Origin of the sequence: Pantoea sp. BAV 3049, from assembly GCF_009765445.1 — a bacterium.
Classification (GTDB): domain Bacteria; phylum Pseudomonadota; class Gammaproteobacteria; order Enterobacterales; family Enterobacteriaceae; genus Erwinia.
The window spans coordinates 2,496,636-2,553,821 of the sequence record NZ_WHOY01000031.1 but is presented as its reverse complement, the minus strand read 5'-3'; the positions used below and the strand labels follow the sequence as shown (position 1 = coordinate 2,553,821).

55 protein-coding genes, 2 pseudogenes and 1 other annotated feature (2 of these 58 running past the window's edge) are annotated in these 57,186 nt (G+C 55.6%); of the genes and pseudogenes, 24 read left to right on the top strand and 33 right to left on the bottom strand.

Annotated features, from left to right (window positions below; translation table 11 throughout):
• The 10 genes and pseudogenes from btuC to GSQ70_RS12850 form a co-directional block, all read right to left on the bottom strand.
• Positions 1–607, bottom strand: the 5' portion of a protein-coding gene (gene btuC, locus GSQ70_RS12895; protein ID WP_158782913.1) for a vitamin B12 ABC transporter permease BtuC. 377 nt of this gene lie to the left of the window's left edge; only the first 607 of its 984 coding nucleotides appear in the window; its start codon is at positions 605–607; its stop codon lies off the left edge, out of view.
• Between the two features lie 119 nt (positions 608–726).
• Complete coding sequence (gene ihfA, locus GSQ70_RS12890; protein WP_004157378.1) at positions 727–1,026, bottom strand: integration host factor subunit alpha; 300 nt, start codon at positions 1,024–1,026, stop codon at positions 727–729.
• Positions 1,027–1,030: 4 nt separating this feature from the next.
• Complete coding sequence (gene pheT / locus GSQ70_RS12885; protein WP_158782912.1) at positions 1,031–3,418, bottom strand: phenylalanine--tRNA ligase subunit beta; 2,388 nt, start codon at positions 3,416–3,418, stop codon at positions 1,031–1,033.
• A gap of 15 nt (positions 3,419–3,433) precedes the next feature.
• Complete coding sequence (gene pheS, locus GSQ70_RS12880) at positions 3,434–4,417, bottom strand: phenylalanine--tRNA ligase subunit alpha (protein WP_158782911.1); 984 nt, start codon at positions 4,415–4,417, stop codon at positions 3,434–3,436.
• A 78-nt stretch (positions 4,418–4,495) separates the two neighbouring features.
• Positions 4,496–4,620 (bottom strand) — a sequence feature (Phe leader region).
• A pseudogene (pheM, locus tag GSQ70_RS12875) lies at positions 4,570–4,611 on the bottom strand (pheST operon leader peptide PheM). It overlaps the preceding feature by 42 nt.
• A gap of 124 nt (positions 4,621–4,744) precedes the next feature.
• Positions 4,745–5,101 (bottom strand): 50S ribosomal protein L20, encoded by a 357-nt coding sequence (gene rplT, locus GSQ70_RS12870; protein WP_016169860.1) that lies wholly within the window; start codon positions 5,099–5,101, stop codon positions 4,745–4,747.
• 39 nt (positions 5,102–5,140) lie between these two features.
• A complete protein-coding gene (gene rpmI, locus GSQ70_RS12865) occupies positions 5,141–5,338 on the bottom strand; it encodes a 50S ribosomal protein L35 (protein ID WP_004157374.1) in 198 nt (65 codons plus the stop codon).
• Between the two features lie 96 nt (positions 5,339–5,434).
• Complete coding sequence (gene infC / locus GSQ70_RS12860; protein WP_158785302.1) at positions 5,435–5,986, bottom strand: translation initiation factor IF-3; 552 nt, start codon at positions 5,984–5,986, stop codon at positions 5,435–5,437.
• 3 nt (positions 5,987–5,989) lie between these two features.
• On the bottom strand, positions 5,990–7,918 hold the full coding sequence (thrS, locus tag GSQ70_RS12855; protein WP_158782910.1) for a threonine--tRNA ligase: 1,929 nt from the start codon (positions 7,916–7,918) through the stop codon (positions 5,990–5,992).
• A 274-nt stretch (positions 7,919–8,192) separates the two neighbouring features.
• Complete coding sequence (locus GSQ70_RS12850) at positions 8,193–8,948, bottom strand: YdiY family protein (RefSeq protein ID WP_158782909.1); 756 nt, start codon at positions 8,946–8,948, stop codon at positions 8,193–8,195.
• A 366-nt stretch (positions 8,949–9,314) separates the two neighbouring features.
• Between GSQ70_RS12850 and ghoS the strand changes: the two genes are divergently transcribed.
• Together ghoS and GSQ70_RS12840 are read left to right on the top strand one after the other, a co-directional pair.
• Entirely contained in the window at positions 9,315–9,608 is a 294-nt protein-coding gene (gene ghoS / locus GSQ70_RS12845) for a type V toxin-antitoxin system endoribonuclease antitoxin GhoS (protein ID WP_158782908.1), read from the top strand.
• A gap of 107 nt (positions 9,609–9,715) precedes the next feature.
• The gene (locus tag GSQ70_RS12840; protein WP_158782907.1) at positions 9,716–10,609 is read left to right on the top strand and encodes a fructosamine kinase family protein; all 894 of its coding nucleotides are present in this window, start codon (positions 9,716–9,718) and stop codon (positions 10,607–10,609) included.
• A gap of 20 nt (positions 10,610–10,629) precedes the next feature.
• Here GSQ70_RS12840 and GSQ70_RS12835 read toward each other — a convergent pair whose 3' ends face one another.
• Positions 10,630–11,169: a YniB family protein gene (locus tag GSQ70_RS12835; protein WP_158782906.1), complete on the bottom strand. Its 540-nt coding sequence runs from the start codon at positions 11,167–11,169 to the stop codon at positions 10,630–10,632.
• 170 nt (positions 11,170–11,339) lie between these two features.
• Between GSQ70_RS12835 and hxpB the strand changes: the two genes are divergently transcribed.
• The 5 genes from hxpB to GSQ70_RS12810 all read left to right on the top strand — a co-directional run bounded on the left by hxpB (position 11,340) and on the right by GSQ70_RS12810 (position 17,306).
• Complete coding sequence (gene hxpB / locus GSQ70_RS12830) at positions 11,340–12,011, top strand: hexitol phosphatase HxpB (protein ID WP_158782905.1); 672 nt, start codon at positions 11,340–11,342, stop codon at positions 12,009–12,011.
• A gap of 149 nt (positions 12,012–12,160) precedes the next feature.
• Entirely contained in the window at positions 12,161–12,751 is a 591-nt protein-coding gene (locus GSQ70_RS12825) for a metal-dependent hydrolase (protein WP_158782904.1), read from the top strand.
• A gap of 163 nt (positions 12,752–12,914) precedes the next feature.
• Complete coding sequence (locus tag GSQ70_RS12820) at positions 12,915–14,312, top strand: L-cystine transporter (protein ID WP_158782903.1); 1,398 nt, start codon at positions 12,915–12,917, stop codon at positions 14,310–14,312.
• A 188-nt stretch (positions 14,313–14,500) separates the two neighbouring features.
• A complete protein-coding gene (gene katE / locus GSQ70_RS12815; protein ID WP_158782902.1) occupies positions 14,501–16,765 on the top strand; it encodes a catalase HPII in 2,265 nt (754 codons plus the stop codon).
• A 157-nt stretch (positions 16,766–16,922) separates the two neighbouring features.
• Positions 16,923–17,306, top strand: coding sequence for a DUF6515 family protein (locus GSQ70_RS12810; protein ID WP_158782901.1), 384 nt, complete (start codon positions 16,923–16,925; stop codon positions 17,304–17,306).
• A 60-nt stretch (positions 17,307–17,366) separates the two neighbouring features.
• Here the strand turns inward: GSQ70_RS12810 and osmE are convergent, their stop codons facing one another.
• Positions 17,367–17,702, bottom strand: coding sequence for an osmotically-inducible lipoprotein OsmE (gene osmE, locus GSQ70_RS12805; protein ID WP_158782900.1), 336 nt, complete (start codon positions 17,700–17,702; stop codon positions 17,367–17,369).
• Positions 17,703–17,904: 202 nt separating this feature from the next.
• Here osmE and GSQ70_RS12800 point away from each other — a divergent pair, with 202 nt between their 5' ends.
• From GSQ70_RS12800 to cho, 5 genes are all read left to right on the top strand, one after another.
• Positions 17,905–18,486 (top strand): TetR/AcrR family transcriptional regulator, encoded by a 582-nt coding sequence (locus GSQ70_RS12800; protein WP_158782899.1) that lies wholly within the window; start codon positions 17,905–17,907, stop codon positions 18,484–18,486.
• A complete protein-coding gene (locus GSQ70_RS12795; RefSeq protein ID WP_158782898.1) occupies positions 18,483–19,676 on the top strand; it encodes a multidrug effflux MFS transporter in 1,194 nt (397 codons plus the stop codon). The genes GSQ70_RS12800 and GSQ70_RS12795 overlap by 4 nt, the downstream gene beginning before the upstream one ends.
• 122 nt (positions 19,677–19,798) lie before the next feature.
• On the top strand, positions 19,799–20,626 hold the full coding sequence (nadE, locus tag GSQ70_RS12790) for an ammonia-dependent NAD(+) synthetase (RefSeq protein WP_158782897.1): 828 nt from the start codon (positions 19,799–19,801) through the stop codon (positions 20,624–20,626).
• 59 nt (positions 20,627–20,685) lie between these two features.
• Complete coding sequence (gene yddG / locus GSQ70_RS12785; protein ID WP_158782896.1) at positions 20,686–21,570, top strand: aromatic amino acid DMT transporter YddG; 885 nt, start codon at positions 20,686–20,688, stop codon at positions 21,568–21,570.
• Between the two features lie 65 nt (positions 21,571–21,635).
• Entirely contained in the window at positions 21,636–22,499 is an 864-nt protein-coding gene (cho, locus tag GSQ70_RS12780; protein WP_158782895.1) for an excinuclease Cho, read from the top strand.
• A 90-nt stretch (positions 22,500–22,589) separates the two neighbouring features.
• On the opposite strand, the gene spy is transcribed toward cho, so the two are convergent.
• The 6 genes from spy to GSQ70_RS12750 form a co-directional block, all read right to left on the bottom strand.
• Positions 22,590–23,081 (bottom strand): ATP-independent periplasmic protein-refolding chaperone Spy, encoded by a 492-nt coding sequence (spy, locus tag GSQ70_RS12775; RefSeq protein WP_158782894.1) that lies wholly within the window; start codon positions 23,079–23,081, stop codon positions 22,590–22,592.
• Positions 23,082–23,451: 370 nt separating this feature from the next.
• Positions 23,452–24,450, bottom strand: a complete 999-nt coding sequence (astE, locus tag GSQ70_RS12770) for a succinylglutamate desuccinylase (RefSeq protein ID WP_158782893.1) — start codon at positions 24,448–24,450, stop codon at positions 23,452–23,454.
• 84 nt (positions 24,451–24,534) lie between these two features.
• Positions 24,535–25,863, bottom strand: a complete 1,329-nt coding sequence (gene astB, locus GSQ70_RS12765; protein ID WP_158782892.1) for an N-succinylarginine dihydrolase — start codon at positions 25,861–25,863, stop codon at positions 24,535–24,537.
• Positions 25,860–27,329 (bottom strand): succinylglutamate-semialdehyde dehydrogenase, encoded by a 1,470-nt coding sequence (astD, locus tag GSQ70_RS12760; protein ID WP_158782891.1) that lies wholly within the window; start codon positions 27,327–27,329, stop codon positions 25,860–25,862. The genes astB and astD overlap by 4 nt, the downstream gene beginning before the upstream one ends.
• Positions 27,326–28,360: an arginine N-succinyltransferase gene (gene astA / locus GSQ70_RS12755; protein ID WP_158782890.1), complete on the bottom strand. Its 1,035-nt coding sequence runs from the start codon at positions 28,358–28,360 to the stop codon at positions 27,326–27,328. The genes astD and astA overlap by 4 nt, the downstream gene beginning before the upstream one ends.
• The gene (locus GSQ70_RS12750) at positions 28,357–29,577 is read right to left on the bottom strand and encodes a bifunctional succinylornithine transaminase/acetylornithine transaminase (protein WP_158782889.1); all 1,221 of its coding nucleotides are present in this window, start codon (positions 29,575–29,577) and stop codon (positions 28,357–28,359) included. Before GSQ70_RS12750 ends, astA begins: the two co-directional genes overlap by 4 nt.
• Positions 29,578–30,031: 454 nt before the next feature.
• Here GSQ70_RS12750 and GSQ70_RS26405 point away from each other — a divergent pair.
• A pseudogene (locus GSQ70_RS26405) lies at positions 30,032–30,190 on the top strand (porin); the annotation flags it as partial.
• Positions 30,191–30,277: 87 nt separating this feature from the next.
• Here GSQ70_RS26405 and GSQ70_RS12740 read toward each other — a convergent pair.
• Both GSQ70_RS12740 and GSQ70_RS12735 read right to left on the bottom strand, forming a co-directional pair.
• Positions 30,278–31,228, bottom strand: a complete 951-nt coding sequence (locus GSQ70_RS12740; RefSeq protein WP_158782888.1) for a UV damage endonuclease UvsE — start codon at positions 31,226–31,228, stop codon at positions 30,278–30,280.
• Positions 31,229–31,335: 107 nt separating this feature from the next.
• Positions 31,336–32,769, bottom strand: coding sequence for a YchO/YchP family invasin (locus GSQ70_RS12735; protein WP_233268302.1), 1,434 nt, complete (start codon positions 32,767–32,769; stop codon positions 31,336–31,338).
• Between the two features lie 211 nt (positions 32,770–32,980).
• Between GSQ70_RS12735 and GSQ70_RS12730 the strand changes: the two genes are divergently transcribed.
• Entirely contained in the window at positions 32,981–33,538 is a 558-nt protein-coding gene (locus GSQ70_RS12730) for a YbhB/YbcL family Raf kinase inhibitor-like protein (protein ID WP_158782886.1), read from the top strand.
• Positions 33,539–33,598: 60 nt separating this feature from the next.
• Here the strand turns inward: GSQ70_RS12730 and GSQ70_RS12725 are convergent, their stop codons facing one another.
• The 9 genes from GSQ70_RS12725 to GSQ70_RS12685 all read right to left on the bottom strand — a co-directional run bounded on the left by GSQ70_RS12725 (position 33,599) and on the right by GSQ70_RS12685 (position 42,809).
• A complete protein-coding gene (locus GSQ70_RS12725) occupies positions 33,599–34,396 on the bottom strand; it encodes an SDR family oxidoreductase (protein WP_158782885.1) in 798 nt (265 codons plus the stop codon).
• Entirely contained in the window at positions 34,386–35,921 is a 1,536-nt protein-coding gene (locus tag GSQ70_RS12720) for an FGGY family carbohydrate kinase (RefSeq protein ID WP_158782884.1), read from the bottom strand. Before GSQ70_RS12720 ends, GSQ70_RS12725 begins: the two co-directional genes overlap by 11 nt.
• Complete coding sequence (locus tag GSQ70_RS12715) at positions 35,914–36,981, bottom strand: ABC transporter permease (RefSeq protein WP_158782883.1); 1,068 nt, start codon at positions 36,979–36,981, stop codon at positions 35,914–35,916. Before GSQ70_RS12715 ends, GSQ70_RS12720 begins: the two co-directional genes overlap by 8 nt.
• 36 nt (positions 36,982–37,017) lie before the next feature.
• Entirely contained in the window at positions 37,018–38,568 is a 1,551-nt protein-coding gene (locus tag GSQ70_RS12710) for a sugar ABC transporter ATP-binding protein (RefSeq protein WP_158782882.1), read from the bottom strand.
• Between the two features lie 10 nt (positions 38,569–38,578).
• Positions 38,579–39,190, bottom strand: a complete 612-nt coding sequence (locus tag GSQ70_RS12705) for a DUF2291 family protein (protein ID WP_158782881.1) — start codon at positions 39,188–39,190, stop codon at positions 38,579–38,581.
• A gap of 54 nt (positions 39,191–39,244) precedes the next feature.
• Positions 39,245–40,180, bottom strand: a complete 936-nt coding sequence (locus tag GSQ70_RS12700) for a D-ribose ABC transporter substrate-binding protein (protein WP_158782880.1) — start codon at positions 40,178–40,180, stop codon at positions 39,245–39,247.
• Between the two features lie 95 nt (positions 40,181–40,275).
• The gene (locus GSQ70_RS12695; RefSeq protein WP_158782879.1) at positions 40,276–41,073 is read right to left on the bottom strand and encodes a GolD/DthD family dehydrogenase; all 798 of its coding nucleotides are present in this window, start codon (positions 41,071–41,073) and stop codon (positions 40,276–40,278) included.
• Positions 41,074–41,085: 12 nt separating this feature from the next.
• Positions 41,086–42,003: a transketolase family protein gene (locus GSQ70_RS12690; protein WP_158782878.1), complete on the bottom strand. Its 918-nt coding sequence runs from the start codon at positions 42,001–42,003 to the stop codon at positions 41,086–41,088.
• Entirely contained in the window at positions 42,003–42,809 is an 807-nt protein-coding gene (locus GSQ70_RS12685) for a transketolase (RefSeq protein WP_158785300.1), read from the bottom strand. Before GSQ70_RS12685 ends, GSQ70_RS12690 begins: the two co-directional genes overlap by 1 nt.
• A gap of 357 nt (positions 42,810–43,166) precedes the next feature.
• On the opposite strand from GSQ70_RS12685, the gene GSQ70_RS12680 reads away from it, so the two are divergent.
• From GSQ70_RS12680 to GSQ70_RS12640, 9 genes are all read left to right on the top strand, one after another.
• Positions 43,167–43,958, top strand: coding sequence for a DeoR/GlpR family DNA-binding transcription regulator (locus tag GSQ70_RS12680; protein ID WP_158782877.1), 792 nt, complete (start codon positions 43,167–43,169; stop codon positions 43,956–43,958).
• Positions 43,959–44,382: 424 nt separating this feature from the next.
• A complete protein-coding gene (locus GSQ70_RS12675) occupies positions 44,383–44,901 on the top strand; it encodes an SH3 domain-containing protein (RefSeq protein ID WP_199257257.1) in 519 nt (172 codons plus the stop codon).
• A gap of 38 nt (positions 44,902–44,939) precedes the next feature.
• On the top strand, positions 44,940–46,160 hold the full coding sequence (gene icmH / locus GSQ70_RS12670; RefSeq protein WP_158782875.1) for a type IVB secretion system protein IcmH/DotU: 1,221 nt from the start codon (positions 44,940–44,942) through the stop codon (positions 46,158–46,160).
• Positions 46,160–48,277: a type VI secretion system membrane subunit TssM gene (gene tssM, locus GSQ70_RS12665; RefSeq protein ID WP_158782874.1), complete on the top strand. Its 2,118-nt coding sequence runs from the start codon at positions 46,160–46,162 to the stop codon at positions 48,275–48,277. The genes icmH and tssM overlap by 1 nt, the downstream gene beginning before the upstream one ends.
• Positions 48,278–48,292: 15 nt before the next feature.
• Entirely contained in the window at positions 48,293–48,991 is a 699-nt protein-coding gene (gene tagF, locus GSQ70_RS12660) for a type VI secretion system-associated protein TagF (protein WP_158782873.1), read from the top strand.
• 37 nt (positions 48,992–49,028) lie between these two features.
• The gene (gene tagH, locus GSQ70_RS12655) at positions 49,029–50,195 is read left to right on the top strand and encodes a type VI secretion system-associated FHA domain protein TagH (protein WP_158782872.1); all 1,167 of its coding nucleotides are present in this window, start codon (positions 49,029–49,031) and stop codon (positions 50,193–50,195) included.
• Positions 50,192–50,968, top strand: a complete 777-nt coding sequence (locus tag GSQ70_RS12650; RefSeq protein ID WP_158782871.1) for a PP2C family serine/threonine-protein phosphatase — start codon at positions 50,192–50,194, stop codon at positions 50,966–50,968. Before tagH ends, GSQ70_RS12650 begins: the two co-directional genes overlap by 4 nt.
• A 14-nt stretch (positions 50,969–50,982) precedes the next feature.
• Positions 50,983–51,933, top strand: coding sequence for a hypothetical protein (locus GSQ70_RS12645; protein ID WP_158782870.1), 951 nt, complete (start codon positions 50,983–50,985; stop codon positions 51,931–51,933).
• A gap of 52 nt (positions 51,934–51,985) precedes the next feature.
• On the top strand, positions 51,986–53,419 hold the full coding sequence (locus GSQ70_RS12640) for a serine/threonine-protein kinase (RefSeq protein WP_158782869.1): 1,434 nt from the start codon (positions 51,986–51,988) through the stop codon (positions 53,417–53,419).
• 40 nt (positions 53,420–53,459) lie between these two features.
• Here GSQ70_RS12640 and GSQ70_RS12635 read toward each other — a convergent pair whose 3' ends face one another.
• Both GSQ70_RS12635 and chaB read right to left on the bottom strand, forming a co-directional pair.
• Entirely contained in the window at positions 53,460–54,137 is a 678-nt protein-coding gene (locus GSQ70_RS12635) for a gamma-glutamylcyclotransferase (protein WP_158782868.1), read from the bottom strand.
• A 352-nt stretch (positions 54,138–54,489) separates the two neighbouring features.
• The gene (chaB, locus tag GSQ70_RS12630; RefSeq protein ID WP_158785299.1) at positions 54,490–54,720 is read right to left on the bottom strand and encodes a putative cation transport regulator ChaB; all 231 of its coding nucleotides are present in this window, start codon (positions 54,718–54,720) and stop codon (positions 54,490–54,492) included.
• Positions 54,721–55,121: 401 nt separating this feature from the next.
• On the opposite strand from chaB, the gene chaA reads away from it, so the two are divergent.
• Positions 55,122–56,219, top strand: a complete 1,098-nt coding sequence (chaA, locus tag GSQ70_RS12625; protein ID WP_158782867.1) for a sodium-potassium/proton antiporter ChaA — start codon at positions 55,122–55,124, stop codon at positions 56,217–56,219.
• Positions 56,220–56,319: 100 nt separating this feature from the next.
• Here chaA and GSQ70_RS12620 read toward each other — a convergent pair whose 3' ends face one another.
• Positions 56,320–56,733: an META domain-containing protein gene (locus tag GSQ70_RS12620; RefSeq protein ID WP_158782866.1), complete on the bottom strand. Its 414-nt coding sequence runs from the start codon at positions 56,731–56,733 to the stop codon at positions 56,320–56,322.
• A gap of 52 nt (positions 56,734–56,785) precedes the next feature.
• Positions 56,786–57,186, bottom strand: the 3' end of a protein-coding gene (kdsA, locus tag GSQ70_RS12615) for a 3-deoxy-8-phosphooctulonate synthase (protein WP_158782865.1). Its footprint extends 454 nt past the window's final position; 401 of the gene's 855 nt are visible here — the last part of the coding sequence; the start codon falls outside the window, past its right edge; its stop codon occupies positions 56,786–56,788.

Below are 57,186 nucleotides of genomic sequence, written 5' to 3'. Positions count from 1 at the left end.
ACAGCACCGGTAAAAGCGCCAGCATCAACCAGCCATGCCGCCAGTCGATACCGCTGAATCCTCCCATCATCCAGTACATCAGCTGACGTAAATCGAGACTGGAGCTGAAATAGACAGCCCAGGTCATGATCGCACTGCAGATGATGCCCAGCGCCACCCCGGCCAGCAGTAACCGGCTGTTGGAGAGGTATTTCTGTGAAAAACGCAGCAGGAGCACGGTGATCAGCAACGCACCAGCAATGGCACACAAGCTTAGCTGCCACAACGTTTCTGCTCCGGCAAAAATACTCAGCACCAGCCCCACCCCCGCGCCGTTCGACACGCCAAGCAGGCCTGGCTCTGCCAGTGGATTCTCAAAAAGTGCCTGCATCACCGCTCCGGCAACGGCCAGAGACGCGCCCACCAGCAGCACGGCCAGCGTGCGCGGCAGGCGCAGCTGCCAGACAAACAGCTCCCCGTCAGGCGTGAACCAGACAGCAGGCGACAACCAGTAATCGCCCGCACAAAGGCTGATAATCCCTATCAGCAGGCTGAAGATGATCAGGCCGGTCAGCCAGCATCGCTGGTGGTGGCGAGCCAGTTCCTTCTGTCGGGAGAGCAGAGTCATGCGTGAGTTTTCTTGGTAATCGATAAATAATGGCCGGATCTGCCCTGAACCAGGGCAGATCCGGGTCGACAGCCACCAATGAAAAAGGCCGCAAAAGCGGCCTTTTTAGATAGCAGAAATCAGTCTTCTTTCGGCGTGGCATTCTCAACCCGGCTTTTGAGCTTCTGCCCAGGCCGGAAAGTCACCACTCGGCGCGCCGTAATCGGAATGTCTTCACCGGTTTTGGGATTACGCCCCGGACGTTGATTTTTGTCGCGAAGGTCGAAGTTGCCAAATCCTGACAGTTTGACCTGTTCACCATTTTCCAAAGCGCGGCGTACCTCTTCGAAAAACAGCTCTACCAGCTCTTTGGCATCCCGTTTGCTAAGCCCCAGCTTCTCAAACAGATATTCAGACATTTCAGCTTTTGTAAGCGCCATAGGTTCAATCCCTCAAGGTTGCCTGGAATCGCTCTTCTAATGCCGCAACACATTTGGCGACGGTTGCAGCAATCTCCTCTTCTTCGAGTGTCCGGCCGGTATCTTGCAAAATCAGGCTGATAGCGAGGCTCTTAAAACCTTCATTTACACCCTTACCGCGGTACACATCAAACAAGTTTACGCCAACTACCTGATTTACGCCAACTTTCTTACACTCTGCGATGATATCTGCTGCCGGGACGTTTTCAGCCACCACAACAGCGATATCACGGCGGTTTGCCGGGAATCGGGAAATCTCGCTCGCGTCAGGCAGGACGCGGTCTGACACCTTGTCCCACTCCAGTTCGAACACCACAGTACGGCCGTTAAGATCCAGTTTCCGCTCAAGTTCCGGATGTACAACACCGATGAAACCAATGCGATTATCCTGTAAATAAATTGCGGCACTCTGTCCCGGGTGGAGAGCCGGATTGGCCTCTGCGCGGAACTGAATGTCAGACAATTTGCCGGTCAAATCGAGGACGGACTCCAAATCACCTTTTAAATCATAGAAGTCAACTGCCTGACGCGCCAGATCCCAATGCTCTTCGTAGCGGGTTCCGCTAATTACGCCAGCCAGCATAACATCCTGACGGATGCCCAGGTTTGCCTGAGTATCAGGCACAAAGCGCAATCCGCTCTCAAACAGACGAACACGGCTCTGCTGGCGATTCTGGTTATATACCACCGCAGAAAGCAGCCCGGTCCACAGCGAAAGGCGCATTGCAGACATTTCTACCGAAATCGGGCTTGGCAACACGAGGTTCTCTTCGCCCGGGTGCAGCAGCGACTGAATTTTCGGATCGACGAAGCTGTAAGTGATCGCTTCCTGGTAACCTTTGTCCACCAGCATCGCTTTTACACGCTTCAGGGAAAGGTTGGCTTCACGGTGGGCAGTCATCACCAGACCAGCCTGTACGGGCACGTCAGGGATGTTGTTGTAGCCATAGACGCGGGCCACCTCTTCCACCAGATCTTCTTCAATTGAAATATCGAAACGCCAGCCTGGCGCGGTCGCCTGCCAGAATCCATCGCCTTCGGTCACTTCACAGCCCAGACGGCGCAGAATGTCGCTGACATCACGGTCGGCAATCACATGCCCAATCAGGCGATCCAGTTTCTCACGGCGCAGCTTGATGGTGGCACGCTTTGGCAGGGTCGCTTCGTTGGTCACATCAATGATCGGGCCAGCTTCACCGCCACAGATATCCAGAAGCAGGCGCGTGGCACGCTCAATCGCTTTAAACTGCAGTTGTGGGTCAACACCCCGCTCGTAACGGTGAGAAGCGTCGGTATGCAGGCCATGGCGACGTGCGCGACCTGTAATCGACAGCGGGCTGAAGAAGGCACACTCAAACAGCACGTTGGCCGTTTCTTCGTTAACACCGGAGTGCTCACCACCGAAGATACCGCCCATCGCCAGCGCTTTATGGTGATCGGCAATCACTAAGGTATCGGCATTCAGCTTAGCTTCAGAACCATCCAGCAGCGTCAGGGTTTCACCCTCTTCTGCCATACGCACCACAATGCCGCCATCGATGCGATCGAGATCGAAGGCGTGCATCGGCTGACCCAGCTCAAGCAGCACGAAGTTGGTGATATCAACAACCGGGTCGATTGAGCGAATGCCACAGCGGCGAAGCTTCTCTTTCATCCACAGTGGAGTAGCCGCCTTAACGTTGATCCCCTTCACCACACGGCCGAGGTAACGCGGACAGGCGTCCACCGCATCCACACGGATAGGGAAAGTATCCTGAATAGTTGCTGCAACTGGAGTGATTTCCGGTTCGACCAGCGCCATTTTATTCAGCACGGCCACATCTCGGGCCACGCCAATGATCCCCAGGCAGTCAGCACGGTTTGGCGTGACGCTGATTTCGATGGTGCTGTCATCCAGCTGTAGAAAATCGCGGATGTCGGTACCCACCGGCGCATCCAGCGGCAGCTCGATGATGCCGTTATGATCGTCGGAAATACCCAGCTCGGAGAAGGAGCACAGCATACCTTCTGAAGGCTCGCCGCGCAGTTTAGCCGCTTTGATTTTGAAATCACCCGGCAGCACTGCGCCCACGGTAGCCACGGCCACTTTCAGGCCCTGACGGCAGTTTGGTGCGCCGCAGACGATGTCCAGCAGGCGGTCGCCACCAACGTTAATTTTGGTGACGCGCAATTTGTCGGCATTCGGATGTGGGCCGCACTCCACCACTTCACCCACTACCACACCGTGAAAAGCACCGGCAACGGCATCAACGCCGTCAACTTCCAGGCCTGCCATAGTGATTTGTTCGGACAGGGCTGCGCTATCGATGGCCGGGTTAACCCACTCACGTAGCCAGAGTTCGCTGAATTTCATTGCTGTTACCCGCCCTTATTTAAACTGTTTGAGGAAACGTAAATCATTTTCGAAGAAGGCGCGCAGATCGGTCACGCCATAGCGCAACATGGTCAGACGTTCCATGCCCATGCCGAAGGCAAAGCCGGAGTACACTTCCGGATCGATGCCAACATTGCGCAGCACGTTCGGGTGCACCATGCCGCAGCCCAGCACTTCCAGCCACTTGCCGTTTTTACCCATCACATCCACTTCGGCGGACGGTTCGGTGAACGGGAAGTAGGAGGGACGAAAACGAACCTGCAGATCCTCTTCAAAGAAGTTATTCAGGAAATCGTGCAGCGTGCCCTTCAGGTTGGTAAAGCTGATGTTCTTATCAACGATAAGCCCTTCCATCTGGTGGAACATTGGGGTGTGGGTCTGATCGTAGTCATTACGGTAGACGCGGCCAGGCGCGATAATCCGGATTGGCGGCTGCTGGTTTTTCATCGTGCGGATCTGCACACCGGAGGTCTGAGTACGCAGCAGACGGGTGGCATCGAACCAGAAGGTATCGTGCTCGGCACGTGCCGGGTGGTGACCCGGAATATTCAGCGCATCAAAGTTGTGGTAGTCATCTTCAATCTCCGGGCCGGTCGCCACGGCAAAGCCCAGCTCACCAAAGAAAGTTTCGATACGATCGATAGTACGGGTGACCGGATGCAGGCCACCGTTCTCGATACGACGGCCGGGCAGCGAGACATCAATAGTCTCTTCCGCCAGACGAGCGTTCAGGGCGGCGGATTCCAGGTCGTTCTTGCGCTCGTTCAGCGCTTCCTGCACCTGCTGCTTCGCTTCATTGATCACCGCACCAGCCGCCGGACGATCTTCCGCAGGCAGTTCACGCAGCGTGGTCATCTGCAAAGTCAGATGGCCTTTCTTTCCGAGATATTCAACGCGCACCGTGTCTAACGCGGCAACATCGTGTGCATCAATAATGGCCGCTTTCGCGTTCGCCACCAGTTCTGCGAGATGTGACATGCTTTCCTCTTCTTCCAGCCGACGTGGCCGGTCTGTTTTATTATGGGGACGATTTCGCCCTGGATCTGACACGCATAAAACAAAAAAGCCTCCACCAGGGAGGCTTTCAGCGCGATTTTTCGTTTCTTTTCTTAGCGCAAGCCTCCCGGTGTTCAGGTGCTAAAGTAAAAAAAGAAACGAAAAATAGCGTTCATGCAGGCATTACCTTAAGGCTGACGTGAAATTCATTATCTGTCGCGCCTGTTTTAACGGTCGGGAACAGAAATGTCAATGTTTTGCAATAGTTACAAAAATAAAAGAGGGAGCAAGCTCCCTCTTTTACCTGACTTACGCCAGTGCCGATTTCGCTTTTTCGACCAGGGCAGTGAATGCCACTTTGTCGAATACAGCGATGTCAGCCAGGATCTTACGGTCGATTTCAATCGAAGCCTTTTTCAGGCCATTGATGAAACGGCTGTAAGAAATACCGTTAGTGCGTGCCGCTGCGTTGATACGCGCGATCCACAGCTGACGGAACTGACGCTTACGCTGACGACGGTCACGGTAAGCATACTGACCAGCTTTGATAACAGCCTGGAAGGCAACGCGGTAAACACGTGAACGTGCACCGTAATAGCCTTTAGCTTGTTTTAAGATTTTTTTGTGACGTGCGCGAGCAACTACACCACGTTTTACACGAGCCATTTAGCTCTCCTGTTTAATATTCTGTTTAAAAAAAATGACTTATGCGTACGGCAGGCAGGCAATAACCAGACCCAGATCGCCTTTGGACACCATGCCTTTCGGGCGCAGGTGACGCTTACGCTTAGTAGATTTTTTGGTCAGAATATGACGCAGGTTCGCGTGTTTACGCTTGAAGCCGCCAGAGGCAGTCTTCTTGAAGCGCTTGGCCGCGCCACGTACAGTTTTAATCTTTGGCATTTAAAACATCCACTTCGCATTGTTAATAAAATGAATCAGACAGGCGAATAAAAAACACTGCGACCGGAGCCGCAGCGGTTCTTATTACTTTATGGCCTACTGTTTCTTCTTCGGAGCGAGCACCATGATCATCTGACGACCTTCAATCTTCGAAGGGAAGGATTCGACAACCGCCAGATCCATGTCTTCACACAGATCTTTACGGACGCGGTTAAGCACTTCCATACCGATCTGCTGGTGCGCCATTTCACGACCGCGGAACCGCAGCGTGATTTTAGCTTTATCACCCTCTTCCAGAAAGCGAACCAGGTTGCGTAGTTTTACCTGGTAGTCGCCATCATCGGTACCAGGACGGAATTTAATTTCCTTAACCTGGATAACTTTTTGCTTTTTCTTCTGTTCTTTAGAAGATTTGCTTTTCTCATAGAGGAACTTGCCGTAATCCATGATACGGCAAACGGGCGGCTCGGCGTTAGGGCTGATTTCAACTAAATCAACGCCTGCTTCCTCAGCTTTTTCCAAAGCCTCATTCAGACTGACAATACCAATCTGCTCGCCATCGACGCCAGTCAGTCGTACTTCTGTGGCGCGGATTTCTCTGTTAATGCGATTAGGACGCGCCGGTTGAACTCGTTTTCCGCCTTTAATACCTTATTCCTCCAATTGATGAAGATTGCGACTGCGTATTTCATCCTGCAGTTTCGCGATCACTTCGTTTACGTCCATGCTGCCCAGGTCTTTACCACGGCGGGTGCGAACGGCAACTTTGCCTGCTTCCACCTCTTTATCACCACAGACCAACATATAAGGGACACGACGTAAAGTGTGCTCGCGGATTTTAAAGCCAATCTTCTCGTTTCTCAAGTCCGCTTTTACACGAATGCCCGCATTCTGAAGTTTTCGGGTCAATTCTGCAACATATTCGGACTGGCCATCGGTGATATTCATCACCACAACTTGTACCGGAGCGAGCCAGGTTGGGAAGAAACCGGCGTACTCTTCGGTAAGGATACCGATAAAGCGCTCTACTGAACCCAGGATCGCGCGGTGAATCATTACCGGCACCTGACGCTCATTATTTTCACCAATATACGAAGCACTCAGGCGGCCCGGCAGAGAAAAGTCGAGTTGCACGGTGCCACACTGCCATGCGCGATCCAGGCAGTCATGCAGGGTAAATTCAATTTTCGGCCCGTAGAAAGCGCCCTCGCCCGGCTGATAGTCAAACGGGATATCGTTCTCTTTCAGCGCGGCAGCCAGATCGGCCTCGGCACGGTTCCACATTTCATCGGTACCGATACGCTTCGCCGGACGGGTAGACAGTTTCACCACGATTTTTTCAAAACCGAAGGTGCTGTACATGTCATAAACCATACGGATACAGCTGTTCACTTCAGCGCGCACCTGCTCTTCTGTACAGAAGATGTGGGCGTCATCCTGGGTGAAACCACGCACGCGCATCAGGCCATGCAGCGCACCTGACGGTTCGTTACGGTGGCAGCTACCAAACTCGGCCATGCGCAGTGGCAGGTCGCGGTATGATTTTAGCCCCTGATTGAAAATCTGCACGTGTCCGGGGCAGTTCATTGGCTTGATGCAATATTCACGGTTCTCCGAAGAGGTGGTGAACATGGCTTCTTTATAGTTTTCCCAGTGGCCGGTTTTTTCCCACAGCACGCGGTCCATCATTAATGGCCCCTTCACTTCCTGATAGTCATACTCAGTCAGTTTGCTGCGGACAAACACTTCCAGCTCGCGGAAAATTGTCCAGCCGTCGTTGTGCCAGAATACCATACCCGGCGCTTCTTCCTGCATATGATACAGGTCAAGCTGCTTACCGATTTTACGGTGATCGCGCCTGGCTGCTTCTTCCAGACGCAGCAGGTAAGCCGCCAGCTGTTTTTTATCAGCCCAGGCTGTACCGTAAATACGCTGCAACATTTTATTGTTGCTGTCGCCACGCCAGTAAGCACCAGAAATTTTCTGCAGCTTGAAATGGTGGCAGAAGCGCATGTTCGGCACGTGCGGTCCACGGCACATATCGATATATTCTTCGTGATGATACAGGCCAGGACGGTCGTCATGGCTGATGTTTTCATCAAGAATGGTCATCTTGTAAGTTTCGCCACGGGCGGCAAACGCATCACGCGCTTCCTGCCAGCTGACTTTCTTCTTGATAACGTCATAATTCGTTTCGGCCAGCTGGTGCATCCGTTTTTCCAGCTGCTCGATGTCTTCCTGCGTCAGGGTACGGTCGATGTCCACGTCATAGTAGAAGCCGTTATCAATAACCGGACCGATCGCCATTTTTGTATCTGGCCACAGCTGTTTGATCGCATGACCCAACAGGTGAGCACAAGAGTGGCGAATGATTTCCAGACCTGCTTCGTCTTTGACGGTGATGATGGCAACGTTAGCATCGGAGGTGATCGGATCAACCGCATCTACCAGCTCGCCATTAACGCGGCCTGCAATACAGGCTTTTGCCAGCCCCGGACCAATGTCCTGAGCAATATCCATCACGCTGACTGCGTGGTCGAAAGTACGCTGGCTTCCGTCAGGAAGAGTAATTACCGGCATGTTACATCCTTAGTTGCAGTGGTAACCCACACGAAAGGTTACATACAAAATTGGGTTTTATTTTATACGTCAGGCCATTGGTACTTGAAACCCACTCACAATTGTCGGTTTGGTACCAGGCCAGGTACACATCATCAGAGATCAGCCAGGGGCTAAAAAATCCTGAAGGACAAACATCTTACACGCTACAGACGGTACGTCAAAGAATGAACAGGGAGAGTTTTTGAATGGCGCGCAGAAAACAGGCCGGAGGCTCCCGGCCCGTCAAGCAGTCTTACATCGCGTAAGAGAGCTGAATAGTCGTTTTGGTGTCGGTCCGGTCGGGCGCAGAGGACGGCGGATTCTGGTTCCAGGTGACGTTATAAGCCAGCTTCAGCGCAAAGTGATTGTTAATAGCTACCTGCAGACCGGTTTCGGAGTTCACCGTGGTGTCATCGCTGCCCAGCACTGACACTCCCTGAATGAACTTGGTGGTATCGGTCAGTTGCCACTGATAGCTCAGCGCACCATAAGCCAGAGCAGTAGTGTCATGTCCACCGTCGTGATAATCGTCGTAACGTACGCCAGGACCCGCTTCCACACGCAGTGAATGCACCGGGCCGTTAAGAATCTGACGACCGTAACCAGCGGCCAGGAAGGTACGTCCATCATAACCGTTAAAACGATCGCTCAGCCAGCTGGTCTGACCAAAAAGGTAGTCAGCGGTGTTGAGGTTATAACGGGAACGGGCACCGAGCTGGTAAGTTTCCGAAGAACGTTCGTCATTGGACGAGGTGTTGCTGGCGTTACCCCACAAGCTGTAGGCGGTCGAAGGCTGATACCAGGTCATATTGGTATTGGCCGTCAGTGAAGAACTGGTGGTATTCCCGGTTTGTGCCAGATAACCGGCAGCGGCATTACCTTCAAAATTTTTCTTCGCCGTGGAGGGATCATCCATGACCGTAAAGACGTTGTTATCCGCCAGTGCCTGATGGCAAATTGCGCCACCGGAGAGTAAAAGTACGACAGACAGCTTGTTAAGCGCTTTCATTAATTGTGACCCGTACGACAGTTTAAAGAGAGTGAGTCTGAAGAGTTTTAGAGGACTCGCAACGCATTTTACGGTAAGAATCGTAACATTTTGTTAAATCGCTCTAATTGCCAGGCGTCCCGCCATGATGCTCCTCTGAATGAGAGCATTCCCATTAACGACGCGCATTATAAAGGTTAATAGCGAGATTTGCAGTGGGCTGTAAATAAGAAAGTTCCCGAGAACTGTCTTGATGCGTTTCAAGACATGTCTGAACGTCTCATCGTGTTAATTCCCGATGTAAAAATGGCGTTAATGACATTTTACCCATGGCAATGCCCGTTCATGGACTATGCTGAAAAGTCAAGATTAACAATGAGGTGAATTATGAGTACCGCAGGCGTGACGCAATATGTGGTGACCTTCCGCTATCAGGAAGAGGGACTGAGCGATATTCTGGAGCTGAACAGTGCGCTGACCGCAGGGGGATTTCTGACTGCGTTAAGCGATAAAGAGGGACATCCACACGAGTTAGGAACCAATAGTTTTGGCATCGTCAGCGCACAGGAAAAAGAGAAAATACGCGAGCAGGCCGAAAGTATTGGAGAAATGGTTCTGGGCGTAAAACCGGAAGTTGAAGTGCAAAGCTGGGATGAGTTTAAGCAGGAAGCCAAAAACTAAGTTTATGTACATGATGCGCAATCCTGTGCGCAACCCCTGATTTTGAGTATTCTTTAAGCGGTAGTATCACCCTGTCCTGCAAGACACAGCGAAAAGAGGAAACCCCTATGTGGTCAGCCATTGGTCGTCTGTTGAGTGAGCAGTTAGGTGTAGCTGAAATCAGTCAGCGTACCGAGTTACCGGGCGGCGATGTCCACCCGGCATGGCGGATCCGCTACGGCGACCGCGAAGTGTTCGTGAAATGCAACAACCGCGAAATGCTGGACCTGTTTACCTGGGAAGCCGATCAGTTACAGTTGCTGGCCCGCAGCGAAACGGTTCGCGTGCCTCAGGTGTATGGTGTGGGCAGCGATCGCGAGGTCAGCTTTCTGCTGCTGGAATATATTCCGCTGCAACCTCTCGATCCACAAAGCGCTTTTCAGCTCGGTGAGCAACTGGCGCGGCTTCATCAGTGGAGCGAACAGCCGCAGTTCGGCCTCGATTATGATAACAACATCACTACTTCCCCCCAACCCAACAGCTGGCTCCGTCGCTGGTCGGTCTTTTTTGCCGAGCAGCGCATTGGCTGGCAGCTACAACTGGCTGCGGAGAAAGGCATCCAGTATGGCGACATTGAGCTGATCACCCGCTGCGCGCAGGATGTTCTTGGCCCCCACCATCCTCAACCTTCCCTGCTGCATGGCGATCTCTGGCCGGCTAACTGCGGTGCCAGCACCCACGGGCCGTGGATTTTCGACCCGGCCTGTTATTGGGGAGATCGGGAATGTGACCTGGCGATGCTGGGCTGGTTTGCAGAGCTGCCAAAAGAGATTTTTGAAGGTTATGAGTCGGTCTGGCCACTGCCCGCCGATTATCTGCTGCGCCAGCCGGTTTACCAGCTCTACTATCTCTTGAACCGGGCAAACGTGTTTGGCGGTCACTGGCTGGGAGAAGCCCAGCGGGCGGTGGGTGCCCTGCTGGACGAAGATGAGCTGGGCAAACAGCATGCCCGCCCGGCCTGAGTGCGTCTTATGCAGCAGATTCAGTAGATAAAGCCTAACAGCTTAAGCATGAAGTAGCCCGCCACGGCAATCACTATCGGCAGGATATAGAGCGGGAAGAACTGCAGGAAAATAGTGTGACGTGGCACCACAATTTTCTCTTCGAGCTGCTGGCGGCTGCGCCCTTCTCTTTCCCTCGCATTCTCAAGGATCATCTGATCCTCAATCCCTTCCTTAATATGGCGTGACTGACGCCACATTCTGGCCCCCGAAGCCTGCAACGCCAGACCCACAAAGATCAGCACGTAGATAATCCAGAAAGAGACGTTTCCGCCATGATTAAAGTCCGGCACCGGCGAATTGTTCCAGAACGAGTTCAGGAAGCCGGTGTTAAAACGGACCATATCAATCATAACGTGGGAGAAATCCTGCATCACAGCATTAATCCCTTCCCGCTTCTCGCGGCTTTTTTCCAGGAATCCCATCAGCGAAATCAGTGTTGAAATCAGCGCCGGAATAAAAATAATCCAGCCAGCGACCCGCTTGAGTATCGCGACCCGTCCAGCCTGTTGATAAGTCATGCTTTCTCAATCCTTATGGTGTGAAGCTGTAAGTTTACCCGCAGGGAGAAAAATGTGCCTGAAAAAAGTGGCCCTGTCGCCATAAATGGCGCTTTAACCCTGTAAATCCCCGGATGTTGTCGGCGAAAGCTTCATGCTAAGGTGTGTGCAAATTTCAACGGAGCCGAATTATGTCTTACTCCCGCCCTGTGCTGGCTGCAATTTTTGATATGGATGGTTTGCTGATTGATTCCGAACCGCTGTGGGAACGTGCTGAGATGGATATTTTTGGTACGCTGGATATCGATCTCTCCAGGCGCAGCGAACTGCCTGATACACTCGGCCTGCGCATCGATCAGGTGGTCCGCATGTGGTATGAAACGCTGCCGTGGAGTGGCCCGGACCAGCAGGAAGTCACCCGGCGTATCATTGCCCGTTCCCTGAATCTGGTTGAGGAAACCCGTCCTTTATTACCGGGCGTCGAACAGGCACTGCGCCTGTGCAAAGCCGAGGGACTGAAAATCGGTCTTGCCTCTGCTTCTCCCTTGCATATGCTCGAACGAGTGCTGGAGATGTTCGACCTGCGCGGCTACTTTGAAGTGCTGGTTTCCGCTGAAGCGCTGCCTTACAGCAAGCCTCATCCGCAAGTTTACCTGGATGCTGCCGCACGACTGGGTGTTGACCCGCTGAACTGCGTGACGCTGGAAGACTCCTTTAATGGCATGATTGCCACCAAAGCAGCGCGTATGCGATCTATTGTGGTGCCAGCCGCTGAACTCGCTGCAGACCCGCGCTGGGCGCTGGCCGACGTGCAACTCTCCTCGCTGAACGACCTGACATCAGCCGCCCTGCACGGCAAATAACCTCTCTGCGGGCAGAATATAAGCTGTCCGCCATTTCGTTCGACAGCCTGCGCTAACTATTTATCTTTCGTTACAGCGTCACATATTTATTCCACTGTATATATCCCCTATACTGGATGAATCGACAGTTCTGCAGCCAGGTGTTTTCCATGACGGCCGAAGGCCACGTTATTTTTGCCATTGCCAGTGCAATTTTTGCCAAACGGGCCGAACTGACGCCCGAGCTGGCCAGTGGTGACTGGTGGCATATTGTGCCTGCGGCCCTGCTGACCTGCCTGCTGCCGGATATCGACCACCCCAAATCCACCCTCGGCCAGCGTCTGAAATGGCTGTCACAACCCATCGCCCGGGCCTTTGGTCACCGTGGCTTTACCCACAGTCTGCTGGCGGTGATCGGCGGAGTGGTGCTGTTCCAGCTTAAAATTCCCTCTGAATGGGTGATCCCCGCCGATGCTTTTCAGGGCCTGGTGCTGGGCTACCTCAGCCATATCGCGGCCGATATGCTGACCCCGGCTGGCGTTCCCCTGTTGTGGCCGTGCCGGTGGCGCTTCCGCCTGCCTCTGCTTCACAGCCAGAAAGGTAACCAGCTGGAGCGGGTGTTATGCCTGGCACTGGTCGGCTATGCCATGTGGTTCCCGCCGGGAATGCCTCCATTCGGTGCAAGCGGCTGGCCTGCACAGATGGTTAATTCGGTACAAAACAGCATGAATCGCTTTATAAATCACCAAATAGCGCATTAAACAGGCCATTAAAACCAAATAGTTATAACCCATTCTTTTTGGATATATAGCTGCACCTCACTCAACTGATACCATTCGCACATTGGTGCACTTGTTGCGCGCTGAAAATTATCTGTCATTTTACGGGGTGAGGAGAAACCCCGTCACCACTGGAGATCTGGGGATGAACCTTCCATTAATAGCTAACGTGGCGGCTTTTATCGTCCTGTTGGCGATCCTTGCTAAAACCGGCAGTGCCAGCTGGAGCCTGTCTAAACGTGTTCTGGTCGGTCTGGTGATCGGCGTGCTGTTCGGGCTGAGCCTGCATGCCATCTACGGTTCCGACAGCGCGGTGCTGAAAGAATCCATCTCGTGGTTCAATATCGTCGGCAACGGCTACGTCCAACTGCTGCAGATGATTGTGATGCCGCTGGTGTTCGTCTCAATCCTCAGCGCCGTGGCGCGTCTGCATAACGCCTCATCGCTGGGAAAAATCAGCGTGCTGACCATTGGCGTACTGCTGTTTACCACGGCCATTGCCGCGCTGGTTGGTGTATTCGTCACCTGGCTGTTTGGCCTGAATGCTAACGGTCTGGTGCAGGGTGCGCAGGAGACGGCCCGCCTGGCCGCGCTTCAGTCAAATTACGTCGGCAAAGTAGCCGACCTGACCACGCCACAGCTGCTGTTATCATTTGTACCGAAGAACCCGTTTGCTGACCTGACCGGTGCCAGCCCGACTTCTATTATCAGTGTGGTGATTTTTGCCGCCTTCCTGGGCGTTGCCGCCCTGCACCTGCTGCGGGATGACAAGCCAAAAGGGGAACGGGTGCTGGCTGCCATTGATGTGCTGCAGGCATGGGTAATGAAGCTGGTTCGCCTGATCATGAAGCTGACGCCGTACGGCGTGCTGGCGCTGATGACCAAAGTGGTGGCGAGCTCCAACGTGAATGACATCATCAAGCTCGGTGGCTTTGTAGTGGCTTCGTATCTGGGCCTGGCGATGATGTTTGCCGTGCACGCCCTGCTGCTGTCGGTCAACGGCGTGAACCCTAAGCGCTTCTTCCAGAAAGTGTGGCCGGTGATCACTTTTGCCTTCACCAGCCGCTCCAGTGCCGCGACCATCCCGCTGAGCGTTGAGGCACAGACACGTCGTCTCGGCATCCCGGAATCCATCGCCAGCTTTTCGGCTTCCTTCGGTGCCACCATCGGTCAGAACGGTTGTGCCGGTCTCTATCCGACCATGCTGGCGGTGATGGTTGCGCCAACGGTGGGTATTAACCCCTTTGACCCAATGTGGATTGCCACGCTGGTGGGAATTGTCACGCTGAGCTCTGCCGGTGTGGCCGGTGTGGGCGGCGGTGCGACCTTCGCTGCGCTGATAGTCCTGCCGACCATGGGCCTGCCGGTCACGCTGGTGGCGCTGCTGATCTCGATTGAACCGCTGATCGACATGGGCCGTACCGCGTTGAACGTTAACGGTTCGATGACCGCCGGTACGCTGACCAGCCAGTGGCTTAAGCAGACCGATAAGACGCTGATGAACAGCGAAGTGGAAAATGACGTGGAGTTAGCGCACCGCTAACTTTCGCGCACATCTTCCTTAAGGGCTGCCCCGATTGCAGCCTTTTTTTTTTTACAGTCGCAGGCCGGGGTTGCTATCGGGCGATAAACTATTCTGTTGAGGGATTTAACCCTGCACTTTTCGGGCATATTCATATCCCTGTTCTATAGTTACTGGTGTCTGAAACGACAATAACAGGAGCCGTGAACATGTCGAAAGAAACTGATAACAAGGAAATAAGCCATAACGCCCCATTAACCGGACCAGACTCGGCAAAGCCGGGCATGGATTCTCTGGCACCAGCAGATGGATCGCACAAACCTGCGGCGGAGCCAACGCCGCCCGGCAAACAGCCAACTGCGCCTGGCAGCCTGAAAGCGCCCGATACCCGCAACGCCAAAATTGACGCGCTGGAAACGTTCCGCAAAGGCAGTGAAAATTTCCCCCTGACGACTAATCAGGGCACACGCATTGCCGACGATCAGAATTCACTGAGAGCCGGTACCCGTGGGCCGACGCTGCTGGAAGATTTTATCCTGCGCGAAAAAATCACCCATTTCGACCATGAACGTATCCCTGAGCGTATCGTCCACGCACGTGGATCCGCCGCACACGGTTACTTCCAGCCGTACCGCGATATGAGTGACGTCACCAAAGCTGACTTCCTGCGCGATCCCGGGCAACTGACGCCAGTTTTTGTGCGTTTCTCCACCGTGCAGGGTGGCGCTGGCTCGGCCGATACCGTGCGCGATATCCGTGGCTGGGCGACCAAGTTCTACACCGAAGAAGGTGTGTTTGACCTGGTGGGCAACAACACTCCGGTGTTCTTCATTCAGGATGCGCATAAATTCCCGGACTTTGTTCATGCGGTTAAACCTGAACCGCACAATGAAATCCCTCAGGGACAGAGCGCGCACGACACTTTCTGGGATTACGTTTCCCTGCAGCCGGAAACGCTGCACAACGTAATTTGGGCGATGTCCGACCGCGGTATTCCCCGCAGCTACCGCACGATGGAAGGCTTTGGCATCCACACCTTCCGCTTTATCAATGCTGAAGGCAAAGCCACCTTTGTGCGCTTTCACTGGAAGCCCGTTGCCGGAAAAGCTTCCCTGCTCTGGGACGAGGCGCAAAAACTCACCGGCCGCGATCCTGACTTCCATCGTCGTGACCTGTGGGAAGCGATTGAAGCCGGAGACTTCCCGGAGTATGAACTGGGCGTGCAGCTGATCCCGGAAGAGGACGAATTCAAATTCGACTTCGATTTGCTGGATGCCACCAAGCTGATCCCGGAAGAGCTGGTCCCGGTCGAGCTGATCGGCAAAATGGTGCTGAACCGCAACCCGGACAACTTCTTTGCTGAAACTGAACAGGTTGCTTTCCATCCCGGCCATATCGTGCCCGGCATGGATTTCACTAACGATCCGCTACTGCAGGGCCGGTTATTCTCCTATACCGATACGCAGATCAGCCGACTGGGCGGGCCGAACTTCCATGAAATCCCGATCAACCGGCCTGTCTGCCCGTATCACAATTTCCAGCGCCAGGGGATGCACCGGATGGACATTGATACCAATCCGGCCAACTACGAGCCAAATTCCATCAATGATAACTGGCCGCGCGAAACGCCACCGTCTCCGCATCGTGGTGGTTTTGAAAGCTATCAGGAGCGAATCGAAGGTCATAAGGTGCGCGAGCGCAGCCCGTCGTTCGGTGAGTATTATTCCCAGCCGCGCCTGTTCTGGAACAGCCAGACGCCGGTAGAACAGCAGCATATTGTGGATGCGTTCTCCTTTGAGTTGAGCAAGGTCGCCCGCGCCTATATCCGCGAGCGCGTGGTGGATCATTTGCTGCATATTGACGTATCCCTGGCGAATGGCGTGGCGGAAAATTTGGGTATTGCCCTCTCCGACGAGAAGATGCATATCGCGCCGCCGAAAGATGTGAATGGCCTGAAGAAAGATGCCAGCCTGAGTCTGTATGCCGTGCCGAGCGGCTCGATTAAAGGCCGCCAGGTGGCGCTGCTGGTCAGCGATGGCGTGGTGGCGACTGACGTGCTGGCCATCCTGCAGGAGCTTAAGGCACAGGGCGTGCATGCCAAACTGCTGGCTCCTCATATGGGCCAGGTGCGTGCCGATGACGGATCGCACCTGCCGATCGATGCCACCTTCAGCGGCCTGCCGTCGCTGACCTTTGATGCGGTCATCGTGCCGGATGGCAATATCGATGCCCTGCTGCTCAGCGGCGATGCCCGTTACTTCTTGCTGGAGGCCTACAAACACCTGAAGGTGATTGGCCTGAGTGGCGATGCCCGCCGTTTCAAATCCCAGTTCGGGTTGGGTGACAGCGAGCAGGAAGAAGGCATTGTGGAAGACAGTAAGGCGGAGGGCGTACTGATGAGCGAGTTCCTCGCATCAATGACCGCACATCGCATCTGGTCCCGCAGTCAGAAAGCACTAAGCGTACCTGCTTAAGTTTATGTCTGTAATAAGCCGGATCTGAGAGGGATAGTGCAGTCAGGGTTAAGAAATCGTTAAGCACTGTAAGCAACGGACAACAGGGGGCTTTTGCCCCTTGTGTTTTGACCGGCCCGGAGTAATGTTAGCCTCAGTCAGAACCAGGAGAAACTGTATGAAAAAGGTGATAAGCACTCTGTTCGCCTTAACGTTGTTATCACCCGCGCTGGTTTCCGCCCATCCAGGTGGCTGGGGGCCTGGGCCGGGACCAGGTTGGGGACATGGATGGGACCACGGTCCGGGACGGCTCTCTTTCCTGCCGGATGCTGCGGCGGCGGTGATTATCGGCGGCCTGACCTATTACGCGCTGAACGGGAATTACTATCAGCGCCAGAACGACAATACTTATGTTGTGGTTCAGCCACCGGTAGAGCGCGTCAGCGGTGCCATGCGCGCGCTGGACTACAACGGCGAGCGCTTCTACGTACAGGACGGCCACTACTACCGTCGTGACATTGACGGCCGCTATCTTGAAGTGCCGCGCCCGCCGGGGCTGTAGATGAGCATAAAAAAAACGGTCACCCAGGTGACCGTTTTTCTTTAAGCACTGCAATGAAAATTACTGTGCGGCCTGTGGGTCGGTATCGTACTCTTTACAGCTCTGGAAGCCGTAGTTCATTACACGGCCGGTATCACCATAGCTTACGAAGTAAGTCTGCTGTTTACCATCACGCTCTCCCAGAACGTAGGTCTGGCAAGTTCCGCGGGCGTGAACCATGGTAATTTCAGTTGAAGGTGGGCCAGCGATATCACGAACCTGCTGGCGGGTCATGCCCTTTTTAACATCCTGCACAACCGGTTTAGTCACGTAGCTTTCCGCGCGATCATAGGCTGTACAGCCGGATAAAACGGCCAGAGCCACAGCAGCACCAATAAATCCTGTTATCTTCTTCATGATTTTTTTCCTCATTTATTTTCCATATCTGCATAAGCCTGGAACATAAAGGTAGATTAATCAACTTTATGGCAGAGAAAAACTCCTTAAGCGTTTCCCTGAGGCATGCTTATAATGGCTCTTATGAGAATGAACGTTCGCTCTCAGTCCGGAAACCCACACCGCTCCCCGGCGATGAGCAGCCTGCAGAATGGAGGTAAGTATGAATACGTCAGGTGAAGCCCGGGATGCCCGCCATCGCCAGCGGAAAGATGAGATCATTGCCGCTGGCCGTCGCTGTTTTCGCCAGCACGGCTTTCACGGAGCCAGCATGGCACAGCTGGCAGCGGAAGCTCGCCTCAGCGTCGGTCAGATTTACCGCTACTTCACCAGTAAAAACGCGATTATCGAAGAGATGGTCAAGCGCATCATCGACGCCCGGCTGGTCCATATGGAAGAGACCGCCGCCGTCAGCCTGCCAAAAATGCTGGCCTGGCGACACGCGCTGAATGAAGACGATGAAGCGCTGATGATGGAAGTGGCCGCAGAAGCCACCCGCAATCCGATCGTTGCGGCAATGATGATTGAAGCGGATAACCGGATGTTCACGCATGCCTGCCTGAATGTTAAACGAGATCATCCGCAATTCAGCGATGAGCATATCCGCGCCTGCGTGGAAATCCTTGCTGTGCTGACGGAAGGCACATCATGGCGACGCCTGACGCCACAGAAAGCGTCAGCGGAGCGCCTGTACTCCTTATATCAACAGTTCAACGATCTGCTTTTTAAGACAGAGGAAAAATGACACCTGCACATCCCAATCGCCTTGGCTACGCCATCACGCTCGGCCTGCTGGCCGCTCTCGGGCCGCTCTGCATCGATCTCTATCTTCCGGCTCTGCCTTCACTGGCGAAAGAGCTGGATGCCCCCACCGCCACTGCGCAACTCAGCCTGACGGCCGGGCTGGTGGGTCTGGGTTTTGGGCAGTTAATTTTCGGGCCAATGAGTGACAAATATGGCCGTATCCGCCCGCTGCTGATTTCACTGGTGTTGCTGCTGATCGCTTCAGTGGGTTGTGCGCTGGCTCAAGATATCAATCAGTTACTGCTGGCCCGCCTTTTTGAAGGGCTGTCCGGCGCTGGCGGTGCGGTGCTGTCACGCGCCATTGCCCGCGATATGTACAGCGGCCACGATTTAACCCGCTTCTTCGCGTTACTGATGCTGGTGAACGGCCTGGCACCGATTGCTGCACCGGTTATGGGCGGCGCGTTAATGGCCCTGCTCAGCTGGCGTGGCTTATTTATGGTGATCGCTGCCATTGCCGTGCTGCTGTTTATTCTGGCAAAAGTGAAGCTGCATGAGACGCTGCCTGCGGAACGTCGCAGCCAGGGCAGTATTTTCTCCGCCTGGGCCGCGCTGGGCCAGGTGATCAAACACCGGCCGTTTATGGGCTTCTGCCTGACCCAGGGTTTTATGATGTCAGGGATGTTCGCTTACATCGGCGCGTCGCCGTTTGTGCTGCAACAAATCTATGGCCTTTCGCCACAGGCTTTCAGTTTCTGCTTCGCGGCCAATGGCTTCGGTCTGATTCTTGCATCACAAACCAGTGCGCGTCTCAGCCCGGTCTGGGGTGAATATCGCGTGCTGAGAGGCGCGCTGACTATGGCTTTTGTCTCTTCCGCCAGCCTGCTGATCACCGGGCTGAGCGGCGCGGCGCTGCCGTTTGTGCTGGTGGCGCTGTTCTTCAGCGTGGCCAGTAACGGTGCGGTCGGCGTGGCAGCGGCCTCGCTGGCGATGCAAAGCCAGGGCCATCGTGCAGGCAGCGCCTCAGCGGTGCTGGGGGTGACCATGTTTACGTTGGGCGGTATTTCGGTTCCGGTTACCGGCATTGGCGGCACTTCGGTGCTGACCATGACCGCCACCATCTTCGGCTGCTATATGCTGGCAATTGTGATGTTCACTTTGCTGGCGCAAAAACCGAAAACGTCTGATTAATCAGCAAAAGGTGTGCAAACAACCGGATTGAATCTTGTTGTTTCGCGCCTGGCGAGTTAGTTTTAATGCAAATGTTTTCGTCACTGCCCTGCCGGGCAGGCACTGACTTTGAGGAGAGGTAAATGGCTCTGCAACAGGAAATTATCGACGCGCTGGGCGTCAAATCCACCATTGACGTGAAGCAGGAAGTTCGCACCAGCGTTGAGTTTCTGAAGTCCTACCTGAAAACGTATCCGTTTATCAAAACGCTGGTACTCGGCCTGAGCGGCGGCCAGGACTCCACCCTGACCGGCAAACTGAGCCAGACCGCCATCAGCGAACTGCGCGAGGAAACCGGCGACCAGAGCCTGCAATTTATCGCCGTACGCCTGCCGTATGGCGTACAGGCCGATGAGCAGGACTGCCAGGATGCGATTGATTTTATCAAGCCGGACCGCGTGCTGACCGTCAACATCAAAGAAGCCGTGCAGGCCAGTGAGAAGGCTCTGCGCGATGCGGGCATCAGCCTGTCGGATTATATTCGCGGCAATGAAAAAGCCCGTGAACGTATGAAGGCGCAGTACAGCATCGCCGGGATGACCGCTGGCGTGGTGGTGGGCACCGACCACGCAGCCGAAGCGGTGACCGGTTTCTTCACCAAGTATGGCGATGGTGGCACCGACATCAACCCGATCTTCCGCCTGAACAAAGGCCAGGGGAAAAAACTGCTGAAAGAACTGGGCTGCCCTGAGCATCTCTATCTCAAGCATCCTACCGCCGATCTGGAAGATGACCGTCCGGGCCTGCAGGATGAAGTGGCGCTGGGAGTGACTTACGAGATGATCGATCGCTACCTCGAAGGCCAGACCATTGATGCCGCAGCCGCCAAAATTATTGAGGGCTGGTATCTGAAAACGGAGCACAAGCGCCGTCCGCCGATTACCGTTTTCGACAATTTCTGGAAAAAATAACCCCGCAAAGTATCCACGGGCGCTGTTTCAGGCGCCCTTTTTTTTGTCAAAGGGAACACATGGCACTGACACCGCAACGCGCAACGCTGACTGGGCTCTGCGCCATCGTTTTATGGAGCACCACCGTCGGGTTAATCCGCAGCATTTCTGAATCTCTCGGTGCTACCGGCGGCGCGGCGTTGATTTACAGTGCCAGCGCGTTGTTCCTCTGCCTCGCCCGTGGATTGCCGACCTGGCGCAATCTTCCTGGCCGTTATCTGTGGCTGGGCGGCCTGCTGTTTGTCAGCTATGAAATCTGCCTTGCTGTGTCGATCGGGCTGGCCCATAACCGTCCACAGGCGCTTGAGCTGGGGATGATCAATTATCTGTGGCCGAGCCTGACCATCGTTTTCGCCATCCCCCTTAATCGTCAGCACTTTCGCTGGTGGCTGTGGCCGGGCCTGGCGCTGGCGCTGGGCGGGATCGTCTGGGTGCTTAAAGGCGACAGCGTTTGGACGCCGCTGCTATTGTGGCACAACATTATGGATAACCCACTGGCCTATGGCCTGGCATTTTTTGCCGCTTTCGCCTGGGCACTGTATAACAACGTCACCCGCCGGTACGCAGAAGGCCAGAGCGGCGTCACGCTGTTTTTTGTAATCACCGCCGTCGCCCTGTGGGCAAAATTCTTTATTGCCGGCCAGCCACAGCCGATGCAGTTCAGCATCGGCGTGGTGCTGGAAGCGCTGTTTATGGCGGCCTCAACGGCAATCGCCTACTCCGCGTGGAACACCGGCATTCAGCACGGTAATATGACGCTGTTGGCAACGGCTTCTTACTTTACGCCGGTCTTCTCCGCGCTGTTGGCTTCCCTCTGGCTTCAGCTCACGCCGTCATTAAGCTTCTGGCAGGGCGTGGCGATGGTGACGGCAGGCTCGCTGATTTGCTGGCGGGCCACGCGCTGACTGGTTCTTTTGTCTCCACTGCGCGCCTGCTATACTGTACAAGTAACCAGTAAACGGAGTGCAATGTGGTAAGACGTACAGCAAGCCATCGCCTGGCGTTTGAACCGGCGGCGATTTATCAGTATCCCGAGCATCTGCGCCCTTCGCTCGAAGGGCTGCCTTCCCTGCCCGGCGTCTATATTTTTCACGGCGAAAGCGACACTATGCCGCTGTATATCGGCAAGAGTGTGAATATTCGCAGCCGGGTGATGTCCCACTTTCGTACCGCTGACGAAGCCAGAATGCTGCGTCAGGCTCGTCACGTCTCCTTTATTACCACCGCCGGAGAACTGGGCGCACTGCTGCTGGAAGCACAGATGATCAAAAACCAGCAGCCGCTGTTTAATAAGCGCCTGCGCAAAAACCGCCAGCTGTGCTCGTTGCACATCAGCGGGATGAAGCCCGCCGTGGTTTATGCCAAAGAGGTGGATTTCTCCCATACGCTCAATCTGTTTGGCCTCTATTCCAGCCGCCGCTCGGCGCTGGAAACGCTGCAAAAAATCGCCGATGAGCAGCGTCTCTGCCTGGGATTGCTGGGGCTGGAGAATCTCAGCAAGGGCCGTGCATGCTTCAGGTTCAGCCTCGGCCGCTGTGCTGGTGCCTGCTGTGGCCGGGAGTCGGTAGAGGAACATCACCAGCGTTTGCTGGCGGCGCTGGAAAAAGTCCGCGTACAGTGCTGGCCGTGGGAAGGTGCAGTGGGCGTGGTGGAGGAAGGTGCGTTGCAGACGCAAATCCACATCATTAATAACTGGTTCTATCTGGGCTCAGTGACCGATATCGCCTCAGCCAGCGAACTGACCTCAACGCCGCAGGGCTTTGACAGTGATGGTTATAAGATCCTCTGCCGCCCGGTGATCAGCGGTAAATTCCCCATCATCCCGCTGTCCTGAGCGGCAAAATAAAACCGCCGGCGCTGTCCACGGCATCAGGGCCATTGTGAACAACGTCGGCGGTCTCAATTTAGTCTGGCAGCGAAGCGATTAACCTTCTGCAGGGGTCATTTTACCTTCATGACGCGGCTTTTCAGTCAGACGTTTCTCAAAGTTCTGATTGAACTGTTTCTTCTGCTCAGGCGTCAGCACGTTATACATTTTGTTCTGCGTTTCCATCATTTTAAGCGCACGATCCTTACCGTTCGCCGCCATCTGGCTGGCCTGCGCTTCGGCTTTCGCCTGGTCGAAGGAGTCAGAAGCAATAATGCTGTGCATGGTGCGACGCTCTTCCAGCGAAGGACGTTTCATATCCTTGTGTGCATCTTTCATGATGGTACGCATTTGCTGTTTCTGCGCGTCCGTCAGATTCAGACCTTGAAACATTTCGTGTTGCGGACCATGGTGGCGCGGTGGCTTATGCATCATTGGTTTGTCTGCACCGGCCGGTGCTGGGGTGATGTTATCAGCCGCAGCGTGAACGATATTCGCAGCGCCCATAGCCAGAGTCATAGCAACAACAAGAGAAGTGAATTTACGCATAATAGTGTCCTTATCTTTCAGTTCAGTGGCGACGCTATGTCGCGATGTCGGAAACAAGTTTATTGCACTGAACGTCAATTACTCAGAGGGTTGGTAAAACCCTGAAAGCATAAAAGACAAAAACGCGCCAATCATGGAGAGAATGCGAAGATTATGGTGAGGAATTGCAAAAAGATATGAATTTTAAGCGTTTAATGCAGAGATTATGGAGAAGTGTAATATAAGCGACAGTATTGGGGAAGGATAAAGTAAGTACAAAACAGGCTTTCGCCTGGCGGTGAAATAACCATAACGGGTAACGCCAGGCAAAGTACCGTTTAAAATAACTCCCGAGGGAAATAATCTTACGCCATTGAACTGCCGGACGACATCAACCTGCGCCGGTTGCCTCATTATGGGCATTATCTTCCACCAGCATCAATCCTGCCCGCTGGCCCGGTGCCACATTGGGGTTGGGGAACATCACATATTCCCTCGCCTGCTGCACGAAGTATCGCTTTTCGCCATCTTCAGCCAGCAGCTTGCCTTGCGGAAACGCGGTGAAGTTAAGCGTGTCATTACTCATATGCAGCACAAAGGCTCCTGAGAGGCGTGTGATTTGTTGTGAGACGCGATAGCGTAACGGTTCTTCAGCATATTGTGGAAGCGCATCACCAGACAGAATCGCCGCCAGCGCATCCCTGGCCGCCGCAAACTGGCTCAGATCGTTGCTGCCGAAGGGTAAAGCTTTGCCCAGTTCCAGCGTGCAGCTGGCGGCGTTGAAAAGCTGAGAGCTGTAGTGCGTGAACGTGCCGCCCGGTGCGCGATGAAACACCAGCGCTTCCATACCGGCCGCCGCCAGCCAGTGCAAAAAATCTTCCGGCCACGGCGTTTCTCGCAGCGGCATCACGCCAAAGCGGGTATGCCAGGAGCCACGAATGGCAGTGTGTAAATCCAGATGCCAGCGAACTTCATCGCTGCTGCCCGCCTGCCAGAAGGTCTCCATGGCCTGTTCCAGCCGCCAGGCCCGGCGGGCTTCCGGCGAGTCCTCATACTGCTGCCAGCGGCCGCCAAACAGCCGGTTAACGTCGCAGCGCAGGTAGCGTTTGTTTTCTCTCAGAGCCGCCGGGTTGCCGAGGATCACCAGCAGCCGGGGCAGCAATGGGCGCTCACCGGCTAACAGCTGACTGACAAGTTGATTGAGTATTTCTACCGGAGCGGTTTCATTGCCGTGAACGCCGGCAGAGATAACCAGCGCCAGCGATGACGCATTAACCGGGGTCAGTTCGAGGATCCCGTCATCCAGCCACTGCCAGCTCAGTTGGTCGTTGCGGCCTGAAAACTTTGCGGGTGGCTCTCCAGAGAGGGTCTGTTCCAGGAAATCCTGCATGCATTCTCCTTATTATGAATTTCGGCTCCTTCGAAAATGGCAAGGTGCGTCGCACAGTATCACAACGCACTCTTGATTCCGTGTTTACTGTTGAAAGTGGTATACATTCCCTAAGTTTAGCAGCCTGGTGAGTTCGTCCAGCGCTTCCCTTCCTTCAGTCAGCAATTGTGGGTCGGCCAGGTCTTCATGCCGCAGGCGATCGCGGTAGTGTTTTTCCACCCAGCCGTTCAGCGTGGTGAACAGCCGATCGTCCATTATCACCGCAGGATTGACCGCTGCCTGCTGCACCTCGTTAAGCACCACCCGCAGACGCAGACAGGCAGGGCCGCCGCCGTTGAACATGCTTTCACGCAGATCAAAGACCTTCAGCTCATCAATAACCCCGCCGCTTTCCACCAGATCGCACAGGTAACGCCAGACGCCCGGATGCCTGCGTGCCTCTTCCGGCAACACCAGCAGCATTTTCCCGTCTGGTTTGCTGAGCAGCTGGCTGTTGAAGAGATAGGTCGACACCGCATCCGCCACGCTGACGCGGTTGTCCGGCACGACCACTGGCGTGAAGCCGGGTATTTTTTCCCGCAGCGTCGCCAGCAGTTCGGGCTGATGCAAAAACGCCAGTTGATGGCAGAACAGCACCTGCTGGTTGCTGACGGCAATCACATCATTGTGGAAAACGCCCTGATCGATCACCGCCGGGTTTTGCTGGGCAAAGACGGTTTTCTGCGGATCAAGCTGATGCAGGCGGGCAACGGCTTCACTGGCTTCGCGCGTTTGTCTGGCAGGATAGCGTGCAGGAACCAGCCCACTGGCTCGCTCTTCACGACCATAGACGAACAGCTGTACACCCTGTTCACCGTAACCGTTACTGAAACGGTTGTGGTTGGCGGCGCCTTCATCACCAAACATCGCCACCTGCGGCAATGCGTCATGCACGCTGAAATACTCAGCATCGCGGAAAATGGCGCGCAATAAAGCTCCGGTTGTCGGTGCTTCGATTGCCCGGTGGAATTTATTGTTCAGGTTGGCCACGGTGAAATGCACGCGGCCATCAGCGCTGTCCGCCGACGGGGAAACGGTAGCCGCATTGGCTACCCACATCGCCGAGGCGGAACTGGCCGCTGACAGTAATTGCGGTGCCTGGCGAAAGGCTTTTTCCACCACCTGTGCATCTGTGCCAGTAAAACCCGTTTGCCGCAGAGCGGCCACGTTCGGTCGCTCATGCGGCGGGATCACTCCCTGTACGAAACCGGCATCTGCCAGTGCCTTCATTTTCAGCAGACCCTGCTGCGCTGCCAGCCTTGGATTCGACTCCTGATGCTGATTGCGGGTGGATGCCTCATTACCAAACGACAACCCGGCATAGTGGTGAGTCAGCCCGGGCAGTCCGTCAAAATTCGCTTCACGGGCGTTCATTGCTCACCTTCCGACTGGCCGAAGTCCAGACCAGGTGACAACGTCACGGGTAACGACAGATCGGCACTCTCCAGCGAAGCCATCGGCCATGCGCAGTAATCTGCTGCATAGAATGCGCTGGCGCGGTGGTTACCGGAAGCGCCGATGCCGCCAAACGGGGCACTGCTGGCCGCACCGGTCAGCGGTTTGTTCCAGTTGACAATCCCCGCACGCCCCTCAATCAGCAGGCGGTCAAACAGTTCACGCTGGCCGGAAATCAGACCGAGTGACAGACCGTAGCGCGTGGCGTTTGCCAGACGAATGGCCTGGTCGAAATCATCGTAGCGAATGACCGTCAGCAGCGGGCCAAACACCTCTTCATCCGGTACGTTTTTGAGCGTGGTGACATCAATAATGCCGGGAGTGAGAATGGCGCTGTCCCGTACTGGCCAGCGCATCGGCAGCAGCACTTTGCCGCCAGCATCGACCCGCGCCTGCCACTCGCTGAAGATCCGCTCTGCGACCTGCAGCGAAATTACGCTGCCCATAAACGGCTGCGGCTCATCATCCCAGCGACCGGTACGAATTTTTCCTGCAACCTCAGTCAGGCGGGCAAGGAAAGCATCCCCTGTTGCACCACGCTTCACCAGCATCCTGCGGGCGCAGGTACAGCGCTGCCCGGCAGTAATAAATGCGGACTGGATAGCGATGTTCACCGCCGCATCAATATCTTCAGGATCTTCCACAATCAGCGCGTTGTTGCCACCCATCTCCAGCGCCAGCATTTTATCCGGCCGTCCGGCAAACTGCCGGTGCAGCTGGTAACCCGTGCTGGCGCTGCCGGTAAACAACAGGCCGTCAATTTCATGATCCTGCGCCAGTGCCTGGCCGGTATCGCGACCGCCCTGCACCATATTCAGCACGCCACCCGGCAGACCGGCGTGGAGCCACAGCTTTACCACTTTTTCCGCAATGACCGGCGTCAGTTCGCTGGGCTTAAAGACCACCGTGTTGCCCGCCAGCAGCGCAGGAACGATATGCCCGTTCGGCAGATGTCCTGGAAAATTATAGGGACCAAATACCGCCATCACGCCGTGCGGACGGTGGCGCAGCGAGCTGTCAGCGCTCAGGGTTTCCCCCGTACGCGCATGATAAGCCTTTACGGAAATGGCGATTTTGTTGATCATCGCCTGGATTTCCGTCGCCGCTTCCCAGCGTGGTTTACCGGTCTCTTGCGCAATGGTTACCGTCAAATCTTCTTTGTTCTTTTCCAGCAGCGCGGCAAATTTTTCCGCAATCGCCTGGCGCTCAGCAAAAGGACGACGTGCCCAGCGCGGAAACGCGGCGCGGGCCGCTTCGCAGGCGGAAGAAACCTGGCCTTTACTGGCAGCCTTACCCTGCCAAAGCAGCGCTCCGCTGACCGGTTCGAGTTTGTTAAAATTCTCACCGCCGCCGGTCAGCCATTGTCCGTTTATACAATGCGTCATGCTTTTTTCTCCGAACCTGATAATGTCACCACGCGCAGGCGATCACCCTGCCCGCAGCGTAAAATTTTTGCCTGTTCCGGGGTGATAGCCAGGCTTTCTCCCTGTGGATCAACATTGAGCAGCACCACGCGGAAATCGTCATAGCGCTCGTTGCCCACCAGGCATAAAGGAGGATTGCTGTCCTGCTCTGCGCCAATGCTGGCCGGTAACACACGGCTCTTGCGGATCGCCCGCACGCGATCGATATCGCACTCCAGCGTCGGGCCACCGTCGAAGATGTCGACGTAATTGAGATACCTGAATCCCTCCGCTTCCAGAACCGCACGGGCTGGCGAGGTCTGCGGATGGGTTTTGCCAATCACTTCCTGCGCGTCGGGCGACAGATAGTCGATATATAACGGATGCTTCGGCATCAGCTCGGCGATAAAAGATTTCTGCCCGGTGCCGCACAGGTAATCTGCCGCGCTGAAGGACATAGAGAAGAAACGGCTGCCGACACTTTCCCAGAATGGTGAATGGCCTTGTTCATCGATCCAGCCACGCATTTCAGCGACCACCTTCTGCATAAAACGATCGCGAAAGGCGGCCATAAACAGGAAGCGGGACTTCGACAACAGATAACCATTTTTGCCGTGGCGGTAATCCGGGTCGAGGAACAGCGTACAAAGTTCGCTGCTGCCGGTATGATCGTTGCTCAGCGACAACGTCGGCAGCATATTGTAGACGTTCAGCTCTTTTGAGGCGTGAACCTGAGTACCAACGCGGAAGTTGTACCAGGGATCCTGCAACCCCACGGCCACCTCTATGGCGCAGATGCCCACCGCCTGTTGCGTTTCACCGTCTTCCAGTACGAACACGTAACCCTGCTCTGCCCGCGGCAGCACGCCCTGCCAGGTGAGGATTGAGCGATCAATACGCGCGGACAGCGTGGCGCTGTCGGCAGGCAGAGAAGTCAACCCGCCGCCGGTTTTTCCGGCGAGAGCCATCAGTTGAGCAAGATCGTCACGCTCAACAGGACGGATGACCATCATGATCCGGCCCCTTCAATCACGGCGCGGCAGGCTGTTTCAAAGCGGGCCAGGCCCTCTTTTACTTCCTGCTCGCTGATGATCAGCGACGGCGCAAAGCGCACCACGCTGGCCCCGGCAATCAGTACCATCAGCCCTTCACGGGCCGCCGCCTGATTAATCAGTTTGGCCTTGCCGCTGTAGTCTTCATTCAGTACGCAACCGATCAGCAGGCCCAGCCCGCGGATTTCGCTGAACAGATGCAGGCGTTGGTTGATGTCGTTAAGGCCGTCCACAAACCACTGGTGACGTAACGCCACTCCCGCCATCACTTCAGGACGGTTGATCAGCTCCATCACTTTGCCCCCCACCGCGCCAGCCAGCGGGTTACCGCCATAGGTGGTGCCGTGAGTGCCGATATTTAACACGCCAGCCAGTTTTTCCGTGGTCAGCATCGCCGCAATGGGGAAACCACCACCCAGTGCTTTGGCGGTGGTCAGTACGTCCGGCGTCACACCGTAGTGCATGTAGGCATACAGCGATCCGGTACGGCCGACCCCACTCTGCACCTCATCAAAAATCAGCACGGCCTGATGCTTATCACAGAGTTCACGCAGGCCCCGCAGGAAGGCTGGCTCCGCAGGAACCACGCCGCCCTCGCCCTGAATCGGCTCGACAATCACCGCACAGGTCTGGTCATTGATCAGCGCCGCCGCCGAAGCGAGGTCGTTATAGACCGCGTGCAGAATACCGCCCGGCAATGGCGCAAAATCTTTTGAATAAGCCGGTTGTCCGCCTGCTGACACGGTAAACAGCGTGCGTCCGTGGAAGGCATTTTTAAACGCCACAATCCCGCTCTTCTGATCACCGGCAGCATCATGTGCGGCTTTACGGGCCAGCTTGAGCGCGGCTTCGTTAGCTTCCGCCCCAGAGTTACAGAAAAACACCCGGTCGGCGAAGGTGGCATCAATCAGCTGCTTCGCCAGGCGCAGGATCGGTTCATTGGTGTAGCCATTACCGGTGTGCCAGAGCAGCGCTGCCTGCTGTTGCAATGCCTGCTGAAGGTCAGGATGAGCATGCCCCAACGCATTAACCGCGATGCCGCCCGCAAAGTCGATGTAAGAGTTGCCCTGCTGATCCCACAGCGTGGAGCCTTCCGCCCGCACCGGCACAAAGCTGGCCGGAGAATAGGTTGGAACGATCCACTGATCAAAATTCTGGCGAGTAACTTCTGGTTGCATGACGACCCCGTTAGTCCTGCCCGCTGGCAGGTAATCAATAAGTTGATAAGGTGTTAATAAAAAGATTCATTACGCCTCCACTGTAAATTGCACGGTTCGTGCCAGCCAGCGATAAAATTGCATAAACCAGTTCTTAACACCTAATATCAACAAGTTAGACACTCTCACTATTCACTTAAAATGCATAAAAAGTGAATAACATCGTGAGCCGGGCGTGTTTGCCGAATAAAAAAGAGAAGAATTATGCAATGGGAAAATAAAATATCGCTTTTGTGATCGCTCCTGAAATTTGGCCGCAAAAAGAGGCATTTAGCGCACCTTTTTGGCGCGCCACGCACCGATAAAGAGCAAAGAGGCCTGAAGCAAACTCCGCAAAAGATGTTGCAGACTTCAATTCTGAGAGGAAATGTCACTGCGCCTGAGGAGTTAATAGCAGTAGTTACGCGGTGACGGCGATCGCGCCGAACTGTGGTCAACGGCTGCCAAATACGATGCCAACCCGATCTATCGGGCAGCAATGTACGCGGAAATGCGCAACGCCACGGCAATCATAAATTTTTGCCAGCTTTTCAAGCGTGGCTTTCTGGGTAGGGTTATTTTCGTTCTTTTTTGATTATTCCACTGTCTGTTCGCCGTCGGGTCACCGGCTGAACGTGAGCAGCACGACAATGCGACTCATCAGTGCTTATCCTAAACGTTTCTACTGGCTGTATGCAGCCAACCGGTCCCGGGCAAGATTCTTCATTTTCACCTCACACATAATATCGAAATCAGTGAATGATAATGCCCAGTCGTTCAGGGTGTCGTTGAAGTAATAATCCGCATGCGCCCGTAATTTTGTAGCCGGGCCCCCCAGAGCATCCCGGTCCGGGAAGCCCTGCTCAGGGATCAATCCCTCACGTGAGATGGAATAGTGCAGAACAGGTCTGACTCCCCGCCATGACTCTTTGATTAACTCAATCCGCGGATCGTCAGGCTGAATAAATGCATTTTCCTTTACCCAGTGATGATGGATATCCAGCACCACCGGGCAGAGTTCTCTGGCCTGCAGAACATCATCCAGCGAGCAGGAAATCTCGTCATTTTCGACGGTCAGCATCAGCCTCGCTTCCGGACTCAGCCGGCCAAAAGCCTCGCTGAAGCCTGCAAATCCGCCTTTGCCATTCATATGAATATTGATTTTGAAATCCTGAAAGGTCCGGCCATAACCCATCAACGTGGCACACAGGGTATGATATTCCACATCTTCCAGCGCCCTTTCCACCACTGTGGGATTGTCTGACGCCAGTACGGAATACTGTCCGGGATGAAAAGAGAGGCGGATATGCTGTGTCCGCGCCAGCTCGCCGCAGCGGGCAAACTGTGGATGGAAATCCTTTAAAAAGGCCCCGAAGAGTTCTCTGGCTTCCGGTACGGTATACAGCGGCAGTAAATCGCTGCCGATTCTGAACATGCGGCGATCTTCCGGCAGCGCGGCCAGTTGCTCCAGCACCTGATAAAGCGCGTTGAGATTGTGTTGGGTGATGTCATGCAGGAGTGCGAACCGCTGGTTGTGACCCAGGCCGAGAAACCGCGTGCGGGTGGTGGCCCTGAAAGGAAAGACCTGTTTCAGGTCTTCACCGAGAAATTTACATGCGAAGCCAGTTTTCATAGTTTCCCCTTTTGCCCTGGTGACTCCAGTCTAACACCTGTGGCAAAAGGAGGCGGCCCCGACTCTCGGTGCAGGAGTGAGAAGTGTGCCACCACCGCGCAGCTCCGTCAGGGTGCCATCAGATCATACTGGTCGGACTGACTATTTTGCAGCGTCACCGGCTGCACCAGCTTCAGGGTGATCCAGTTTGAGGTCACTCGCTGTTGTTTATTGTCCACCAGCGTCACGGACAGGTGATATTCGTTGCTGGCATTCGCCGAGTTATCCCATGCAGGAATAATGATGCTCCAGCCTTGCGCATCCGTTTTACTCGCCGGCGTGGTCAGGCTCAGCGCCTGAGTATCGCCCTGCCAGCTGATATCGGTGATTGAGTTGCTGTTGCGGATCTGTAGCATCAGCGGCAGCGTTTCGCCCGGCTGCACCTGCCACGGCGGCGTGGCGAGGAAAACCGACAGGGTTTTACGCTGGCGGAACTCCATCACCGGTGAGTTATTGCGACTCACCACATCATAACGGCTACCGCTAAGTGAACGGGCGGCCGCAACGTTATCGGCCGACAGCTGTTTACTCAGCGCCACGCCAATCTGGTAATTCATTTTCAGACCAAACTGATCCTGAGTTTCACCAGTATCCGCTGTTTTCCGCGAGGCGGTCACGGTAAACAATGGCACCGGGGTATAGCTGACGCCCAGTTCGACGGCCGACGGATTGGCGCCGTAAGTGCCGCTGTTAAACAGATCAACGTTGTCCCCCAGATACTGCTCATAGCTCAGGGAAACCCCCAGTTGCTGATAAAAAGGCAGGTAGCCCTGGGTGGTAATATCATAGCCACGGGCCATGCGCATTTGCGAGGTGTCAGAACGATTTTTCCAGCCGGAAAGGGGCTGATAATAATTGGCCGAGAAGCGCAGGAAGTGGCTCCAGGCTTCTGCTCCAAGCGAGCCGCGCTGCTGACTGGATTCAAACAGATCGTCGACAAAAGCGTTATAACCCAGCCGCCAGTCCCCTGTCAGCCAGCGCTGGCCCAGTCCGGCATTGCCCACCAGGCCATAATCGGTATGCTGTACGCCCAACTGGCTGAAGGTCAGATAGCGGTAGTTATCCTGCCAGGGCGTCACCAGCTGTGCCGAGGTGCCGTCGAAGTTTCCGCGCGTATCCACCATCAGTGAGAGGCTGGCACGTCCATAGGGAGAGAGCAGCTCTTTGCCCTCGGTTTCCGCCCGTTGCGCCGCCTCATCACGGAAATGGTTAAACGCCCACTGACCCGCTTCATTCCCAAGCGATTTATCGTCATCGCTTTTCATGCTGGCTTCTCCGATACTTCTCATGGCTTCCGCCACACGTTTTTCCAGCGAGGAATCGGACTCAGGGGTGCTGCCAAGCGAGGGTAACTGGCTGGTGAAACGGGCGGGATTGTCAAATGGAGCATCGGCAACGCGGGTGTCCGTTGTCAGTGCCTGCGCAGAGGGCAGACCAACGGTCACCGGCATCAGCAGCGCCAGGCTGCGATAAAGTATGGAAAACGTTTGGACTCTTCTCATAACCTCATTAATTGCCAGCTGGCAAGATGGCATTAGCTTTAAAAATGGAAGATGGCTCACAAATTTGATATGCGACCAGCTTAACACTTTTGCCCGCCCGGGATCATCCCGTAATCCCTGCTATTTAGAGTGCATTCAGATGTAACCCACTGGCGCATCGCGTAATTATCAACCAGACTTTGCCTGCATCCCTTTTAACAGGAAGGTTCCAATGAAGAAAACCCTGCTCTCTGTGGCGCTGCTAATGGGCGTTTCTGCTGCCACCAGCGCAGCGCAGGTGCCCGTGTTCAGCCTGAGTTCGCCTGATTTTAACGATAACGATGTGCTGGCAACAAAGTTTGCCGGTGCGGCGAAAGGCAATCCCAGCTGTACCGGTGAGAACGTCTCACCCGCTTTAGGCTGGACTTCCCCTCCGATCGGCACGAAGAGTTACGCACTGACGATTGTCGACCCGATGGGAGCGAAAGGTCTGGGAGTGAACCACTTTGTGGCTTATAACATTCCGGCGCAGCGTAACAATTTTGCTCAGGGTGAGCTGACGGACGGAAAAGGTTATACCGGCGGCAAAAACAGTCCCGGAACATTCCGTTATTACGGTCCCTGCCCGCCTGCAGGCAGTGGCCAGCATCACTATAACTTCACGCTGATTGCCACCGATCTTCCGGTGAACAGCCTGAAGCCCGGACTGACGCGCGATGAGTTACTCAAACAGCTAAAAGGCCATACGCTGGGTGCGGCCGGACTGATTGGTCGGTTCAGTAACGACTGACGTCAGCGCATAAGCATGCCTGACGTCAGCGTTTGACGGTTTACTTTGATCGGTGGTCGATCAGGACATGATCAGGCCACCGTCGACGTTAATGGTTTGTCCGGTGATGTAACGGGCATCATCGGACGCGAGGAACGCCACCAGCCCGGCGACATCCTGCGGCTGCCCGGCGCGCTTCAGCGGGATCCCCTTCACCCACTCCGCCATCAGCTCCCCTTTGCCATACTTCTTCTCCTCGCTGCTGAGGATTTCGCCCCACACGCGGTCGTTATAATCCCACATCTCGCTTTCAATAATACCCGGACAGAAAGCGTTCACGGTGATGTTCCAGGGGGCCAGCTCCTGCGACAGGCTCTGGGTAATGCCGATAACGCCCATTTTACTGGCCGCATAATGTGGCGTGTAGATAAAGCCCTGACGTCCCTGACCGGAAGAGGTATTGATCAGGCTGCCGTACTGCTGCTTCACCATATATTTTGCCGCTTCACGGCAGCACAGCCACACGCCGGTGGTATTGACGGCGAGGATTTTATCGAAGTCTGACTTCGGCATTTTGTCGAAGTAGTCGATGGTGATCACTCCGGCATTCTGAATGGAAACATCAATGGTGCCGAAACGCTCTGCGGCCTGACGATAAAGATCCTGCACCTGACCTTCATCGGTCACATCAACCTGCAGCGCCAGAATGTCACTACCGTAAGCGCTCTTCAGCTTTTCGGCGGTTTCAAACACCCGTTTCGCGTTGGATACCATTACCAGCTGCGCGCCATCACTGGCGAAGCGTTCTGCGATCCCGGCACCAATCCCGCGACAGGCACCGGTGATCACCACGGTTTTCCCCTGGAAATTACGATTCATACTGTGCTCCCTTCGTTGTCTGAGTGCCTGGCTGCCAGAGCGTCCGCTGAACCGCGTCGCGCCAGCCCTGCCAGGCGTGCTGCAATAAGTGATGGCGGACCTCGTCGGGCAGCCACCGATCGTGCTCTGGCAACAGCGATAACAATTGCTGGTCTTTTAACTGCTCCAGCGCCCGGCGTGCAAGCAGTCCGGCTCCGAGGGCGGAGAGTTCCGGCGTGGTGCTGCGGGCGACCGGAACACCCAGCAGATCGGCCTGGAACTGCATCAGCCACGGGTTCTGCGTCGGGCCGCCGTCCACCATCAACGTCGCCAGCTGGAACCCCGGATGCTGACGCATGGCATTGATGACGTCGCCAATCTGGTAGGCAATCGCCTCCAGCGAGGCCCGGATCAGATGGGCCGGCGTCACGCCACGGCTCAGGCCGCAGACCACACCGCGCGCCTGATCGTCCCACCAGGGGGCACCGGTGCCGGTCAACGCGGGCACAAAGTAAACGCCGAGCGTGGAGTCGATACTGGCGGGCAGTTCATGCAGTGCCCGGCTCAGCACCTGACCTTTGCCGTCGGTTAAGCCGGTCGCCTGCGCCATCCACGCCACGCCGTCGCCGGTGTGCGGGATATTGCCTTCCAGCCCGTAAACCAGCTGCTGGCCGTCATGCCAGGCCACGGTGGTCGCCAGTTCAGTAATGCTGGTATCTGGCGTGAGCAAAGGTGCCATTACCGACGAACCGGTGCCATAGGTGGCCTTTACGCCCCCCGGCGCGCCCAGCCCGTGGCCGTAAAGCGCGGCGTGGGAATCGCCGATCATCGCCATCACCGGCAGACCATCCGGGATACCGCTCAGCCCACGAGTGGTGCCGAACAGGCCGCTGGAAGGACGGATCTCCGGCAACGCCACGCGAGGAATGCCAAACAGCGCCAGCATTGCCTCATCCCAGTCGCCGGTCTGCAGGTTCAGCAGTTGGGTGCGGGCGGCATTCGAGGTGTCGCAGCGGAACTGCTTGCCGCCGGTAAAGTGCCATAACAGCCAGGCATCAATCGTACCGAGGCAAATCTCACCGTTGACCGCCCGCTCAATACCGTTGGCGGTGTTATCCAGTAGCCAGCGCATTTTCGAACCGGAAAAAAGCGGAGCAATCGGCAGACCAGTCACCGAGCGGATCAGCTCGTCCTGCTGATCGCGCCGCAACTGTTCGCAAAATGCCGCGGAGCGCGAACACTGCCAGGTCAGCGCCGGGGCCACAGGCTGGCCGGTTGCCCGCTCCCAGCCCATCGCCGTTTCCCGCTGGTTACTGATTGCCAAAGCCGCGATGCGGTTCTCTCCGACGTGGTCAACCACTTCGCGGATCACCGTCAGGGAAGCACTCAGCAGCACCCTGCCATCCTGTTCCACCCAGCCAGACTGCGGTGTCTCCACCGTCAGCGGCCGGGACGCCTTACTGACCACCTGCCCGCGGGCATCAATTGCCACCGCTTTGACGTTACTTGTCCCTTCGTCGAGGGCGATAATCAGCTCTCTAGCCATGACTCACCTCAGACAGCGGCGCGGCCGCCTGCTTTTTTTCATGACGACGCATCAGCACCACTTTGCTCTGCAAACGCTGCTGGAACTGGTCAATAACCACGGCGGTGACGATCACCAGGCCTTTAATCACCATCTGCCAGAAGTCGCTGACGCCCATCATCACCATGCCGTCGGCGAGGAAGACGATCACGAAGGCACCGATAATCGAGCCGGACACACGTCCGCGACCACCCGCCAGCGCCGTACCACCCAGCACGGTTGCGCCGATGGCATCCATCTCAAACATGTTACCGGTCATCGGGTGCGCAGTTTGCAGCTGTGAAGCCACCACCAGCCCAACCAGACCGGCACAGAGACCGGAGAAGGCATAAACGAAAATTTTCACTTTGATAATCGGCACACCGGCCAGCCGGGCGGCTGACTCGTTACCGCCGCTGGCGTAGATATAGCGGCCCAGCGGGGTTTTGCGGGTGATATACAGACCCAGCAACAGGAAGCCGACCATCAGCCAGATCGGGATGTAAACACCGAGGATGGTACCGGAGCCGAGAATGGCGAATCCGGTGTTACCCAGTTGCGGCATCCCTACCAGGTTGGCGTAGGTACTGCCGTCGTTGAACAACAGTGCCGCGCCGCGCGCCACATACATCATGCCGAGCGTACAGATAAACGGTGCCACACCCAGACGGGTGATCACCGCACCGTTGATCAGGCCGACAATCACACCGAAGACGGCGACGACCAGGATAACTTCCGGCACGTTGAGGAACAGCACCTCACCGCCCCAGATCGGTACCCCGTTAGTCAGTAACGCCCCGGCAACCATGCCGCAGATCCCGGCGACCGCGCCGACCGACAGGTCAATACCGCCGGTCAGGATCACCAGCGTCATACCAATAGCCAGCAGCCCGGTGATCGCCACGTGCTGGGTCATGATCAGCAGGTTAGAGGGTGTTAAAAAATTCGGCACCATCACGCTGAAAAAGCCAATCACGATTAACAGCGCAATAAAGGTTCGGGCCTTCAGCAAGTACATATAGAGCAGGTATTTCTGATTCATACTGTTTTCCTCAACGCCAGAGGCGGCATCGGCAAATTATTCGTGGGGAGTGGAGGCGGTGATCAACCTTTCGCGCGTTGCCTCGGCCCGGGATAAGTCGGCGGTGATTTTGCCGTCGGCCATCACCAGAATGCGGTCGGCCAGCGCCATCACCTCATCCAGCTCCGACGACGAAAACATCACTGCCAGCCCCTGCTGTGCCATGGTGCCAATCAGGTGGTAAACGTCCGTTTTCGCCCCGACATCAATACCGCGCGTCGGTTCGTCGAGCAGCACCACTTCCGGGCTGGTCATCAGCGCCTTGCCCAGCACCACCTTCTGCTGATTGCCGCCGCTCAGGGAAGTGATCGGCAGTTCGGCATCGCTGACCTTGATAGCCAGCCGCTGGATCATCTCATTGACCCGCGTCTCTTCTTGCTGTGGCCGCAGCATGTTCAGCGCCCGGCGAAACCCTCGCAGGCTGAGGTCGCTGAGCGTCATATTGGTTTTGATCGACATCAGCTCCACCACGCCCTCGCCCTTGCGGTCTTCCGGCACCAGCGCGATCCCACGCTTCAGGCGCTGCTGGAAGTTGCGTTTATCCAGCGACTCACCGTTCAGCGTTACGCTGCCGCTCTGGCAGTGCATCAGGCCAATCAGGCCCTTGAACAGTTCGGTACGCCCCGCCCCCAGCAGACCGTAAATCCCCACCACTTCGCCTTTACGCAGCCGGAAGGAGACATCATTAAGCTTGTATCCGCCGTTCTGAGCCAGCGCGGTCAACCCGTCGACTGCCAGCATTTCCTCGCCCTGAACCGCAGCCTGATAATCGAAGTGTTTTTTCTTGTCACCGACCATCTGCTCAATAATCCACGGCACGCTGGCATCACGGACTTCACGCTCGCTGATAAACTTGCCGTCGCGGAAAATGGTAATGTGGTCACCAATTTCCATCAGCTCTTCCAGCCGGTGAGAGATATAAATGATGGTAACGCCACGGCGCTTTAGTGCGGCAATGACGTTAAACAGCACCTTCACTTCGGACTGGCTGAGCGCCGAGGTGGGCTCATCCATAATCAGCACGCGGGTGTCTTTGGACAGCGCCCGGGCAATCTCCACCAGTTGCTGATGGCCGATGCCCAGCTCTCCCAGCGAGGCGTAAGGATCCACGTCCAGCTCCAGCCTCTCCAGCAGCGCCTTTGCCAGCTGGTACTGGTACTTTTCGTTAATCACGCCACGCTGGAAAAACTCGTTGCCGATAAAGATGTTGTCCATCACGTTCATGTTGGGAAACAGGTTCAGCTCCTGGAAAATAATGCTGATCCCGTGCTTTTCCGCCTGCTGTGTTGACCCCAGCGTGACCGGTTCCCCATCCAGCAGGATCTGGCCCGAGGACGGCACTTCCACCCCGGCCAGCATTTTCATCATGGTTGATTTGCCCGCGCCATTTTCGCCGATAAGCACGTTGACCTTGTTGCGATACACGCGGTAATCCACCTGGTCCAGCGCGGTGACGCCGGGGTAAATGCGCGACACATTACGTGTCTCTATAATGACTTCGGACTGTTCGCTGGCTGGCTGCAGGACATCTGCTTCACTGTGCGCCATGGTGCACTCCTCATTGACGAACGACACGGGCCGGGGTGATATCCGGAGCGGTTTGCGGTACGTCCCAACTGCTGAACACGCCGTCAACTTCCACCCGGTCGCCGACTTTCGGCTGCAGCTTGATCACCTCATTCGAGGCCAGGGTGTTAATCGCCTTGCCGTAGTCGCCAAACATCACCTGGTCATTAAAGTCCTGATAGCTCACGCCTTTATAAACGTCTCGCAGCGCGGTACCGCGAATAATGGGGCCAATCTGCACGGCCACATCCTGGCCGCTGGCATCTTTCACCGTCATCTTTCCGCTGCGGGATGTGGTGTTGACGCTGGCGACTGTGCCGTTCACTTTGACGGTGAATACGCAGGGATTCTCTTCCTGGCTGCGATAGCCAAACTGTTTACAGGCGCTGTCGAAATCTTTTGCGGCGGCCAGATCCTTCATCACCTCGCCCAGCGGTTTGGCGTCGTTAAGCACCTGCGGCACAATCGCGTGCTGGTAAGTGCTGGCGATATTCGCCATTTTGGGATTAGGCGGATTTTTCAGGTCGGCTAATTCCTGTTGTGACACAATACGGCAGCCCCCCAGGGCCAGTACCGCGATTGCCAGCCAGACTCGCCTGGACATACTTTCTCTCCTTTGCGCCCCCGCAGGGGCGCAGCAGTATCACGACAACACCAACTACGATTTGTAATTGAAATCCTGCACCTTAGAGGCGTTATCCGGCCCAATCAGAATGCCGCGGAACATCACGCGCTGCTTCTCGGGTTTGGTGCCTTTCTGGATAAAGTTGTCGAGGTCGGTTACGCCCTGCGCGGCAATAGCCTGAGCCTGCAGCATCACGGTAGCCTTCAGCGAACCGGCTTTCACCGCGTCACGTTCATCGTTACTGCCGTCGATGCCGACCACGATCACGTCGCTACGGTTGGCTGCCTTCAGCGCGGCAATGGCACCCAGCGCTACCGGACCGTTGCCGCAGATCACCCCTTTCACATCCGGGTGAGCCTGCAGAATGCTGTCCATAATGCGTTTGCCATCGATCAGCGTGCCTTTGGCATCCTGTTTCGCCACGCTTTTCAGGTCCGGATACTGATCAAGCACCTGGTGAAAAGATTTGGAACGGGTCACGCAGTTGTTATCTGCAAGATTGCAGGTCAGCTCGGCGTATTTGCCCTTTTCGCCCATTTTCTCGACGAAAACGTTGGCGACGTCGGAACCAGCCTGGAAGTTATTGTGGGTGATTTGCTCCAGCGCAACGTTATCAACCGGAATTTCGCGGTTGATCAGTACCACCGGAATACCGGCATCTTTGGCTTTCTGAATCGCTGCGACGCTGGCGGTGGAGTCGGCGTTATCGAGAATAATACCCTGCACTTTTTTGCCAATAGCCGCATCGATCAGCTCGCTCTGCTTTTTCACGTCTTCGCCGTGGGAAAGCACAGAAGTTTTATATCCCAGCTCCTGCGCTTTCATGTTCGCCCCTTTCGCTTCTGAGGCGTAATAAGGGTTATCCAGCGAGTTCACCATGATCATAATGGTGCCCTTATCGGCAGCCAGTGCAGCGTGAGAAAATGTGCAGGCTGTGGCAACGGCTAATACTGTTAAACGCATGTTCATAATGATGTTCTCTCAATATTGTAGGTACAGCGTTATGGTTTTTTATGTAGGGTATTGCGTTTGTCGTACAACTCTTCTCTGGTCTGGGCGCAGTATTACCAAATGGTAAATCCGCCATCGATCATCAGATCGGCGCCGGTAATCATGTCGCTGCCGTTACCGGCGAAGAACAGCACCGCAGCGGCGATTTCATCGGTATAAGCAAAGCGGCCAAGTGGGATCAGTTTCTTCATCGCTTCGCCCTTCTCACCCCGCCAGGCTTTTTCGCCCATCGGCGTCAGCACCACGGTTGGCGACAGCGTGTTAACGTTAATTTTGTGCGGGGCGAACTCTTTCGCCATCACTTTGGTCATGCCCAGCAGACCGGCTTTGGCTGAGGTGTAGGCCACATGGTTATCGATGGCGATGGAGGCCGCCTGCGAGGCGATATTGATAATTTTGCCGCCCTTGCCTGCTTTCACCATGCGCCTGGCAGCAGCCTGCGAGCATAGAAATGGCCCGGTGAGGTTCACCGCGACCTGCTTTTCCCACTCGCTGAACTCGGTTTCCAGCACCGGCTGCAACATCACGTAACCTGCGCAGTTCACCAGGATATCAATCCGGCCGTAATGCGCCTCCACTGCCGCGAAGGCTTTTTCCACAGATGCGGGATCGGTCACATCACACTCAACAAATTGCACACGATCGGCATCAAATTGCCCGGCCACGTCACTCACTTTGCCGTGTTCAAAGGCCGGGTACAGCAGCGCCAGCTTCGCACCTTTCGCCAGCAGCATCTCATTGCTGGCCATGGCGATACCGCCCAGACCACCGGTGACTACTGCCACTTTGCCACTCAGGTCCGTATTGCTTTCCACGCCGTAACGCAGGCTGACGTCATATTCATTGCTCATTGGTGGCTCTCCTCAGGCTGCAGCAACAACGTGTTGCAGCGTGGTCCGCAGGCCTTCCGCATCGATGCGGAACTGGCTGCGCAGGGCCGCACGGCTGCTGCTGTGGGTAAATTCGTTAGCGGGAATACCCAGCGGAGTGAAGCGCTGGCGCAGACCGTGCTTGTGCAGTATCTCGCCAATAATGCTGCCCAGCCCGCCGCTCAGGGTGTGTTCTTCCATGGTGATCACCTGCTGATGGCTGGCGATCAACTTCACCACGGCAGCTTCATCCAGCGGCCACAGAGAAGGCAGTGATACGATGGTAATGCTGTCGTCTTTGGCAGCGAGTGCCTCGTGGGCCAGCGTGCCCATGCAGAACACCACTGTCTCCTGCCCCTGCTGCAGGACTTCGGGTTTGCCCGGCACAAATTGATAGTTCTCGTCGTGCAGTACCGGCACTTTGTCACTGTCCATACGGATATAAACCGGGCCAGGATGCTGAATAGCATAGCGGGCAATGGCGCTGGCCTGCACCGCATCAGCCGGCGCGAAGATTTGCAGGTTGCCGAAGGTCCGGGCGATAGCAATATCGTTGGTGCAGTGGTGTGTCGCCCCGAGGGGGCCGTAGGCGAAACCCGCGTTCAGGCCCAGCATTTTCACGTTGGTTTCGGTGTAGCAGATGTCGTTCTTCACCTGCTCGTTAGATCGGGCAAACAGAAACGGTGCCGCATTGGCGGTAAATACCGTGCGGCCGCTCAGGGCCATTCCTGCCGCCATGCCAACCATATTCTGTTCGGCAATGCCCACGTTAACCACCCGCTCAGGGTAAGCCTTCTCAAATGGGGCAATTTTCGAGGTGGACGTGGAGTCCGCCACCATCACGCTGAGGTTAGCGCCTTTGCCCTGCTCGTCCACCAGCGTGGCGATTACAGCGTCGCGTAAGTCTTGCATCAGTCTTCCTCCAGCTCTGCCAGCCCCAGGGCCAGCTGCTCATCATTGGGTACAGAGTGGTGCCAGGCCGGGACATTGGCCATAAAGGAGATACCGTGCCCTTTTTCAGTGTTGGCGAGGATCACCCGTGGTTTGCCGGCGGAAGGCTGGTTCACCGCGTCAGCGATTGCCTGCGGATCGTGGCCGTCGCACTCCAGCACTTCGAAACCGAATGCCAGCCATTTGTCCGCCAGCGGCTCCAGCGGCATGATGTCTTCGGTTTTGCCCGCCAGCTGCAGACGATTACGGTCGACGATGGCGATCAGGTTATCGAGTTTGAATTTGCTGGCGGACATTGCCGCTTCCCAGTTGGAACCTTCCGCCAGTTCACCGTCACCCAGCAACACGAAAGCGCGGCGGTGGCCGAGACCGGAAAGTTTGTTGCCCAGCGCCAGGCCTACGCCGATCGGCAGACCGTGCCCCAGACCGCCGGAGTTAATTTCCACCAGCTCCGGTAATTTCTGGCGTACCGGGTGCCCGGCCAGCAGTGTATCGTCGCCCATAAACTGGTCGAGGATCTCAGGCGAAATCATGCCCATTGCCGCTGCGCTGCAGTACAGGCCGCCCGCGCCATGGCCTTTCGACAGAATGAAGCGATCCTGATCCGGCCGTTCGGTTCCCCGGTCCATCACGCCCATAAATAATGTGCAAATGATGTCCACTTCAGAAAGATCGGCCCCCGTGTGGCCTTTCCCAGCCCGATGATTCATTTGCAGAACATAGCGCCGGGCCTGCCGCGCTGTCTGTTTGATTGCCTGAAAGTCCATCATTACCTCAGCTCATCGTCATGCCGCGTAGCGGATAGCGGCTCATTCATTTTCGAATAAAAATATAAGCTATCGTTTTATGGCATTTTGTGCCGCAGATCAAATTTCAAACAAAAGCCATTCGAAAATATAACTCATTGAAATATGGACTTGACTGCACATAAACAGGGAATTCATCGCTGAATCGCGGAAAAAAACGTGATTTATCAACAACCACCCTAAAATTCATTTTCGTTCGAAAATAAAAAATCACCGGGAGGGATACTCGCATTCGGTCTGAACGAGGGGTAATATTTGCCATAACAACAGGGCCGACGGGGGTTGAAGCCCGATCCTCAGGTGAAGGGAGTGTTTCGGTTGAAAAGCAAAAATGAACAACTGGCGGATATGCAGCAGCGCCGTGAGAAAATCCTTGAGATGATCCGCGAGGACGGCACGGTCACAGTCAAAATGCTGACTGAAGCCTTTAACCTGACAGAAGCGACCATCCGTACCGATCTGCGTATGCTGCAGAAAGAGGGATATGTGCAACGTTATCATGGCGGTGCCACCCTGATGACCGGCAAGCAGAATACCGGTGCGCTGCTGCTGGAACGGCAAACTCATCTGAATGAAAAGGATGCCATCGGCAAACTGGCTGCCCAGCATATCGAAAATGGTGACACGATCATTTTCGATTCCGGCACCACCACCACGGCGATTGCCCAACATATTACCCATATCCGTAAATTGTCGGTGGTCACCACCGCGGTGAATATTGCGCTGATGCTGGGCGGCGAACCGGGGATTAACATTCTGCTGACTGGCGGGACGTTTAAATTCCCCACGCTTTCCACTTCCGGTGAAAAGGCAGCCAGCTTTTTCGAAAACGTGCTGGCGGAGAAGTTGTTCCTGGCCACTGCCTGTATTTCACCCCGACTGGGACTGAGCTTCCCGAGCGAAACGGATATCAAGGTCAAAAGCGCGATGATTAACTCCGCCAACACCGTCTATGTGGTGGCCGACTCCAGCAAGATAGACAAAGTGTCGATGTTTGCGCTGCCCTGTGACTGGAGCAATATCCATTTTCTGATCACCGACAGCGGCATCACGCCGGAGTCGGTCAGGGCTTTTGAAGCGCTGGGGGTGAAGGTGCTGATTGCGGAGTGATCCGTTGTCACTTTGCCCGCCCGGGTGAGAAAAACACTGTCACATCTGACCGGGATTTGGCTGAAAAGAGCGGTGCCTGATAAATTCTTCACGCCGGGCAACCCATCAGATAATCTAATCATTAAAGTCCCAAATCTCCGCACAGGAAGCGGCCGGTTGAAGCCAGTCAGGGTGGATCGGCCCGAACCCTATAATCAATCCTAATCAAATTAGCCCGCTGTCAACTTTACCGCTTACTTTGTCACCTGCGGGGCAGCCGTTAACATGTAAAGTCGCACGCTGCAATGGTTCCCATTCCCAAAAGCGTCATGTAGACTGACAGGATATTTATCTTTCTGTAAACCTGAATAATTTTTCATGCGCAGAGGCCAACCGGTCTTCTGCGTAAGAGTGGGATTTTGCTTGTGGACTATAAGACTCACTGATGATATTCACGAGGATCAATGTGAAAATAAGCATCGCGTTAACCCTGCTGGCAGTACTGACCCTGGCCGGATGTAAAGCACCTCCGCCTCCGGTTACTGATGACACCCTCGTCACATCGGAAGTGGATGGTGTACAGCTGACGCATCGTCATGCAGTACAGGCACCAAACTCTTTCAACCCGGTTAATGAAACTTACCGTGCGCTGTATAACGCCTCGGTAATGAGCAGCCCTGACTTTGGCGGTAAAATTATCCGCTACCTGGATAATGGCAAGCCGTTCACCGTGCTTGGCGAGGTGGAAAACCACTGGCTGGCTGTGGCAGAAGCAGATCAACAGCAGCTGATCGGCTATGTCCCCTTCAAGGCCGGAGTAAAAGCCGAACTCTACGATGCCACTATCAAAGGCGATCGGCCGCGAGCACGTAAAAACAGCAGCGCTAAGAAGGTTTGCGTTGACGTGGGTGGAAAGAGCAAAGCCTGTCGCAATAATGATACAGCGACCTGGATCCTTGAATAGGCCTGGCAGCTGCCACACAGCAGAGACAGTTAAGTTTGATGACCCCGGAATACCCCGCTGACAAGCCTCTCTCCGTCAGCCAAGAGAACCCGTTACTTGCCGCTGCTGCACCATTGCTCAATGCCATTGTGCAGATACGTCTGGCGGCAACGCATGACGATCCCGCCGGCCTGCGTCAGCAGCTCGTCGATGAGATCCGCCAGTTTGAAACCCGCAGCAAGCAGGCCGGTTTACCTTTCGATATCATTATCGGTGCCCGTTACTGCCTGTGCAGTGCGCTGGATGAAGCCGCTGCACAAACCCCGTGGGGAACGCGCGGCGTCTGGTCCGGCAATGGGCTGCTGGTCACCTTCCATAACGAAAGCTGGGGCGGTGAAAAAGTATTTCAGCTGTTGTCGCGCATTTCCCAGACGCCGGGGCAACATCTCTGGTTGCTGGAAGTGATCCACTACTGCCTGCTGCTGGGGTATGAAGGACGTTACCGGGCGGTCGATCATGGCCGTATTCAGCGCGACTCGGTGCGTACCCGCCTCGCCCAGTTAATCATTGATACCCGTGGCGTGCAGCAGTCGCCAGCGCCGCCGCAACCGCTGGCCCCTTCCGGGCAAAATACCCTGTGGCGTCCGCCGGTTCCGCTCTGGGCCTGTATTACCGTTACCGCATTTATTGCCTGCCTGATCTACACCGGCCTGAACTGGCGGCTGGGCAACTCCGCCGAGCCGCTGTTGCGCTCAATCTGGCAGACGCCGTTACCAAAACTTGAACTGGGCAAACGCAGCCCTTCCACCCGATCGCTGCTGGACATCCGCCAGCGGCTGGACGATTTGATCTCTGCACGCCAGCTGGACGTGACTGATGGCACCAGCGGCAGCAAAGTGATTGTCGCTGCTGACAAGCTGTTCAGCGATTCCGGCACCGATCTGACTCCGGAGGGCCGCGCCATCATTACCCGCGTTTCTGCGGCTATGGACAATATTAAGGGAACCGTCCTGGTGAGTGTTTATACTGACAACCAGCGCGTGCGCTCAACCCACTTCGCTTCCAGCTATGAATTCTCGTTGGCACAGGCCCGCAGTATCAGCACCCTGATGCAGCAACAGATGCAGACGCCAGGCCATATGATCCGCAGTGAAGGTCGGGGGGACAGCAGCCCGCTGTTACCGAATGACAGCCGGGAAAACCGGGCGCAAAATCGCAGGGTTGAAATTATTCTCTTCCCGGCACCAGAAGCGCCGGCCGGTAAAGCGGGGAAATCCTGATGCCATCCACTTTTACGACCGTGCTCCTGAGCCGGTTACTCTGGGGTTTCCTCGGAATTACCGCCCTCTCCGCGCTGATCTGGATGATCGGCCCGCAGTTCTCATTCAGCGACTATCACTGGCTGGAAAACAACCTTAATCGCCAGATCGTCATCGGGTTGTGCTATTTCCTGTGGATTGTCTTTCAACTGATCCCGCAACTCTACCGCGCGTGGTTTAACAGTAAGCTGCTGAATAATCTGCAGAGTTACAACGTGGACCATGCTGAACAGGCCGCTACCGAAGAGCTGCTCAGCGCCCGCTTCAGCGAAGCAGCAATACTGCTGAAGAAGATCCAATTTTCCGGTCGCCAGACAAAGAAAAAGCGCGGCTGGCTGCAGCGTTTCAGTGCCCAGTACCTCTATCAGTTGCCGTGGTACATGATTATCGGCGCACCGGGTGCAGGTAAAACCACCGCGTTGATCAATTCAGGACTGGATTTCCCTCTCAGCGACAGCATGGGTAAAACGGCCCTGCGCGGCGTTGGCGGCACACGTCATTGCGACTGGTGGATCACTGAAGAGGCGGTGTTGCTGGATACCGCAGGCCGTTACACCCTGCAGGAGAGCCTTCGCGCCCGGGATGCCAGCGAATGGCAGACTTTTATCAACCTGCTCAAGCGCTACCGCACCCGCCAGCCGATTAATGGCGTGATCATGACCCTCAGCGTGGCCGATCTGCTGAGCGACTCAGCGGAAGCGCGTTTCGCTCAGGCCACCTCGCTACGCCAGCGCATGGCCGAGCTGCACCAGCAAACCGGGATCCACTTCCCGGTCTATGTCATGGTCACCAAAACCGATCTGCTGAAAGGGTTTATGAGCTACTACGCCACTTTGGACAAGAGCCAGCGTGACCGTATCTGGGGTTTCAGCTTCCCGTGGGAAGCCGACCGCAACAGTGAACCCGCGCTGAACACCCTTTTTGAACAGCAGTTCAGCAACCTGACTCTACGCCTGCAGGAAGAGCTGGCCGGGAAAATGGCGAAAGAGAGTGATTTAACCCAGCGTGCCGACTGTTTCCTGTTCCCGCAGGAATTTGCCTCATTGCGCCCGCTGCTGGCGGAATATCTCGATATAGTCTTTTCACCGGAAAACGGCGAAATGCCGTGGTCAGCCCGCGGATTGTTCTTCACCAGCGGTACTCAGGAAGGTCTGCCCTTCGACCGGATTATGGGTGAACTGACGCGCAAGCTTCAGCTGCCGCAGGCTGTTGATCACTCCATCGCCAGCTGGGATACCGTTAACCGCAACGCCCCGATCCCGGCGAATAAGGGTCAGAGCTACTTTATTCGATCATTGCTCAGCGACATGATTTTCCAGGAAAGCGGCCTGGCCGGCAGTGATCGTTCCTGGGAGCACCGCAACCGCGTACTCCACTGGGCGGGTTATGTTTCGATGGGTGTGGCGCTGCTGATTACCGCACTTTTATGGACCACCAGCTATTATAAAAACCAGCACTATCTGCAGCAGGTATCGGCACGCCTCGCGCCGGTGGAGCAGCAGGCCCGGCAGCTGGCGGCGAATAATAAGGGCGATATTCTGGATCTGCTACCCTTCTTAAACAGCCTGGTCGCGCTGCCGCAGAGCGACAGTTTTTCACTGGAAGACCCGCCGCTGAGCATGCGCGGAGGGCTGTATCGTGGCGATCAGGTCAGTGACGCGGCCTGGGGCTTCTATCAGAATGCGCTGAAGACTCTGCTGTTGCCGCGCGTGGCGCAGAATATTACCGCCACGCTGCGCAATGATAAGGGCGATGACAGCGAATTCAGCCGTAATGCCCTGCGCGCCTATCAGATGCTCTATCAGCCGCGCAGTTACGATGGTGAATTCTTACGTGGCTGGGTGATGCAAAACCTGCAGCGCACTCTGCCCGCCAACGTCACCACCCGCCAGTTACAGCAGCTTGACTGGCACCTCAGCCAGCTGCTGGATCGGCAAATCCAGACCTCGCCGTTCGCCAGGGATAACGCGCTGATGATGATGAAGATGGCAATCAATCTGGACAATACGGGGCAAAAATCCCCGGCGATGACGGCAGGGGTGGCCGCACAAGAATCGGCTTCGTCCGACGATTACTAGCCCGAGGAGTTCACGATGCCAGAGAACAATAAGCTGGGTTGGTACGGCAAGCTGCCAGGCACCGGTGACTTTTTACAGTGGCGGATCCCTGAGGCGATTGTCACCAACTGGTCAAACTGGTTTCTGCTTGGACTGACCCACTGGCATCATCACAGTGAAGGCGTCAGCGAGCAGTTTTCTCATGCGCCGGTGTGGAATTTCGCCCTGCCAGCCACGCTGGGCGTCCAGCGTGTGCAAATTGGCTGCCTTCTGCCGTCACGTGACCGCGTTGGGCGTTCATGGCCGCTACTGGCGCTGCAGAGCGTGCCGGTGGCCCAGTGGCATCCGGCTCAGCTGGCAGTCTCAGGCGACTGGTTTCAGCAGTTGGGTGAAACGCTGCATCACGCCGTCAGCGCTCCGTTCAGTGCTGAACAACTGGAGCAGGAGCTGCTGGCGCTGCCTCCCCTGTCGCTGCCTGACACCGGCCGTTCGGATATTATGGACGTGATCGGCTATCAGGATCTGCCCTGTACTCTGGCATGGCGCGAAGTGGCGGTTAAGTTCGACCCGATGCAGTACACCAGTTACTGGTGGACCAATCAGAGTGATGGCTATCCACTGGCCAGCCACAAACACAGCGGAAATCTGACCGCTCAGCTGTTTTCTCAGTTATTCGATCCGGCCGCTGTGGCACAGCCGGGACGACATGGACTCTATCCGCCGATGTTTGAATAGAGTTATTTGGCCCAGGGCCTGGCTTCAGGAAAAGCGCATGCGATTTACCATTGTTGAGAGCAAAACCGAGGTACCCGTTAACGCCTGTGAATTTGTGCCGCCTGGCGGCACGATTGGCCGCAGCGTGGACAACGATTTGGTGCTTCCGGATGCGGATCGGGCCATTTCCCGCCTGCAAGCGGTGGTGCATGTCGCCGGTAATGGCGATTGTCGTCTGACCAACCACGGCAGCGTGATTGCGGTGGTGCATAACCATGCCCCGCTGGCGCGCGGCAGTCAGATTTCACTGCAGCATGGTGACGTGCTGGGGATCGGCGAATACCAGATAGCCGTCAGCGACCCGGCCCGCGAGCAGGAGCAAGCCTTCAGCGACGTTGATCCACTGGCATTGTTCAGCCATCACGATACCCTGCCGCAGGATCCGCTGGGTATTTTGCATGAGCAGGAGCCGATTCTGGTTCATCCCACGGAACTGCACTCTGCTGAACAACTTGCCGCCCGCACTGCCCGCCAGAATGATGCCCGACTGGGCATTGACCCGGTTAACCATGATGCCCCGCATACCGGGCGCAGAGTGCCTCAGGGCAACGAGCAGCGTCTGCTCGCCGCGCTGATGGAAGGGATGGGGCTGGATAATCATGCCGACAAACCTCAGCTGACCGAAGACCAGATGCGCATTACCGGCCGGATGCTGAGCCTGTTCTCTCAGGGTACGGTGGCGCTGCTCTCCTCGCGTTCAATTCTTAAGCGCGGCGTGAAGGCAGAGATGACTATGATCCTCAATGAAGCCAACAACCCGTTTAAAATCCTGCCTTCCGGTAAAACGGTGCTGATGCAGATTTATCAGAGCCAGATGCCGGGGTTTATGCCACCAGAACAGGCAGTACGGGACGCGCTGGTTGACCTGCAAGCCCACCAGTTGGGAATGATCGCCGGGATCCGCGCCATCATTGCCGCCATGCTGCAATCTTTTAATCCGCAGCGGCTGGAAGAGCATGCGAAGCGCGATGGTAATCTGCCGCGCATGGGGCTGAGCCCGATCAAGAAAGCCGCCCTGTGGGACTACTTCCTGCGCCATTATCAGAACACCTCTGGTGAAATCGAAGACGATTTCCATACCCTGTTTGGCGATGCTTTCCTGCAGGCCTATGACATGGAAGTGAATCAGTACAAAGACTCCCAGATCCAACCGGATGACGAATGAATATTAACTATGCCGCGACTTCGCAGACCGGCGCGCGAGAAAGTAATCAGGATGAAACCGGAGCCCTGCTGGGCGAACACAGTGCCTGTTTCCTGGTCTGTGACGGTGTGGCCGGCACGGCAGGCGGAGAAATTGCCGCCAGGGTCGCCAGAGACGCTTTACTGGCCGAGCTGGTCCATGATTCAGCAATGAATCCCGATGATACAGTGCGCTGGGTCGAAAACGCCGACCTGGCGGTGCGTCAGGCACAAAGGAATATTCTGAATTTTGAGCAGATGAGCACCACCCTTGCGGCGCTGTTTATTGACCGTGATTTACAGCGCTCATGGTGGGCCCACGCTGGTGACAGCCGCATTTATCACTTCCGCCGGGGGTATATCCACTCGGTGACCCGCGACCACAGCCTGGCACAGCAGTTAAAGGATGCTGGTGTTGATAATGCCGGAATTAACAGTAATTTACTCTATAATGCGCTCGGCGCGGATGGTCCACAGCCGGTCAGTTACAGCACTGTGTTGCCACTGGAAGATGGCGATGCTTTTCTGGTCTGTACCGATGGCTTCTGGTGCAGCCTGACGCCGGAAGAGATGGAACAGGCGTTGCGCATGGTGAACTCCCCTGAAGAGTGGCTGGCTCTGATGCAAAAAGCCATAAACCGCAGCGACAAAAAAGACAATTTGAGCGCGGTGGCGATTTGGATCGGCTCGCCTCAGGAAACCACCCTATTACAATCGATGGCGGACTCTGCTCGCTTTTTACCGCCGCGGGATTAACACCAAGGAACGCTATGAAATATTGGTTGCCAGCCACTGCCACATTGTTGATAGCGACCGCCGCACAGGCGGAGGATTATCGCGTGGTTTACTCCCCCAGCCTGGCGCTGGAAGTGTTTATCGACAACGTTGAGAGTAATGCGCCACAGGACTGGTGCCAGGAAAATATCCATTTACGTATCGTCTCCGGAAAGAGCAAAGAGTCCAGCGTGCTGACCAGTTTCCTGCCCCGCGTCGGCACGCTGTTACAGAATCAGTGCAGCAAACTTGTCGAGTTGCCCTGGCAGATGACTAACGATACCGGTTCGGTGCTGGCTACCGGCACTGCGGCCAAAGAGCAGAACTGGCGGCCGATTGTGATTGCTGACGCGACGTCCACGGCCACGGCCAGCAACGCCGAGCCGCTGGATCTTTCCCAGCCCGCCAATAGCGCCCCGCTGCAGCATTTCGATCTGCCGGGCGGCTGCCATTTCCGCACCTGGTGGGATGAAGAAGGCCAGTCGCTGTTTATTCCGGACGGCAAGGATCTCTCCTGCTCAACCGAAGGCTGGCTGGAAGGCAAAAGCGAACTCACGCTCTCCGCTAACGGCAAAACCCAGCCGGTGCCAGTGCAATTTTACGAAGGCTTCCCGCTACGTAACGTCCACCCGGCCAGCGGAGAACTTGATATCGTGGCAGCCAACAATCAGCGACTGGTGGTCAGCAAAAAAGACGCGCCGGACAGCTGGCTGCTGCTGACCTTTAATCCTGCTCTGCACGTCTGGTCCTTTGACGGGGCGCTGCTGGTGAAGATGGACAAGGATCGTGCCGCTGATGCGGATGCGCTGAAAGCCCGTGTGGATACCCTGCGTAAAGCCTGGGGGTCCGTGGTGGATCAACAAGTGAAAATTAATGTGCTGCTGGTTGATGACCTGCATGCAGACCTGGCCGACCCGGCTATTGGCGCCTGGCGCACCGTTAACTAATCCGGACAGTCCCCGGGGATAACAGGACGTTAGCACTGAGAGAGTGTTTACTATGTCGGCAAACGAGAATGCGAAAAACGTGCCCAACGCCCTTCCGGCTGGACACCGTTTTAACGAGTTTGAGATTAAGGAAGTGATTGGCGGTGGCGGTTTCGGGATTGTTTATCGCGCCTGGGACCACCTGCTTGAGCGCACCATTGCAATCAAAGAGTACCTGCCCATTTCGCTGGCCGCCCGCGATGAGGATCTGGCAATCGTCCTGCGCGGCGAACGGTACCAGAAGCTGTTTGCGGCTGGCCTGAACAGTTTTATCCAGGAAGCCCGTCTTCTGGCGCGGTTTAACCATCCGGGGCTGCTGCACGTGCTGCGCTTCTGGGAAGAGAACGGCACTGCCTACATGGGTACGCTCTACTACAGCGGCATGACGCTGAAAGAGTGGCAACTGGGTAGCCCGGAGACGCTGACCGACGCCTGGATCCGGCAACTGTTGCCGCCGTTGTTCGGGGCCATTGACACCATTCATCGTGCCGGTTACCTGCACCGTGATATCTCACTGGACAATATTCAGATCCAGGAAAATCAGCTGCCGGTGCTGCTGGACTTTGGCTCCGCACGCAAGGAGATTGGCAATCTCTCCGATGAAACGGAGATCATGCTGAAACCCGGCTATGCGCCAATTGAACAGTACAGCGAAGAGAGTGACATTGACCAGGGGCCATGGACCGACATCTACGCGCTGGGAGCCGTGCTGCACACGCTGGTTACCGGTAATCCACCGCCGGTCAGCGTGGTGCGCTGCATTGAAGATCGCTACGAGCCGCTGACCACGCTGCGGCCGGAAGGCTTCTCGCTGTCGCTGCTCAATGCCATTGACCGTTCACTGGCGATGAAGCCTGAGAACCGGCCGCAAAGCATTGATGAGCTGGCCGCACTGATTGAACTGCCGGTGAGCAGCGTTGAGCAGCTGGTCACTAACGTCACGCATGTGGCTGAAGAAACGCCTGAGCCGTTGTTGCCAGAACCGGAGCCGGTGCAAGAGCCCGTAGTGCTTGCCTTCAATCCGGGTGCCGGAGCAGCAGAATCGGTTCTCCTTCAGCCAGTGCGAAAACTGTCAAAACCGCTGGCGATCCTCAGCGGCGTTGCTCTGCTGGCGGTGATCGCCGTGGTGGTCCTGCTGAATCGTGATGACACGCCAGCCAGCACCGATCGGCCCGCCGTGGCTGGCACCACTGCTCCGGCAACCAGCGCAACCTCACCAGCCGTCGCCGCAAGTCCAATGATGGCAACGGTCTACCTCAAGCTGGATAACAGTCAGAAAGTGACGCTGAACGGCAAGCCGGTGGATGTGAAGCCGAATAACAGCGGTTATGCCTCGCTGAATCTTGCGGCGGGAAGTTACAAAATCGAAGTGCAGACTGGCACCGCGGTGCACAGCCAGCAGCTGGAAATTAACCGGGTGGGAACCTGGCTGATTAACCCGGGCTGACGCGAACTGACATCAGCCCGGACTTCCGGGCTGAGCGGGCTTACCCCGCCATCCCGTTATGATACTGCGTGAGCTCACGGACGCGCTGTACCAAATCGGTCAGGCAGTCATCATACAAGCCCCGCTTCTGCAACGCCTGCTCCATCGAGAAAAGATACTGAGCATTGGTGCCCAGGGGACCGCTCGCCTGAGCAATCAGCGGCGCGATGGTTTTCGGGCAGGAATCAGCCTCGTAGAGCGCGTGGCGCGGATCCATAACAAACGCCAATGCCGTGACTTTACGGCCATCGGTCAGTGACAGCTCGCACCAGGTTGGCAGATAGCAGCCGGTTACCATTTCACGCTTCCACAACAGTTCCAGCTCTTCGTGCAGCTTCTCTTCCGGCAGGCAAAATGCCAGCCCGGTGGTTGCGCCGCCCTCTTTCAGCGCCAGCATCCTGCCCGGCTGCATCGCCGTTCCGCGCCCCGCGGTCAGCCGCAGGCAAAACGCGCGATGCCAGCCCTGCAATATGCCTTCGGCAACCTCGTCGGATTCAAACACCGGGTTCCACATCAGTGAACCGTAGCCGAAAATCCATACCGGACTGTGGTCCGGACGACAGGCCAGAGTGGCTGCCAGCGAGGCTGCACGCTGCTCACAGGTCCATAACAGCGATTCCTCGATAGCGCCAAAAGCCGTGCTGCAATCCGCTTTTTTCAGGAAATCTCTTGTTAACACAGAACCCCTCCAGCCACTGCGCACTCCCTGTTACTGCTGAACCCACTATCCCTGGATGTAAATTATTAAAAAATTCATGATTTCACTGCTAACAATGACCTTATGCCATTTAAGGCCGTGCAATCAAGTTTGAAGCGCATCACAAAAGAAAAAATTTTAGTTAACTCAATAATCGGCAAAGCCACGCAAAACTTAAGCGGCAAGGGAGAAAGTGTTCTGGGAAATCGCGATATTGTGAGATGCAGAGGGTAAACCACAGAAAATCCTGTGGGGTCAGGTTGTGAATCCGGAGTGATGAGGTCGGGTTGAGAGTTGTGGAAACGTTCAGGGCGAACGGATCGCCCTGCCTGACTCAGTTTTTTTTATGCCACTTATCATCATCGCCTTTCTGGTACTGGTGCTTAACCGCAGACCAGGCAACTTTATGAGCAACTTCTTCTCGTGATTCATCGCCATGGCGATCCTTTTTCTCTCTATACTCATCCCAGGCGCTATTGAAAGCCTGCCGGTAGATGTCCTGCGCATGAACGGGGAGAACATGTTTTACGCTGTCGGGAAGAGATGTTCTGGAACTGTAAGGCATCATAAATCTCCTTTCAAAGGGACAGTTTAAGCCTGGCAGAGAAAACTTTTTATTGCTACCTGACCCTTTACGGCACTTCAATAGAAAAAAAGGTCAGGAATACTTTTTTCCTTTGTTTTAAGTACCATTTCACCCCTTTAAATAACCATATTTTATTTAACCAAGGTGAAATTAATCACTTTTTTTCATAGAGATAGGTTAAACACCCATACTTACCCGCAAGTGATATTTAAAATCACTCCTAACCGTAAAATAATGTAAACATTCACATTTTTAATTCGTCAGCCGTTAAACTGCAGCCGCTTGTAATATAACCAGTTAAAATAAATGATAATATTCCCGCCTGCGATCAACACTTAACGTCAGGCCCGGTGTTGACAGACTTAAGGAAAACGACGCCTATGACTGCGCAAGAAAGCGTTAAAACACGCCATAAAGAGACAACCCTGCTTCTCCCGGTCGCGACTCTGATTATTTTGAGCTTCTTTGGACACTCCTCATCGATGCCGGTCATCGTCGCCATTAACCTGATGGCGCTGGTCGCGATCCTCAGCAGCGCCTTTAGCGTGGTACGTCATGCTGACGTACTGGCACACCGTCTGGGCGAGCCTTACGGTTCACTGATCCTCAGCCTGTCGGTAGTGATCCTTGAAGTCAGCCTGATCTCCGCGCTGATGGCTACCGGCGATGCGGCTCCGGCGCTGATGCGCGATACGCTGTACTCCATCATTATGATTGTCACCTGTGGCCTGGTGGGCTTTGCCCTGCTGCTGGGCGGCCGGAAATTTGCCACCCAGTTTGTTAACCTGGCCGGGGTGAAACAGTATCTGATTGCCCTGTTCCCGCTAGGTATTCTGGTGCTGGTGTTCCCTAACGCTCTGCCGGGTGGCAACTTCAGCGTCACTCAGGCACTGATGATTTCCGGGATCTCCGCCGCCATGTACGGCGTGTTCCTGCTGATCCAGACCAAAACGCACCAGAACCTGTTTGTCTACGAGCATGAAGATGAGGGCGACGACGGCGACCCGCATCATGGCAAGCCTTCTGCGCACTCCAGCACCTGGCACACCATCTGGCTGATTGTGCATCTGGTTGCCGTGATCGCCGTGACCAAAACGGATGCCACGCCGCTGGAGTCGCTGCTGACCCGTCTGAACGCTCCGGAAGGTTTTGTTGGCTTCCTGGTGGCGCTGCTGATCCTCTCCCCGGAAGGGCTGGGGGCAATTAAAGCGGTGCTGGCTAATCAGGTGCAGCGCGCGATGAACCTGTTCTTTGGTTCGGTGCTGGCGACCATTTCATTGACCGTTCCGGCGGTGACCATTATCGCCACCCTGACCGGGCAGCAGCTGATCTTCGGCCTTGAGCCACCGCAGATGGTGCTGATGCTGGCCGCCCTGCTGCTGTGCCAGGTGTCGTTCTCCACCGGAAGGACTAACGTGCTGAATGGCGCAGCACACCTGGCACTGTTTGCCGGTTATCTGATTACCATCATGCTCTAACCTGCGGGCTGCAACCTGAGGTTGTCTGCCGCAAAAAAAACGGCCCCGGTGAAAAGCACTGCGCTCTTTACCGGGGCCGTTCTGTTTCTGCTTCCCTGAATTAATTATCCGCGATGTAAACCAGAGTATGGCCTGAACCACTCAGCGTCAGCGTTTGCTGATCGAGTTTCAGCCTGGCACCCGCCGTCAGCATTTTGCCGATGGTGGTTTCCCACTCGTTCAGCTTGGGATCGATGCACAGCATCCGTGTGGAAGCCAGGTGCGGCACGCTGAGCACGCCGTGCTCCAGTTTGCCCTGACCAAAGAAGCGGTTGCACATCACGCCACTGACCCGCATATCCCGGGCAAAATTAATCCCTGGCTTCATGCCTGCCGGAGGGCTAACCGCCTGACCATCAACGGTCTTCAGCACAAAGCTGCGATCGGTCAGCAAATTATGGGGCCCTTTCTCTGCTCCGGTACTGCAGCCTGCCAGCAGCATGGCTGTGGCAATCAGCACGCCTGTTTTCTTCATCAGTGGACTCCTTGTAAAAAAAGGCCGGCACTCTGGCCAGCCTCCAGCTTCATCAGTTGCTGGTATCCAGCTCCGGGAAGTTTTTCACCAGATCGTCGAGCGCTTTCATCTGTTTGAGGAAAGGCTCCAGCTTATCCAGCGGCAGTGCGGAAGGTCCGTCGCACATGGCGTTGGCCGGATCCGGATGCGCCTCGATAAACAGACCAGCCAGGCCCACCGCCATACCGGCACGGGCCAGCTCGGTTACCTGACCACGACGGCCGCCGGAAGCGGAGCCAAACGGATCGCGGCACTGCAGCGCGTGGGTCACATCGAAAATGACCGGGCTGCCGTCAGAAACCTGCTTCATCACGTTGAAGCCGAGCATGTCGACAACCAGGTTGTCATAACCAAAGTTAGCACCACGGTCGCAGAGGATCACTTTGTCATTGCCGCCTTCGGCAAATTTCTCAA

Excerpts from the sequence above, each read along its gene's own strand:
- ihfA (WP_004157378.1), bottom strand. The coding sequence starts at position 1,026 with ATGGCGCTTACAAAAGCTGAAATGTCTGAATATCTGTTTGAGAAGCTG.
- pheT (WP_158782912.1), bottom strand. The coding sequence starts at position 3,418 with ATGAAATTCAGCGAACTCTGGCTACGTGAGTGGGTTAACCCGGCCATC.
- pheS (WP_158782911.1), bottom strand. The coding sequence starts at position 4,417 with ATGTCACATCTCGCAGAACTGGTGGCGAACGCGAAAGCGGCCATTATT.
- rplT (WP_016169860.1), bottom strand. The coding sequence starts at position 5,101 with ATGGCTCGTGTAAAACGTGGTGTAGTTGCTCGCGCACGTCACAAAAAA.
- rpmI (WP_004157374.1), bottom strand. The coding sequence starts at position 5,338 with ATGCCAAAGATTAAAACTGTACGTGGCGCGGCCAAGCGCTTCAAGAAG.
- thrS (WP_158782910.1), bottom strand. The coding sequence starts at position 7,918 with ATGCCGGTAATTACTCTTCCTGACGGAAGCCAGCGTACTTTCGACCAC.
- GSQ70_RS12850 (WP_158782909.1), bottom strand. The coding sequence starts at position 8,948 with ATGAAAGCGCTTAACAAGCTGTCTGTCGTACTTTTACTCTCCGGTGGC.
- ghoS (WP_158782908.1), top strand. The coding sequence starts at position 9,315 with ATGAGTACCGCAGGCGTGACGCAATATGTGGTGACCTTCCGCTATCAG.
- GSQ70_RS12840 (WP_158782907.1), top strand. The coding sequence starts at position 9,716 with ATGTGGTCAGCCATTGGTCGTCTGTTGAGTGAGCAGTTAGGTGTAGCT.
- GSQ70_RS12835 (WP_158782906.1), bottom strand. The coding sequence starts at position 11,169 with ATGACTTATCAACAGGCTGGACGGGTCGCGATACTCAAGCGGGTCGCT.
- hxpB (WP_158782905.1), top strand. The coding sequence starts at position 11,340 with ATGTCTTACTCCCGCCCTGTGCTGGCTGCAATTTTTGATATGGATGGT.
- GSQ70_RS12825 (WP_158782904.1), top strand. The coding sequence starts at position 12,161 with ATGACGGCCGAAGGCCACGTTATTTTTGCCATTGCCAGTGCAATTTTT.
- GSQ70_RS12820 (WP_158782903.1), top strand. The coding sequence starts at position 12,915 with ATGAACCTTCCATTAATAGCTAACGTGGCGGCTTTTATCGTCCTGTTG.
- katE (WP_158782902.1), top strand. The coding sequence starts at position 14,501 with ATGTCGAAAGAAACTGATAACAAGGAAATAAGCCATAACGCCCCATTA.
- GSQ70_RS12810 (WP_158782901.1), top strand. The coding sequence starts at position 16,923 with ATGAAAAAGGTGATAAGCACTCTGTTCGCCTTAACGTTGTTATCACCC.
- osmE (WP_158782900.1), bottom strand. The coding sequence starts at position 17,702 with ATGAAGAAGATAACAGGATTTATTGGTGCTGCTGTGGCTCTGGCCGTT.
- GSQ70_RS12800 (WP_158782899.1), top strand. The coding sequence starts at position 17,905 with ATGAATACGTCAGGTGAAGCCCGGGATGCCCGCCATCGCCAGCGGAAA.
- GSQ70_RS12795 (WP_158782898.1), top strand. The coding sequence starts at position 18,483 with ATGACACCTGCACATCCCAATCGCCTTGGCTACGCCATCACGCTCGGC.
- nadE (WP_158782897.1), top strand. The coding sequence starts at position 19,799 with ATGGCTCTGCAACAGGAAATTATCGACGCGCTGGGCGTCAAATCCACC.
- yddG (WP_158782896.1), top strand. The coding sequence starts at position 20,686 with ATGGCACTGACACCGCAACGCGCAACGCTGACTGGGCTCTGCGCCATC.
- spy (WP_158782894.1), bottom strand. The coding sequence starts at position 23,081 with ATGCGTAAATTCACTTCTCTTGTTGTTGCTATGACTCTGGCTATGGGC.
- astE (WP_158782893.1), bottom strand. The coding sequence starts at position 24,450 with ATGCAGGATTTCCTGGAACAGACCCTCTCTGGAGAGCCACCCGCAAAG.
- astB (WP_158782892.1), bottom strand. The coding sequence starts at position 25,863 with ATGAACGCCCGTGAAGCGAATTTTGACGGACTGCCCGGGCTGACTCAC.
- astD (WP_158782891.1), bottom strand. The coding sequence starts at position 27,329 with ATGACGCATTGTATAAACGGACAATGGCTGACCGGCGGCGGTGAGAAT.
- astA (WP_158782890.1), bottom strand. The coding sequence starts at position 28,360 with ATGATGGTCATCCGTCCTGTTGAGCGTGACGATCTTGCTCAACTGATG.
- GSQ70_RS12750 (WP_158782889.1), bottom strand. The coding sequence starts at position 29,577 with ATGCAACCAGAAGTTACTCGCCAGAATTTTGATCAGTGGATCGTTCCA.
- GSQ70_RS12740 (WP_158782888.1), bottom strand. The coding sequence starts at position 31,228 with ATGAAAACTGGCTTCGCATGTAAATTTCTCGGTGAAGACCTGAAACAG.
- GSQ70_RS12735 (WP_233268302.1), bottom strand. The coding sequence starts at position 32,769 with ATGAGAAGAGTCCAAACGTTTTCCATACTTTATCGCAGCCTGGCGCTG.
- GSQ70_RS12730 (WP_158782886.1), top strand. The coding sequence starts at position 32,981 with ATGAAGAAAACCCTGCTCTCTGTGGCGCTGCTAATGGGCGTTTCTGCT.
- GSQ70_RS12725 (WP_158782885.1), bottom strand. The coding sequence starts at position 34,396 with ATGAATCGTAATTTCCAGGGGAAAACCGTGGTGATCACCGGTGCCTGT.
- GSQ70_RS12720 (WP_158782884.1), bottom strand. The coding sequence starts at position 35,921 with ATGGCTAGAGAGCTGATTATCGCCCTCGACGAAGGGACAAGTAACGTC.
- GSQ70_RS12715 (WP_158782883.1), bottom strand. The coding sequence starts at position 36,981 with ATGAATCAGAAATACCTGCTCTATATGTACTTGCTGAAGGCCCGAACC.
- GSQ70_RS12710 (WP_158782882.1), bottom strand. The coding sequence starts at position 38,568 with ATGGCGCACAGTGAAGCAGATGTCCTGCAGCCAGCCAGCGAACAGTCC.
- GSQ70_RS12705 (WP_158782881.1), bottom strand. The coding sequence starts at position 39,190 with ATGTCCAGGCGAGTCTGGCTGGCAATCGCGGTACTGGCCCTGGGGGGC.
- GSQ70_RS12700 (WP_158782880.1), bottom strand. The coding sequence starts at position 40,180 with ATGAACATGCGTTTAACAGTATTAGCCGTTGCCACAGCCTGCACATTT.
- GSQ70_RS12695 (WP_158782879.1), bottom strand. The coding sequence starts at position 41,073 with ATGAGCAATGAATATGACGTCAGCCTGCGTTACGGCGTGGAAAGCAAT.
- GSQ70_RS12690 (WP_158782878.1), bottom strand. The coding sequence starts at position 42,003 with ATGCAAGACTTACGCGACGCTGTAATCGCCACGCTGGTGGACGAGCAG.
- GSQ70_RS12685 (WP_158785300.1), bottom strand. The coding sequence starts at position 42,809 with ATGGACTTTCAGGCAATCAAACAGACAGCGCGGCAGGCCCGGCGCTAT.
- GSQ70_RS12675 (WP_199257257.1), top strand. The coding sequence starts at position 44,383 with ATGATATTCACGAGGATCAATGTGAAAATAAGCATCGCGTTAACCCTG.
- icmH (WP_158782875.1), top strand. The coding sequence starts at position 44,940 with ATGACCCCGGAATACCCCGCTGACAAGCCTCTCTCCGTCAGCCAAGAG.
- tssM (WP_158782874.1), top strand. The coding sequence starts at position 46,160 with ATGCCATCCACTTTTACGACCGTGCTCCTGAGCCGGTTACTCTGGGGT.
- tagF (WP_158782873.1), top strand. The coding sequence starts at position 48,293 with ATGCCAGAGAACAATAAGCTGGGTTGGTACGGCAAGCTGCCAGGCACC.
- tagH (WP_158782872.1), top strand. The coding sequence starts at position 49,029 with ATGCGATTTACCATTGTTGAGAGCAAAACCGAGGTACCCGTTAACGCC.
- GSQ70_RS12650 (WP_158782871.1), top strand. The coding sequence starts at position 50,192 with ATGAATATTAACTATGCCGCGACTTCGCAGACCGGCGCGCGAGAAAGT.
- GSQ70_RS12645 (WP_158782870.1), top strand. The coding sequence starts at position 50,983 with ATGAAATATTGGTTGCCAGCCACTGCCACATTGTTGATAGCGACCGCC.
- GSQ70_RS12640 (WP_158782869.1), top strand. The coding sequence starts at position 51,986 with ATGTCGGCAAACGAGAATGCGAAAAACGTGCCCAACGCCCTTCCGGCT.
- chaB (WP_158785299.1), bottom strand. The coding sequence starts at position 54,720 with ATGCCTTACAGTTCCAGAACATCTCTTCCCGACAGCGTAAAACATGTT.
- chaA (WP_158782867.1), top strand. The coding sequence starts at position 55,122 with ATGACTGCGCAAGAAAGCGTTAAAACACGCCATAAAGAGACAACCCTG.
- GSQ70_RS12620 (WP_158782866.1), bottom strand. The coding sequence starts at position 56,733 with ATGAAGAAAACAGGCGTGCTGATTGCCACAGCCATGCTGCTGGCAGGC.